The organism is Paraburkholderia sp. GAS32, from assembly GCF_050434225.1.
Lineage (GTDB): Bacteria > Pseudomonadota > Gammaproteobacteria > Burkholderiales > Burkholderiaceae > Paraburkholderia > Paraburkholderia madseniana.
Genome location: NZ_JBNPVS010000016.1, coordinates 115,344 through 168,914 on the forward strand (window position 1 = coordinate 115,344; position 53,571 = coordinate 168,914).

A 53,571-nucleotide genomic window follows, 5' to 3' on the forward strand; every position below is an offset into this window, starting at 1 on the left:
GACTTCGTGGCCGCATTCAGACCGCCCTTCGTCAGCGATGCCAGCACCGACGGCACCTTGCTGTTGGCGTGATCGATCAGGCTGGTCGTGATGCTGACCACGTGGCCGCTGTTGTTCTTCTCCATTTCAGCAATCGCCAGCTGCGTGATGTAGAAGAAACCGTTCAGGTTCACGCCGGTCACCGCAGCGTAGTCTTCGGACGTATAACCGGTGAACGGTTTGGCGACGAAGATGCCGGCGTTGTTGATCAGCGTGTCGATGCGGCCGAAGCGCGCCACACCTTCGGAAATCACCCGACGCGCCGTTGCCGGGTCAGCGATGTCACCCGCCACCGTCACGATGTTGGGATCTTCGGACGGCTTGATGCTGCGTGCCGTTGCGACGATGCGGTAGTCTAGCTTGCGGAATGCTTTAACAGTCTCTGCGCCGATGCCTTGCGATGCACCGGTAACGACTACGACCTTTTGCGACGTGCTCATGGTAAACCTCGAAATAAGTGGATTCGGCTCTATTACTATTCGGACCAGCGACGCTGATATATGGCGAATCGTAGGCTCGTCGTCATCTGGTTTGAATACCCGGCATGGACAAACACTCTTTCCTGGCGAGAACAAGTCAGGCGGGTTTGTCCGCAGCGGCCGGAAAGGCAATCCACCCTTGTGTGATCAGTGCGCACTCTGCCAGATCGCATGCACGCCGGGACCACATCGAGCGAAAACCTGCCCTCCGGCAGACGTCCTCAATCCTCTGCGTAGATATCCGAATTCTTCGTCTCTTTCAAAAACAGCATGCCGATTACGAAAGCCCCCAGCGCGATCACGACGGGGTACCACAGCCCCGAATAGATATTGCCCTTCGCTGCAACGATCGCAAACGCCGTAGCCGGCAGAAAGCCGCCGAACCACCCGTTGCCGATGTGAAACGGCAACGACATCGACGTGTACCGGATCCGCGACGGAAACATTTCCACCAGCATCGCCGCAATGGGCCCGTACACCATCGTCACGAGGATCACGAGGAGCGCCAGTACCGCCACGGTCATTGGCCAATTCAGTTGCGATCTGTCAGCCTTGGCTGGATAGCCGGCTTCTTTTAGCGCCGTACCGAGCGTCGTCTCGAACGCCTTCGCCTTGGCCTTTGCGTCGGGAGCCTTACCGTCATATGCGTCGATCACCGTGTCGCCGACCTTGATCTGCGCCAGCGCGCCTGCAGGCGTCGCCACGTTCGAATAGTTCAGGCCGGCCTTCGACAGCGCGCTTTTCGCGATATCGCAAGAACTAGTGAACTTCGCGGTGCCAACCGGGTTGAACTGGAACGAGCACTCGTTCGGGTTTGCGCTCACTACAATCGGTGAGTTCTGTGTGGCGGTTTCGAGGGCCGGGTTCGCGTAGTGCGCTAATGCTTTGTAGAGCGGGAAGTAAGTGAGCGCGGCGATCAGGAAGCCGGCCATGATGATCGGTTTGCGGCCGATCCGGTCAGACAGCGAACCGAAGATCACGAAGAACGGCGTGCCGATCACCAGCGCTATCGCAACCAGAATGTTCGCGGTCGTGCCCTCCACCTTCAGCGTCTGCGTCAGGAAGAACAGCGCGTAGAACTGCCCCGTATACCAGACCACAGCCTCGCCGGCAGACGCGGCCAACGCTAGAAGTACCAGCTTCATGTTCTTCCATTGACCGAACGCATCAGTCAATGGCGCCTTTGAGGTCTTGCCTTCAGCTTTCATACGCGTAAACACCGGCGACTCATGCAGTTGGAGCCGGATCCACACCGACACACCGAGCAGGACGATTGAACCGATGAATGGCACACGCCAGCCCCAGACGCCAAACGCATCTTCCCCCAGCACTGTGCGCACACCGACAGTCACCAGCAGCGACAGAAACAGGCCGAGCGTGGCGGTGGTCTGGATCCACGCGGTGTAGAAGCCGCGCCGGCCGGCCGGTGCATGTTCCGCGACATAGGTCGCGGCGCCGCCGTACTCGCCGCCGATCGCCAGACCCTGCAGCATCCGCATGCCGATGAAGATGACAGGTGACGCAATGCCCATCGAGGCATAGCCGGGCAGCAAGCCAACCACAAAGGTCGACAGACCCATGATCACAATCGTCGCGAGAAACGTATACTTGCGCCCGATCATATCGCCAAGCCGCCCAAACACGATCGCGCCGAACGGCCTTATCGCGAAGCCCGCAGCGAAGCCGAGCAGTGTGACAATGAAACTTGCTGTCGGGTTGACACCAGAGAAGAAACTTTTGCTGATGAAAATCGCCAGCGAACCGGCCAGATAGAAGTCGTACCACTCAAAAACCGTACCGAGCGAAGAAGCGAAAATCACCCGCTTCTCTTCCTTCGTCATCGGCGCGGGCGAAAATTTTGTGCCAGCCAGATCCATATACTGTCTCCAATTCTGATATATCCATGCGGCACGCTCCGCAGAGGCGTTCCGTGGAACGATTTACGACAAAGCCAGAAGAACTTCCATTCAGTTCAACAAGGCGTCAAACAGCGTCCTTTTCCTATAGCGACTTTGCTGTCACACCTGGTCGACTCTTTGAAACGAAACCGAATTAAATTCCCTCACGAATCCAATGTGCCGCTTTCTCAGCGATCATCATTGTCGGAGCACTGGTATTTCCGCTGGTGATCGTAGGCATCACGCTCGCGTCAACAACCCGGAGCCCGGCGATACCGCGCACGCGAAGATGACTGTCGAGCACGACCATGGGATCGGCGAGGCGTCCCATCCTGACTGTTCCAACCGGATGGAAAATTGTGGTTCCGATATCACCGGCAAGCTTGGTCAGCTCCGCATCCGATTCATATTGGCGACCAGGTTTGTATTCTTCGGGCAGATATCTGGCGAGCGCGGGCTGTTGCGCAATGCGTCTCGTCAAGCGCAACGAATCGACCGCCACTTTCTGGTCTTCAACCGTGCTGAGATAGTTTGGCGATATTGCCGGTGCATCTTCAAAGTTTCCACTTTTGATGAGAACCGTGCCTCGGCTAGTCGGATTGATATTGCAGACACTTGCGGTGAAAGCCGGGAATGGGTGGAGTGGCTGACCGAACGCTTCCAGACTGAGTGGCTGAACGTGATATTGCAAATTCGCGTACTTCCGCGAGGGATCGCTTTTGGCAAAAGCACCCAGCTGCGACGGGGCCATGCTCATTGGTCCAGAGCGGTTCAACGCATATTCCAGACCGATCCTGGCTTTACCCACCATGCTGGAAGCGAGAACATTCAGCGTTTTGGCATGCTGGATCTTCCAGACAGCACGCACCTGCAGATGATCTTGCAAATTCGCACCGACGCCAGGCGTATCCTGCACGACGTGGATACCAAACTTCTTCAGATGAGAGGCGGGGCCAATGCCCGAATGTTGCAGGATCGTCGGCGATCCGATTGAACCCGCGCTCAGAATGACCTCCCGCGCGGCGTTGACCGTAACCAGCTCGCCGTTCCGCACAATCTCCGCACCTGTACAACGCAGCGAACCATCAGGATTGCGATCGATGGCGAGCTTCCTGACCAGCGAATGCGTCCAGATCGTCAGGTTGGTACGTACGTCCTTGACGGGTCGAAGGAACGCTTTCGGCGTGTTCCAACGCCACCCGGCCTTCTGGGTTACATCGAAGTAACCAACACCGTGATTGTCGCCCGTATTGAAGTCGTCAATGGCCTGAATACCGGCCTGCTGCGCTGCCTCGGCGAATGCGTCGAGGATTTCCCACCGCAACCGCTGCTTCTCTACGCGCCACTCCCCGCCGCTTGCGTGAACCTTGGCGATCTCGCTAGCGCGTCCATTGAGAGATGCTTGAACATCGGGATCAAGTTTGTAATAGCTTTCATGAGCCATGAAATCCTTGAGCGCGTTCTCCCACCCCCACTCCGGATTGTCGACCAGGCTTGCCCAGCTATCGTAGTCACGCGCCTGACCTCGCATGTAGATCATACCGTTGATACTGGAACATCCTCCCAGTGTCTTGCCGCGCGGATAGATGAGTTGACGGCCATTAAGTCCCTTATCCGGTTCGGTACGAAACCGCCAGTCAGTGCGGGGATTGTCGATGCAGTAGAGATAGCCAACCGGTACGTGAATCCAGAGGTAGTTGTCGGGGCCGCCGGCCTCAACCAGCAGCACAGTCTTTGTCTTGTCAGCACTGAGACGATTTGCGAGCAGACTGCCGGCTGAGCCGGCGCCAATTACGATGTAGTCAAACTGCGACATATTCATATTTCCACAGCCCTAGATAAATCGGCGCCCTTTGTAGACACCAGAGGGAATCCGCGCTTCATTAATCAACTGTTTCTTCGCGCAGAAGAGCACATAGTTTTCACCGCATGCGTTCATGTGAACCAAAGCACTTCTTCCAATTTGGAAAAACCCAGGGACAAGAAAAAACGAGGTCCGACCTCGCGCAATTACGAAGCGTGGGACCGACTGGTGTGCAATGGTCTGCTGAGCGACGTTGAGCGAGAGCGTAGTCGGAAGGCTGTACGAGCATCCAATGAGAAATCATTAAACGCGAAATAAGGAATTCTTATAATTCTCCGATTGCACGTTTAATCAGGCACATTCGACTGGTTTCGGATCTTTTGTTCCTGCCTGGAAAAACTGTGTTTCCGACGACGAATTGCTTACGACGTACGCGTCGCATACGCTGATGCTTTCGCTAGCCCGCGTTGCCGAACGATTCCATGATCGCGTGCCGGACCACTGCGACAGCGGTATCGCGCATCCTGACCGTGCGCCATCCCAGCTCGATTGGATACCTCGGCAAAGCGAGCGGGCAGGTTAGAAGGCGCAATCCGGTCAGCCGGGATATCGCCTCCGCAGCGTGCCTCGGTATTGTCGCGACTGCGTCCGATTCGTGGAGCAAATACGGTAGAGCAGCGAAATGAGTCGTCGACGCACAAATCAGCCTCTTTCTTCCGATGTTCGCGAGAGCTTCGTCGACAATGCCCACCACGCCCCCAGACGACACCAGGATATGGGGTCGCACTACGTACTCATCGAGGGTCAACTGCGCGTGCCGGTCAGGAAACGATTTGGCGTCCACCAGACATGCATATTCTCCTTCGCCGAGCACCTGTCGACTCAACCCGCGCGACGACAATCCGCCTGCGGCAATAGCGAGGTCCATCTCTCGATTGAGCAGCGCATTGGCAACAATGTGGCTGTGTGTTTGCCGGAAGATCAAACGCAGGCCCGGTGTTTTTTTGCCACGATGTCCATCACCCGGTGCCCTACCGCTATTTCAAAGTCATCGGAGAGTCCGATCGACACCGAGCGGCCTCGATAGTCGTTCGTGTCGTCTGCCGTCATCGCCAAGGACTGTCGGCATCGGTCGAGCGCCTCGGTGATAACCGGTTTTAATTCGTCGGCGCGAGCGGTCGGCGCCAGCCCGCGCCCCGTCCGCGTAAACAGGGGCTCTCTATAGACCCCACGCAGCCTTCTCAGCGCGGAGCTGACTGCAGACTGAGTAAGGTCGAGCCGGACCGCGGCTCTCCCTGCGCCGCCTTCCTCGTAGAGGGCTTCGAACACCTTCAGGAGGTTGAGGTCCATCTCGACGATATCAATTTGGTTCATATCACTTATAGAGTGCACAAGGTTGCTTCATTCTATCGGTCTGCCATGATCGAAACATCCTTTGCAACATTGGAGCAAACAATGCCCAAATCGATCGTCGCCGCACTACAAATTGGTTCGTCCCCGTCTGGCAAGTCCGATACGCTTGCGCAGATCCTGCAGTATGAAAAACAGATCATTGAGTCGGGTGCGAGTCTGGTTGTCATGCCCGAAGCGCTATTGGGCGGATATCCGAAGGGCGAAATCTTCGGTACCCGACTGGGTTACCGGCTGGCCGAGGGACGAGAGGCGTTCGCGCAGTACTACGCGAATGCCGTTGACGTCCCGGGTGCGGAGACCGATGCACTGGCAGAGCTGTCCCGGCGAACCAATGCAAGTCTGGTTGTCGGCGTTATCGAACGGGCAGGTAGCACGCTTTTCTGTACGGCGCTATTTTTTGATCCGCAGAACGGTATGGTTGCGAAGCACAGGAAGTTGATGCCAACCGGCACGGAGAGACTCATTTGGGCGCAAGGGGACGGTTCGACACTGCCGATCGTCGAAACGTCGGCGGGTCGCGTGGGAGCGGCGATCTGCTGGGAAAACCACATGCCTCTTCTTCGCACGGCGATGTACGCGAAGAATGTGGAGATCTGGTGTGCGCCGACTGTCGATGAGCGCGACGTATGGCAAGCCTCGATGCGCCATATTGCGCACGAGGGCCGGTGCTTCGTAATCAGCGCGTGCCAGGTGCAACCAACGCCGCGCGCTTTGGGCGTGGACGTGCCTGGTTGGGACAGCGATCGTCCGCTCATCCGCGGGGGCAGCGTTATTGTCGGGCCGCTCGGCGAAATCTTTGCCGGACCGCTCGTCGGCGAGTCTGGACTCGTTGTCGCCAGCATCGACACTGACGAACTGGTACGCGCGCGCTTCGATTTCGACGTGGTCGGCCACTACGCACGCCCCGATGTCTTTTCGCTGCATGTCGATGAGCGTGCCAAACGGACGGTTGAATTCCAGACTTGACGCTTTGTCTTTAGCCGGAACTTCGCCAAGGCGATCGCGATTCATCGCGAGTTGCTTTGGATTTTTAGTACCTGAAACCCTTAGGAGAGCCAGTATGTCTATCGAGAAAATGCCCGCACTTGTCGAAGCCGTCAATCTGTATTTCGAGGCGTTGCACGAGTGCGATCTGGGAAAATTTGATCGGGTCTTCCACTCGAGTTGCAGCCTGTTTGACACAGACGATGGCAAACTGACTGTCGTTCCGATCGCCGATTACCGCCGCATCATCGCTGAACGCGTGTCGCCAATGAGCAAGGGCCAACCGCGTGACGACGCGTTGATCTCGGCGGATTTTCTGTCAGCTGATACTTCGGTCACCAAGGTTCGCCTGCGCATCCACGACAAGGTTTTCATCGATCACCTGAACTGGGCGTATGTCGACGGTTCCTTCATGATTGTGACCAAGGTGTGGCACGATATATCGATAGCGTAATGCGCTACGCTGTCCACGCAGATGGCCTGCATGAGGCATGACATCGAGGGGATACAGACAGCACATCGGGTGCTTGCGTTTGTTTTTTTTTGCGGCATGAAGGGTGTCTCCTCCTGACCCTGCCCTTCTCTTGTCGCGGCGCACGCCCTCGGACGTGCGCTTTTTTTTGTGTAGTGCAAGGCGTGTTCGAGCCGATTCGACCGTGCTGTTCGCCGTGACTATGCGAGCGTGGGAGAACAATCTCCTCCCGTTTAGCCGTCCGCCCTTTCGACCGGACGTACGGCGAGCCAGATGTTTTCCGCATCGTCGAAAAGGCGGGAGCGCGTCAGAAATCGCAGACCCGTTGGCTGCTCTAGCGAAAACATCCCGGCTTTTCCGGGCACCGCGTCAATAATCAACTGCGAATTCTGCCAGTATTCGAACTGCGCTTCGTCCATGTAGAACGGTGCGTTCGCAATCGTTCCCAGTTTTACGTCTGACGAACCAGGCATGAACTCGACTGCTGGAAAACACATCGGCGCGCTGCCGTCGCAGCAACCACCCGATTGATGAAAGATCACCGAACCATGTTCGGCAATGAGCCGCTCGATCAACTCGACAGCAGCCGGCGTAGCAACCACGCGTAGCACATCTTCAGGGGTCATCGTGTTACTCCGTCAATGCACGTGGCCGAGGCCGACGTGCAAATACGAATGCGGGCAGTGCCAGACAACATGCAACTGCCCGCAGGCTATGCGACCAAGGAAGGCCTTGTTCAGAAGAAGCCGAGCGGCTTCTCGCCGTAGCTGACAAGCAGATTCTTCGTCTGCTGATAGTGGTCGAGCATCATCTTGTGGGTTTCCCGTCCGATGCCCGACTGCTTGTATCCGCCGAAAGCCGCATGCGCCGGATACGCGTGGTAGCAGTTCGTCCAGACACGGCCGGCCTGGATCGCACGGCCGAAGCGGTAAGCCCGCGTGCCGTCGCGCGTCCAGACGCCGGCGCCGAGGCCATACACCGTGTCGTTGGCGATCTCAAGTGCTTCCTCTTCGCTCTTGAAAGTCGTCACGGAAACAACCGGCCCGAAGATCTCTTCCTGGAACACACGCATCTTGTTGTGGCCGTGGAACACGGTCGGCTTCACGTAATAGCCGTTGCCAAGCTCGCCGCCGAGCACGCTGCGCTCGCCGCCGATCAGACACTGCGCGCCTTCCTGCTTGCCGATATCGATATACGAAAGAATCTTCTCCATTTGTTCCTGCGACGCCTGCGCACCGACCATCGTCTGTGGATCGAGCGGATGGCCCACCTGAATCGCCGCGACACGCTTGAGCGCGCGCTCAATGAAGCGGTCGTAAATCTTCTCGTCGATCAGCACGCGTGACGGGGCGGTACACACCTCACCCTGATTCAGCGCGAACATCGTGAAGCCTTCAATCGCCTTGTCGACAAACGAGTCATCACGATCCATCACGTCGGCGAAAAAAATGTTCGGGCATTTTCCGCCGAGCTCGAGCGTGACGGGGATGATGTTCTGGCTGGCGTACTGCATGATCAGGCGGCCAGTGGAGGTCTCGCCGGTGAACGAGATCTTCGCGATGCGCTTGCTGGTAGCAAGCGGTTTGCCCGCCTCAATCCCGAAGCCGTTCACCACATTCAGGACGCCTGGGGGCAGCAGGTCCTGGATCAGTTCCACCAGCACGAGTATCGACGCCGGGGTCTGCTCCGCGGGCTTAAGGACGATGCAGTTGCCGGCGGCCAGAGCCGGAGCAATTTTCCAGGCGGCCAACAGGAGCGGAAAGTTCCACGGAATGATCTGGCCGACCACGCCGAGCGGCTCATGAAAGTGATACGCCACGGTGTCGCTGTCGATTTCGGAGACCGAGCCTTCCTGCGCGCGGATACAGCCGGCAAAATAGCGGAAGTGGTCGATTGCGAGCGGGATGTCGCCGGACAGCGACTCACGCAGCGGCTTGCCCTTATCGATCGTCTCAGCCACTGCGAGCTTGCGCAGGTTTGCTTCGATCCGGTCCGCGATGCGGTTCAGGATATTTGCGCGATCGGTCGGCGACGTCTTCGCCCACCTCGCTTTTGCGCGGTGTGCTGCGTCGAGTGCGAGTTCGATATCCGCTTCACGCGAACGCGGAACCGACGTGAATGGCTGGCCGGTGATCGGCGAAATGTTGTCGAAGTACTCGCCGCCGACCGGTTTGACCCACTCGCCACCGATGAAATTCGCGTACTGCTTTTTAAACGGAAACTCTATATCGAGAAACTGCAACTCTGCATGGTTCATATTGAACTACCTCCAGTAGCTGGTATCCGGCATGAGAAGAAACGTGCGAGAGCACTGACGCTCTCGATCCACTGGGCGCTGTGCGCTAAACACCGATCTAGCGAGAACCATGCCACTGCAGCGGCGCCCGCCTAACGGAAGCGGTGCGGCTCTTCGGACGTTGACGCTGCAATGCATTGATACGCGCAAACCGATGCGCGGCGACTGAAGGATCTGTATTGTTTGGCGACACATGAGCGTGCACGCTGTACCAGGGTGTTACAGTGTTCTCGCGTGCCTGTCTGCGCCTGGGATATCTGATCATGATGGGAGGCAATCACGGAGCATCACGGAGCGCCAGCGGCCGTCGCCCAGGTCGTCGGCCGGGGACGGAAGAAATACGATCTACCTTCCGTTAATATTCACGCACGCTGCGCAGCCGCGATCGCGTCTTCCAGCATCGGAGAAGCAATCAGTGCACCGTGGATTCCGATAACACTCGCAATCTCGATTACCTCCATGATTTCCCCGACAGTTGCCCCGTGGCGAAGTGCATTGCGCATGTGGATTTTGATGCCCGGCTCGTACAGATGTGTGGCAGCGACATCGAGCGCGCAAAGCACAAGCTCCTTGACCTTTGGCTCGAGCACACCCTTCTGCCACGGAACCGAGGAGAACTCGAGGTACGCCTCGAAGAAATCCGGATCGAGTTCCAGCGCATCGTCCCATATGGGATTCCAATACCCCTGTACTTCGGCGAAACGCTGCTTCAATGCCTGACGACGGCTATCGTCAGAACCCGCGGGCTTTCGGAGACCTTCTTCCTCAAGCACTTCGGCGAGGATCGGCATCGCCACATTCGAAGCGTGAATACCGACGGTACTGGTCAACTCGAGCACTTCCATCAGTTCTTCACGTGTGGCGCCGAAATCCACCGCCACTTTCAGATGCATCTGGATGCCGGGAGCGAAGAGATGGGTCGAGGACGCATTCACGGCAACATAGATGAACTCCTTGACCTTGCCCGCCAGATGGTTGTGCCGCAGTGGCACCGCTGAGAGGTTAAGGTAGGCATGCAGGAAATCACAGTCGTTGCGGAGAATACTTTCCCATTGCGGAGCCCAGGTATTCCGCACGCGAATGAACTCATCCTTGATCGATTTCTGTCTGGCGGTAAGCGTCATTGCTTCTCCGTTAGAGATAAACATACATAGTCTGACTAACCTTTTAAGGCGATCCGCGCTTGCCCTGTATTTCATGGAAAATCCATCACATCGTCCATGCGATCATGAGGATGATTGACCTCACACCCTCGCACCGTTTGGTGCGCTTGACAAGCGAAGGGAAAATATACGGCTATCTGTTCGACAGATAGCGCAACGCCGGCAACGAACGACACGGCACATTTGCGGGATCTCCTTTTCCGCTTCGACCAGTGTCTCGGTTTGCGACATCGTGTGTAGCAGGATCGAACACTGAGTCTCTTCTCCTTGTACTAGCTATGCAGATCCCCGGCCTCCAGAAAATCGACGGTGAAGCGTATTTCCCCTGTCGATGCCACTTTCCACTCCGCAGCGGCTTACGTGCGCTCCATGCTGACTCTGGAATCGTTTCCGGCATGAAGCTTGCACTCAGTGCCACTGCCGCATTTGTGAAGCGGCTTTTCATCTACGCTGAACTCAAGGAGACATGCATGCAGTGGACTACCCCCGTCTATACCGATCTTCGCTTTGGTTTCGAAATCACGATGTACATCGCCAACCGCTGAACCGGCGCCACTGAATGGGCGTCGCCGCGCCGCTCGCCTGCATTCGCATCGCAGCGGCGCTGCAGCGGCACCTCATCCACACATGCTCCCGATTCCGGCATCGCGCTTGCGCAAAAGGGGCACAAAGATCCAATACAGATCGGAGACACACATGATGACAACGCACGCCCGCGGCGCGAACCGGGTTCCACACGCTCGCATTTCGTGCCACTCCGTAGAGGGGCGCCACGCGCGCCAGGCCACTTGAAGATCAAGGTACTCGGCTCATCGGCAGGCGGCGGCTTTCCGCAATGGAACTGCAATTGCCACAATTGCGACGGCGTGCGGCGCGGCACGCTCAAGGCGACGCGCCGCACCGAGTCATCGATCGCAGTGAGCGCCAACGGCGAAGACTGGCTGCTGATCAACGCGTCACCTGACCTGCTCGCGCAGATTGCCGCCAACATGGAATTGCAGCCTGCGCGGCGTATCCGCGACAGCGGCATTGCCGCTGCGCTAGTGATCGACGCGCAGATCGACCATGTCACCGGCCTTCTGATGCTGCGCGAGCGCGACACCCCGTTGCCGCTCTACGCGACGGACGCGGTGTGGCAGGACCTGTGCTCCGGCTTTCCGATCGGGGTGATTCTGTCGCACTACTGTGGCGTGGAGCACCACCGCATCGCACTCGACGGCGCGCTGCTCAGCATTGCCGCACTACCGGGCGTGCAAATCGAAACACTGCCGCTATCGAGCAAAGCACCGCCCTACTCGCCGCACCGCGAGGCGCCGGAGCGCGGCGACAACATCGGGCTCGTCATCACCAATCTGCAGTCCGGCAAGCGGGTCTTTTACGCGCCTGGACTCGGCGCGATCGAGCCACACGTGCTCGCCGCGATGCGTCGCGCTGATCTGCTGCTGGTCGACGGCACGCTGTGGACCGGAGACGAAATGATCCGCCTGGGCCTGTCGAAGCAAAGCGCAGCGGATATGGGCCATCTGCCGCAATCGGGGCCGGGCGGCATGATCGAAGTGCTCGACTCACTGGGTGTCCGTGCGGTCCGCAAGGTGCTCATCCACATCAACAACACGAACCCGATCCTCATCGAGGACGGTCCGGAGCGGCGCGTGCTGACTGAACACGGCATCGAAGTCGCGAGCGACGGCATGACATTCGAATTGTGACCAGTGGCAATTGAATCACGCGGTACGAAATGTAGAACTGAAAACACAAAACAGAGAACGGAGACGGTATGACCGTAATGGACACCTTCGGCATGGCATCTGTCCGCAAGGCCGGCGAAACGCTGCCCGCCTGGACCCGTGTCGAATTCGAAACGCAGTTGCGCGCCAAGGGCGCGGCATACCACATTCATCATCCGTTCAACGTGAAGATGAATAGCGGCGGCTGCTCGCGCGAGCAGATTCGCGGCTGGGTAGCGAACCGCTTTTACTACCAGATCAACATTCCCCTGAAGGACGCGGCGATCCTTTCCAACTGTCCGGACCGTGAGACGCGCCGCCACTGGGTACTGCGAATTCTCGACCATGACGGCGACGGCGATCAGGCAGGCGGCATCGAGGCGTGGGCGCACCTCGCCGACGCCGTCGGACTCACGCGCGACGAACTGTACTCACTCAAACATGTAGCGCCCGGCGTGCGCTTTGCCGTCGACGCGTACGTGAATTTCGCCCGCCACGCGCCGTGGCAGGAAGCGGTGTGCTCGTCGCTCACCGAACTCTTCGCTCCGCAGATTCATCGCGACCGGCTGGCAACCTGGCCGGAACACTATCCATGGATTGAAGCGACCGGCTTCGCCTATTTCCGCTCCCGCATCTCGCTCGCGCAACGCGACGTCCTGCACGGTCTCGCGGTCACGCTCGATCATTTCACGCGGCGCGATCAGCAGGAACGGGCGCTCACGATCCTGCAGTTCAAGCTCGACATTCTGTGGACCATGCTGGATTCGATCGAAAGGGCTTTCCCGCAATGAACGCTACCATATACGTCGCCGACGAAGCATCGTCCGCGTATCGCCCGAAGATCAGGTCGATGCTTCGCCTGCAATGGGAACCGGCACAGAATGCCCATGTGTTGCTCTATCCCGAAGGGATGGTGAAGCTCAACCAGAGCGCGGCGGAAGTCCTCAAACGCTGCGACGGCACGCGCAATCTGGATACGCTGATCGTCGATCTGGAGCGGGAGTTCAATGCGACAGCCATCGCGGCCGAAGTGCACGCATTTGTTGCCGATGCGCGCACGCGTGGCTGGCTGGAGTAATACAGTGGCCGATCTCTCGCCCTCCGTTGCCCAGCGACACCCGGCCGACGCGACTGCCAGCATCGGGCCGCCGCTCTGGTTGCTTGCTGAACTCACCTATCGTTGTCCGCTGCATTGCGCGTTCTGCTACAACCCGACCGACTACACCAAGCACAGCCGCGAACTCGACACCGCGCAATGGATCGACGTGCTGCGCGAGGCACGCGCGTTGGGCGCCGCGCAACTCGGATTCTCCGGCGGCGAACCGCTGATGCGTGACGACCTCGAAGTGCTGGTCGGTGAAGCGCGCAAGCTGGGCTTTTACACCAACCTGATTACGTCGGGGGTCGGTCTGACCGACAAGCGGCTCGTCGCTCTGAAGGCGGCTGGCCTCGACCATATCCAGTTGTCGTTTCAGGATTCGACGCAGGAACTCAACGACTTCCTGAGCAGTACGCGCACGTTCGACCTGAAACAGCGCGTGGCGGCCGCGATCAGGCAGCACGGTTTTCCGATGGTGCTCAACTGTGTGCTGCATCGCTACAACCTGCCGCACGTCGACAAGATCATCGAAATGGCGCTGGCAATGGGCGCCGACTATCTGGAACTGGCCAATACCCAATACTACGGATGGGCGCACACGAACCGCGCCCAACTGCTGCCGACGCGCGAACAACTTGAAGCGGCCGAAGCGGTCGTGGAGCGCTATCGCCACACACATGGCGAGCGTTGCAAGATTTTCTTCGTCGTGCCTGACTACTTCGAGCGCCGGCCAAAGCGCTGCATGAATGGCTGGGGCGCCGTGTTCCTTGGCGTCGCCCCGGACGGCGCCGCGCTGCCGTGCCATGCGGCGCGTAATCTGCCGGGGCTGACGCTCCCGAACGTGACGCAGATACCGTTGCGAGAGATCTGGTACGAAAGTGCGGCATTCAACCGCTTTCGCGGTTTCGAATGGATGAAGGAGCCCTGCCGAAGTTGCGACGAAAAGACGGAGGACCTCGGTGGCTGCCGCTGCCAGGCCTATCTGCTGACCGGCGTTGCCGCCGACGCCGATCCGGTCTGCGACAAATCGCCGGCACATGAGCAGATCGTGCGGCTGGTGCGCGCCGCAGCGGCGGCCGGAGACGCGCGCGAGCAGCCCATCCTGTTTCGTAACGATGCGAACGCGTGCAAGCTGGCGGCCGGACAACATGCTGCCAATTCGGCACAGGCGCCAGGCGAACCACAAAGTCAGTGAGCTGCATCGATCACGCCGTCGGTGAAGCGTCGGGATGGAAGCGCGCAAACAACGATAGCCGTCCGGATAGCCATCCAATCGGCAGGAGTCGATACCATGAGCACACCGCGCCACCGATCGCCCTTCAAACGGCGCGCCGGCCTCACTCTATGTCTCAGCAGCGCGCTGGCGGGGCTGCCGACGATAGCCACAGCGCAAGCCGCGACTGCAGCAGACGCGGCCCCCGCAACCGCATCTGCGCCCACCGCAAGCGACGCACCTGTGCTGGCGCCAATTATCGTGATCGGTACCACCCCGCTCCTCGGAACGGGTACGCCGTTGTCGCAAGTACCGGCCAACGTTCAGACCGTGCGTGGCAGCGAACTCGAACAGCAGCACAGAAGCACGTTGACCGACTACTTCGAGAAAAACCTGCAGAGCGTCGATATCAACGAGGCGCAAGGCAACCCGTACCAGACCGACGTCAACTATCGAGGCTTCACTGCTTCGCCGTTGCTCGGCACGCCGCAAGGCCTGACGGTGTTTCTCGACGGTGTGCGTGTCAACGAACCGTTCGGCGACGTTGTGAACTGGGATCTGATTCCGCAGTCCGCCATCGATACCATCCAGTTGATCCCCGGATCAAATCCGACCTACGGGCTCAACACTCTCGGTGGAGCACTGGCAATTTCGACGAAGAACGGCAAGACGAGCGCCGGCGGCGACGCCGAAGTCACGGCTGGTTCATGGGGCCGCAAGATCGCGCAGATCGAACAGGGTGGCGTCATCGGCTCGAATCTCGACTACTACTTCAACGCCAACGTGGCGAACGACGACGGTTGGGCCGACCACAATTCGAGCAGGCTGAGGCAGGCGTTCGGCAAGCTGCGCTATGCGGATGCGAACACCACGCTGTCGCTTTCCGCCGGTGGTGTGGATAACGATCTGCTCGGCAGTCAGACCATCCCGCGCTCATTCCTTGGCAATCCCAGGCAAGCCTACACGTTTCCCGATCAGAACCAGAATAATGTTAGCTACGTCACGCTTTCGGGTGATCATTACTTCAATGACCATGTCGAACTGAGCGGGAATGTCTACTACCGGCACTACCGGAACAGCAACGTCAGCAGCAACAACAACACCGATTTCGGCTCGATCAATCCGGACGGCAGCGTCGACACGATGGAAGGAACCAACGAGCAGTCGGTGGTCTCAACCGACAGCTACGGCGCGAGCCTGCAGCTCACGCTACTCGGCAGGCTGGCCGGAATGGACAATCAGTTCATTGCAGGTATCGCGGCGGACCTCGCCAACTCTCAATACACAGCGGCGTCGCAAGACGCCTCGTTCACCGATTCACGCGCGACTATCGGCATCGGCAATTACGTGCAACAGACCGACGCCAAAACACGCAGTGCAAACTATGGGATCTATTTCAACGATGTCCTTTCGTTGACCAGACAGTGGTCGTTCACACTGGCCGGACGCTACAACTGGGCAAGCGCCCAGATAGGCGACGAAAGCAGCATGCAACCGCTGCTCGATGGACGTCATGTGTTTTCGCGCTTCAATCCATCCGTCGGCATCAACTGGAACCCCACCTCCAAGTTCACGGCCTACGCGACGTACAACGAAGGCATGCGCACGCCGACAGCCATCGAACTGGCTTGCGCGGACCCCGCCGCACCCTGCTCGCTGCCGAATGACTTTCTGGCGGACCCGGCGCTAAAACCGGTCATCTCGAAGACGTTCGAAGTGGGTGCACGCGAGCGGCTGGGCGAAGCGACGAGCTGGAGCGCCGCCCTCTACAGCACAACGCTAACGGACGACATCCAGTTCATCAGCAGCGCGGCCAGCACACAAGGTTACTTTCAGAACGTCGGTAAGACCCGCAGGCAAGGTTTCGAACTGGCTGGGCGAACCAGGTTCGGGCCGCTCGCCGTGAGCGCAAACTACAGCTACGTCGACGCTACCTACCGATCGGCGTGGACAGAACAAAGCGCAAGCAATTCCAGCGCAGACGCCAACGGCAACATTACGGTGAAACCCGGCAACCGCATTCCCGGCATTCCGGCAAACACATTCAAGCTGCGGCTCGATTACCACGCGACGTCGAAATGGAACATCGGTACGAATCTGACCTACCGCAGCAGGATTTTCGCGCGCGGTGACGAGGATAACCAGGATGCAAGCGGGAAGATCGCCGGCTATTTCCTGATCGATCTGGACTCCACGTACCAGGTGACGAAAGAGCTGCAGGTCTTCGCAACCGTGTCCAACCTGCTCGACAAACGGTATGCTAGCTTCAGTGTACTCGGCCAGAACTTCTTCAATGGGCCGAACCATACATTCGACGGCGCCAATCCGTTCAATGAACAATTCGTCGGACCCGGTGCGCCACGCGGCGTGTGGCTTGGACTGCACTACGCATGGAAATAGCGCGAACGCACTGCCCTTGCTTCAACTCGAAGACGGACTGGCATTCAATAACCACTACAGAGAGCGGGAATCCAACGTCCGTGAAAGACTATGCAGCGTCAATTTGATGATCTCCTCGTAGGCAGTATCGAACTGTTCTGTCTAGCGGCTGAATTGGGTAGTTTTACTGTAGCTGCGAACGCAGCAAGCGTCACGCCTGCCGCCGTCAGCCGTTCAGTGGCGCGTCTCGAGAAACGACTCGGTGCGCGATTGTTTGTCCGGACAACGCGGCAGATCCGGCTTACAGACGTGGGGAGCCGGTACTTCGAGCAGTGTCGGCAGGCGCTGAGTCATCTCGTGGATGCAGAGCGGGAAGCTACCGGGCAACAGACAACACCAGCGGGCGTGCTGCGAATCAGCATGCCAACGCCCTACGGTCACTACCGCGTCCTTCCCCTCCTGGCAGACTTCCATGAGCGCTACCCGGAGGTCTCCGTCGAAACGCACCTCAGCAACCGCAACATTGACTTTGCGGACGAGCCCTTCGACCTGGCGATCCGGGGTCGTACTCCACGGGATTCCGGCCTGATTGCGAGAAAGCTCGAGGACGCGGAACTGGTAGTCGTGGCATCGCCGGCTTATCTGCGGAGAGCGGCCAAGCTGGAAACGCCAGACGATTTGATTCATCACAATTGCATCCAGTTTGAGTTGCCGAGCACTGGCCGCAACCTGCCCTGGGTATTCAATCGAGATGGCGGCCTCGACGAGATCACGACGCGCGGCAGTCATGGATCATCGGGCGATGCGCTTGCTGGTGTCACACTGGCGCGCCATGGGGCAGGCGTGTTCCAGACCTATCGGTTCATTGTTGAGAAAGACATAGCGGATGGAACGCTCAAGGAAATGCTCACGCCGTATGGCGGATGTTCGCGACCGTTCATCCTGCTATATCCGTACGGTCGGCATCTATCGTCGCGTGTGCGCTGTTTCGTGGACTTCCTGATGGAGAAACTAGGCGCATAGCGGCATTTGCGATAAACCCTATTTGAAAAGGAAACGACATGATCAACCAGTCAGATAATCGCGCATTGTTGTGTCTGCTGGGCATTGAAAAGCCGATTATCCAGGCGCCCATGGCCGGTGTCAGCACGCCAGTGCTGGCCGCAACTGTGTCCAATGCAGGAGGCCTCGGCTCTTTGGGTGTCGGGGCGATGAACGCTGAAGGAGCCCGCAAAGTCATCAAGGAGACGCGCGCGCTGACGGGGAAACCCTTCAACATCAACGTTTTTTGCCATAGCCCTGCAGCAGCAGACGAAACGGTCGAGCGCCAATGGTTGAACTGGCTCGCGCCGCAGTTCGAAAAATTCGGGGCAACGCCACCGGCATCACTGTCGGAGATCTACCGGAGCTTCCTTGCAGACCCGGCCATGCTGGAGGTTTTTCTCGAAGAGAAGCCAGCCGTTGTCAGCTTCCACTTCGGTTTGCCGCCCTCCGAGGTCATCGCCGATCTGAAAAAGGCCGGAATCAAGCTGCTGGCCTCCGCGACAAATCTGAACGAGGCTACGCTAGTTGCGGCCGCAAATGTCGACGCGATTGTTGCGCAAGGTATCGAGGCGGGCGGACATCGCGGTGTCTTCGACACGGATGCGCTCGACGACCAGTTGGGCACGTTTGCATTGACGCGTTTGTTGGTCAAGGAATTCCAGCTACCGGTCATCGCGGCTGGCGGCATCATGGACGGCGCCGGGATTGCGGCTGCACTCGCGCTCGGTGCACAGGCTGCTCAACTTGGAACCGCCTTTGTTGCCTGTCCGGAAACGTCGATTGATGAAGGTTACCGTCGCGCAATCCTTGGGGAGTCGGCTCGCCACACCACTTTTACGGCGGCGATCTCGGGGCGAGTTGCGAGAAGCATGGTGAACAGATTCACGGAACTCGGTAGCGACGTGCACTCACCCAGGCCGCCCGACTATCCGGTCGCATACGACGCCGGAAAAGCGCTTCACGCCGCCGCCAAAGCCAAGGGGGAGTTTGGCTACGGTGCGCAATGGGCGGGTCAGGCTGCGGCTCTGACAAGATCGTTGCCTGCTGCTCAATTGTTTGCCCAGTTGGAGAGCGAGCTGAAAGAGAGTGTCAGACATCTGCAGCAGTTCGGGAGCTAACGGATTTTACGTGGCGGCGGCTAGCAATCTGCCTGAACGATCTCACTCCCTTAAGCGTCTTTTCGCGCTCATTTACTCAAAGTTTATTATTTTTGCACTCGACTCACCGCCGCCACACTGAACTTGTTACGTACGCTTCTAGCTCGCGATAACCCAACCAGCCGCGCGATTCCGTTCACAAAACTATAGGATTACAAAATGTCAAAAATCTTGGTGAAATTTTTCGGCCGAGCAAAGAACTGAAAGCCGCAACATGTAACGTGACAGTGCCAGCAACGCCCGCCCGAAAACGCCCAAGGTGGGCGATTCGTTCCTGCCACGCATTACTGTTCGTACATGGTGGGTATTCGAACTTGACGTCAATGCACCTAGATTCAGCACTTATTCGCGCTACCAGCGCGATTTTCCACAAGGACGAGCAATCTTGCGTCGAGTTCAATAAAATTCTGGAGAAACGCCGTGTCGGCACTTTCAAGCCCCAGCTCGCAGTCTGTCCGAAAGCGGGCTTCAATCAAGAATTTGCCAGTGAATCTATTCGGTTCTGTCATGGGTATCGCTGGCTTGTCCATTGCCTGGAGGATTGCCGGCCATGAATTTGGCGCGAGCCCGCTCATTTCTGACATAGTCGGCGTCTTTGCCGTGATCGTCTTCCTTGTGCTGAGCGCAGGATATCTGGTTAAGGGAGCCAGATACCCTGCTGCAGTCGCCGGTGAATTTCAACATCCGATCGCCGGCAACTTCTTTGGCGCCATCGCCATCGGCATCCTGTTACTATCGACAGTCGTCGCCCCACTGAGCCAGACACTCTCCGAGGTCGTGTGGACGATCGGCACCATCGCTACGATAACGCTTTCGTTCATATTCACCAGCAGATTGCTTCAGGGAAAGATTGATGCTGCGCATGCGGTGCCTGCGTGGCTAATTCCAGGAGTCGCAACGCTGGATATCGCAGTTGCCGGCGGCACCATGCCCATGCCGTGGGCTCACGAAGTCAACCTGTTTGGCATCGCCGTCGGCGCGATGGTTGCCTTATTGTTCTTCACAATGATCATGTCCCGGTTGATCCATCAAGAGCCTCTGCCGGCCGGAATGGTTCCATCGATGATTATTTTGATCGCGCCGTTCGAGGTGGGATTTCTTGCATACACAAACTTCACGCAGCACATCGACACGTTTGCCGGTCTGCTGTTCTACTTCGGTCTGTTCGTGTTCGCGATTCTCTCCTTCAGAGTCTTCCGTGCAGGTATTCCCTTCGCTTCGGGCTGGTGGGCGGTCAGCTTCCCGATGGCTGCACTGACGATCGCATCCTTGAAGTATTCCATGTTCGTGCAGTCCTGGCCTTTGACGGTCATTGCGATCCTACTACTCACCATTCTCAGTATCGCGATCGTCGTCCTTTTTGTGAGGACGCTGCACATCCTCTTCAACGGCAAACTTCTCGCTGGCTGAAGTTTTACCCTGCACCCGTTGAGTACTTTCCCGTGGGTAAGCGCTACGACGTCAAGTACCGCGAGTCGATGAACTGTCCACAAACCGGAGACGATTTTCGAACGATGGATTCGTCGGGCGAGAGCGTATTACCCTAAGCAAGACATTGGCGTCGCGCTCTGCCCAATACTGACGATACGCAATGGCTTATCGATGGCGGAAGACGGGAGCGCGCTTGGCCAGGAATGCGTACATGCCTTCCTTTTGACCTTCGGTCGCGAACGCGGCCTGGAAAAGCCGACGCTCGTGCAACACACCCTCGCTCAACGGCGTCTCGAATGCCCGATTGACCGCCTCCTTTGCAAGCCGTACGGCAGGCAGGTTGTAACCGGCGATGGTGTGGGCTGTCTCGAGCGCAGTTTGCAGCAAGTCGGTCGATGGAACAACGCGCGCAACGAGGCCGGCTGCGAGTGCTTCATCAGCGCGCAAATTCCGGCCAGTGAGAATCAGGTCCATCGCAAGCGATTTTCCGACAGCACGCGTCAAGCGCTGCGAACCGCCAATACCAGGCGGAATGCCGAGCTTGATCTCTGGTTGACCGAATTGCGCATCATGGGCCGCAATGATGAAATCGCACGCCATCGCCAGTTCGCATCCGCCGCCGAGCGCATAGCCGCCAACAGCCGCGATGATAGGTTTTGAAATCGTCGCAATGCGATCCCACTCGGCGAAAAGGTCTTTCGCGTGCCAGTCGGCGAACGACTTGTCGACCATTTCCTCGATGTCCGCCCCTGCTGCAAATGCACGCCCATTGCCGGTGATCACGATCGCGCCAATTCCGTCGTCCTGGTCAAAAGTCGTAAGCGCTGCGAGCACCTCGCGCGACATCTGAACGTTGAGCGCGTTCAGGTTCTTCGGGCGATAGAGCGTGATCAGACCGACGCGCTCCCTTCGATCAATCTTGATGGTTTCGTACACGCCGTTTTCCGTCACGGCTCCGGCGGCATCTGTATTCGCGCCGACGGCAGCCGGTGCGGCATTCGCTTCGATCACTTGCATGCTGGATGGCTTGGTGGAAGCGCCACGCACGGCTGAAACGTCGTTCGACATATATTCACCTGTCAGTTCAAATGTGAGGCGTTATGCGGGAAGGCTTATCAAGCGCTTCAAAGGATCTTTGTCTGACTCAGCATCGGCCTGCGACGCATAGGCACCCGATGAAGCCATCAACTCGGCCAGAATTGCTTCGCGATGCTCGTCCACCGCGGGCGCTTTTCTGACTGCCGTGACATCCTCATCGGGTGAGGTGCTCATCTTGACCGGATTGCCGGCTGTTTTCACTTTCCGTTCGGACTTGCCCTGGACATGAATGAACATGTTGCGCGCGTGCAGTTGCGGGTGATTAATGACCTTGTCGATCGTGTTAATCGGCGCGCAGGGCACGCCAGCCTCGTTCAGCTTCTCGAGCCAAACGCTGACCGGTGCGGCGCGGGTGATCCGCTCAACGGTCTCGATCATCACGGGCCGGTTTTGCACGCGCAGATCATTGGTCAGGAACAGCGGGTCAAGTGCCACTTCCGGCACGCCCAACGCGTCTGCCATCAACAGAAAAAGCTGATCGTTGCCCGCGGCAATAATGAATCGGCCATCCTGGGCAGCAAAACTTTCGAACGGTGCGAGCGAGGGATGCGCGTCGCCAGTTCTCGTGGGCACCTTTGCTTCGACGTCAAATCTGGCAAACGCGGTTTCCATCAGCGCGGCCTGGCAATCGAGCATCGCGATGTCCACGTGCGTGCCTTGTGCGTCCCTGGAGCGCTTGTATAGCCCCGCCAGGATGCCTATCACAGCAAATAGCGCGGCACCGAGATCGCCGATGGCCGTACCCACTCGTGCCGGCTGACTGTCGGGCCACCCCGTCAGACTCATGACGCCGCCCATTGCCTGCACGACGGTGTCGTAGCCCGGCAGGTCCTTGAACGGGCCAGTGTGGCCAAAGCCCGAAATCGAAGCATAGACAATGTGCGGATGCGTTCTTGCCAATTGCTCGGGGCCGTAGCCGAGCCGTTCCATCACGCCGGGCCGGAAGTTCTCGACCACCACGTCCGCCTTATCCAGCAGGCGCTCGAGAAGTTCGCGATCACGCGGAGACTTGAAGTCGAGCGCAATGCTTTCCTTTCCGCGGTTGAAGCACATGAAGTACGCCGACTCGTTGTCGACGAACGGACCGAACGCGCGCGTATCGTCTCCCGTGCCCACACGCTCGATCTTGATGACGCGCGCCCCGAGGTCAGCCAGCGTCATCGCGCAATACGGTCCGGACAGCACACGCGAAAAATCGACAACCGTTATTCCTTCGAGGGGCAAGCGCTTCTTCACCCCGGGTTTGTTCTCAGCCATAGCCAGTTCCTGGTTGAATAAGGTCAAACGCCTTCCTGAATCCAGTGCGAAGCTTTCTCGGCGATCATCATCGTCGGGCAGCTCGTATTGCCGCTGGTGATCGTGGGCATCACGCTCGCGTCCACCACACGAAGTCCCGCAACGCCGCGCACGCGCAGATGGCTGTCGACAACAACATTCGGATCCGCGAGCGTGCCCATCCGAATCGTACCGACGGGATGGAAGATCGTGGTGGCGATGTCCCCGGCCAGCTTCATGAGTTCGGCGTCGGACTCGTATTGCGCGCCCGGCTTATACTCCTGCGGCCGGTATTTCGCGAGCGCCGCCTGGCTCGCGATGCGTCGCGTCAGGCGAAGGCCATCTACTGCGACTTTCCGATCGTCTTCCGTACTGAGGTAGTTCGGAGCAATGGCCGGTGCATCCTCAAAGTTGCCGCTCTTGATGTGCACCGTGCCCCGGCTCGTGGGGTTCACATTGGCGACACTTGCAGTGAACGCCGGAAACGTGTGCAGCGGCTGCCCGAAAGCGTCGAGACTCAACGGCTGCACGTGATACTCGATGTTGGCGTGCTTCCTTGACGGATCGCTTCTGGCAAAGGCCCCGAGCTGGGAGGGCGCCATGCTCATCGGGCCGGATCGGTGCAGCGCATATTCAAGGCCGATCTTCGCCTTGCCGAGCATATTCGAGGCAAGAACGTTCAACGTGTCGCAGTTTTCAACCTTGTAGACCGCGCGAATCTGCAGGTGATCCTGCAAGTTTTCGCCGACACCAGGCGTGTGTTGAACAATATTGATGCCGTGCTTTTTCAATAGGGATGCCGAACCAATCCCCGAGTGCTGCAGAATGTGCGGCGATCCGATCGCGCCGGCGCTAAGCACGACTTCGCGGGTGACATTCACCGACACAAGCTCGCCATTGCGAACGATTTCCGCACCGGTGCAACGCAGCGCACCGTTGGTGTCGCGTTCGATGTTGAGCTTCTTCACGTGGGCGTTAGTCCACGTCGTGAGATTCGAGCGGTGTTTGATCGGACGCAGGAAAGCCTTTGACGTATTCCAGCGCCAGCCGTTTTTCTGCGTGACATTGAAGTAGCTCACGCCGAAATTGTCACCCTTGTTGAAATCGTCGATGATCGGAATGCCGGCCTGCTCTGCCGCTTCGGCAAACGCATCAAGAATCTCCCACCGGAGGCGCTGCTTTTCGACACGCCACTCGCCGCCGCTTCCGTGAATCTTTGCAATCGCTTCGGCATTGGCGTTCAGCAGTTCGTGCTGGCTCGGATCGAGCTTGTAGAAGTCTTCGTGAGCCTTGAAGTCCTTCAATGAGTTATTCCACGTCCATTCCGGGTTGTCAGTCAGGTCGGCCCAATGGTCGTAGTCGCGAGCCTGGCCGCGCATGTAGATCATCCCGTTGATACTGGAGCACCCGCCCAACGTTTTGCCACGCGGATAAAGAATCTGCCGGCCATTGAGTCCTTTGTCCGGCTCGGTGCGGAATTGCCAGTCCGTGCGCGGATTGTCGATGCAATACAAATAGCCGACGGGGATATGAATCCACATGTAGTCGTCGCTACCGCCCGCTTCGACCAGAAGAACATTCCGGGTCTTGTCGGCACTCATACGATTCGCGAGCAGGCTGCCGGCGGAACCGGCGCCAATAACAATAAAGTCAAATGTCGTACTTTCCATTTGCATCCCATTTATCCTCGCGAGCGTTTTCCAACGCTGCCGGCATAAATTAGACCGATCGCCTATAAAAATAGAAAAAAAATGGTGCTAACCCAGCCCAGCGAAAAAACCGTCCGCGAAAATGTGCAATGCCTCCGGGCCGCCTTCGAGCTTTGCCCTCAACACTGCGCCTTCCCAGCCGATCCAGAAGAACGCGGCAAGTTTCGAACAATCGGCCCCTTCCGCAACCTCGCCGGCCGCCTGCGCTTCCATCAGGCACCTTGCCGTTCGACCTTCCCAATCGGCGAAAACCTCGCGCAACCGTATGCAATGACTCTCCGGAAGTACGGCCATTTCCTGCCCGAGATTGCCGACCAGACAGCCACGTCGAAAGCTGTAGCGTTTCATCCCTGCTTCCGCATCCGCGACAAAATCGTGGAAGCGCTGCAGGGGTGATTTCGATTTGTCCGTGAAAAACCAGTTGAGCTTTCTGACGAAATACGCAGCGTAGCGATCGATCAATTCGAGGCCAAACTCTTCCTTGCTTCCGAAGTAGTGATAGAACGAGCCTTTTGGCACGTTCACGCTACGCAAGATCTCGTCGATTCCCGTTGCAGAGAAACCTTTTTCCGTGAGCGCAGCAACGCCGGCGCGCACGAGAATCTCCCGGGTTTCGCTATGGCCCGCGAGTTCTTTCGGTGGGCGCCCTCGACGGCGCGGAACTGTATGAATGTCCATACAGCGGATATTAGACCACTCGTCTATAAAATTCAATGCGATACGCCGTGTCGTTACAGCTTGCGTATCGTTAGCACGCTCACGTCGTACGAAACGGAGCGACGAGATATTCGCGTGCAGGTCACCAATCACATGGCGACCTGCACCCCTTCGAACCGGATTGCGGCTTAGACGAGCGTCAGCGTTACGTCGATGTTGTTCCGCGTTGCGTTCGAATAAGGGCACACAATATGAGCCCTGTTGATGAAGTCCTGAGCCGCTTCGCGTGCCATGCCCGGCAACGAAATCTTCAACTCGACTTCAATGCCGAAGCCATTGGGAATGGGACCGATGCCCACGATTCCGTTGATCGATACATCAGCAGGAATAGCGATTTTGTCGCGCGCAGCAACGAATTGCATCGCACCGATAAAACACGCACTGTAACCTGCAGCAAAAAGCTCTTCGGGGTTGGTGCCTTTTTCGCCCTTCCCGCCCAATCCCTTCGGCCTTGTCAGCTTCAGATCAAGTCCGCCTTCCGGCGCCACGGCGCGGCCTTCACGGCCTCCGGTCACCTCGGCGTGTGCACGGTACAGAACGTTTTCGATCGACATAGTCAGCTCCTTATTGATGAATCGGATAACGGGCGCAACCAGCAGCGCCCCCGTGTTGCTTTAGTGCCCAGCGCTCTGGCCGCCGTCGACGTGCAGAATTTCGCCCGTCACGAACGGCGCAGCATCCAGATACAGGATCGCGTTGACGATGTCGCTCATCTCGCCCATATGGCCCATCGGGTGGAGTGCGCCGAGTGCCCCGTGCGTTTCGGGGGCGTGCATCGGCGACTTGATGATGCCGGGAGCAACCGCGTTCGCGCGGATGCCGCGCTTCGCATATTCGATTGCCAGTGACTTTGTGGCTGCGTTCAGACCGCCCTTCGTCAGCGATGCCAGCACCGACGGCACACCGTCGATGGCGTGGTCGATCAGGCTGGTCGTGATGCTGACCACATGGCCGCTGTTGTTCTTCTCCATCTCGGCGATCGCCAACTGCGTGATGAAGAAGAAACCGTTCAGATTTACGCCCGTCACCGCGGCGTAGTCTTCAGACGTATAACCGGTAAACGGCTTGGCGATGAAGACACCGGCGTTGTTGATCAACGTGTCGATGCGGCCGAAGCGCGCCACGCCCTCGGAAATCACGCGACGCGCCGTTGCTGGATCAGCGATGTCACCCGCCACCGTCACAATGTTGGGATCTTCGGACGGCTTGATGCTGCGTGCCGTTGCGACGATACGGTAGTCCAGCTTGCGGAATGCTTTGACGGTCTCTGCGCCAATGCCTTGCGATGCGCCAGTAACGACTACGACCTTTTGCGACGTGCTCATTGAAAACCTCGAATATTGAACTGGGCTCTCTTGCCCACCGGGCCGGCGGCTCCGATAGGTGCCTAATCTAGGTGCATTCACGCGCCGAGCAAACACCCGCTACGGACAAACTATTTTGCGCGAGCGGAACAAATCGGATCGAGGCCCAATGATTACGGGCTTGCGCGGGTCGAGCGAGGTCTTGATTCACCGGCCTTGTCAGCCCTCCTTGCGCTCGCCCGGTGTCATCCACGGTTCGCGAATGCCAGCACGATCGCGTTAGCCAGTTCGTCGGCAATGTGCGCGGGTGCACCCGCCGCGGTGAAAATCGTGAACTCGACATCGGGTAGTGAAGGCAAGCCGGCATCCGGCGGGACCGCGCGCAAGCCGTGCACCAGTTGTGTCTGCACGATCGGCGTCACTGCAAAGCCTGCCTGTGCTGCGGCGCACAGACCGGCGCCGCTCGAGCACACCAGCGCGATCCGGTAGTCGAGGCCTGCCCGGGCGAGTGCGGCCAGCGCCGCCTCACGATACGGGCACGGTTCGGGCAATAACGCGAGCGGCACCGGAGCGCCAGGTGTAAGCGACGCCCACTCCGCGCCGGCCCACACGAGCGGCTCGCGCCAGAGAACCTGTCCAGTGCGCGCACCTTCGCAGTGACCGCCGATCACCATGTCGAGTTCACCCTGATCCATCGCCTGCAGCAGTTCGGTAGGAATGCCAACCCTGACACTGAACGCGACGCGCGGGTAGCGGACCGCGAACGCGTGCATGACATTCATGAGCCTGACGTTGGCCAGGTCGTCGGAGAGGCCGACACGGATCGCGCCCTCGCTGGGTCCGCGAAGCATCTGTGCCCGTGCGTCACGGTTGAGGGCGAGGATCGCACGCGCGTAACCCAGCAGCAGCTCGCCGTCCGCCGTGAGCGTGATCGAGCGCGTGGTGCGCGAGAGCAGTTCGCGGCCGGTCTGTTTCTCCAGACGCCGCAGATGCGCGCTGACGGCAGACTGCGTCAGATTGAGACGGGCTGCAGCGGCCGTGAAGCCGCCTTCCTGGACCACGGCCACGAAAGATCGCAGCAGGACGGTATCGAACATGGACTAGCCCCTTCTCATACAGTGCGAATGCAACTGAATGCGGCGATGATACTTCGTTTATATTTTGAATCGAAATATGTTGTGATGGCGGCTCTCAACACACCCGGAGTATTGCCATGTCTACCCTGCTGCATATTGAATCGTCGCCGCGTAAGAAGCGGTCTGCTTCGCTCGACGTCGCACGCGCGTACGTGGACGCTTACCGCGACACGCATCCGGATCATCGGATCGACGTGCTCGATCTGTGGTCCGTCGCAATGCCGGAGTTCGACGGCGACGCGCTCGATGCCAAGTATGCGGACCTGAGCGGCGCACCGCTCAGCGAAGACCAGCAGCAGGCGTGGACCAGCATACGGCAACTCGCGCAGCGACTGCACGACGCCGATACGTTGCTGTTCTCCGTGCCGCTGTGGAATTTTTCCATTCCGTACAAGCTCAAGCATTTTATTGACGTCGTGTCACAGCGCGGCATCCTATTCTCATTCGATGAGCGTGGACTGCAGGGCCTGCTGAAGGAGAAGAAAGCGGTGGTCATTTATGCACGTGGCCTCGACTATTCAGTGGGCTCGAGCACACCCGCCCATTCGTTCGATTTTCAGCGGCCGTTCATGGAAGCGTGGCTGCGATCCGTCGGCGTGACCGACGTCAAATCGATTGTCGTCGAGAAAACACTCCTTGGCCCCGAACTCGATCACGCGGCAAGGCAGGCGGCACGCGAGCAGGCAGTGACGCTCGCGCAGGCAATTTGATTCGGCAAACGAAATATTGCGCGGCGCATGTGGTGCATCACTTTTCATGAATCAATGTGATACCCGACTACGTGACGCCGCCTTCATTCCTGTTTTTTTAACGAGGCACTACTTTGAACACGCTGCTCAAGAAAGGGTTGTTGTCACTCGCCATCGCCGGTGGTCTGCTATCCGCCGCCACTGCACAGGCCGCGTCCGATCCTGATCTCGCCGGCAAGAACGTTGTGCTGGTACATGGCGCCTTCGCGGACGGATCGAGCTGGAACAAGGTCATTCCTCTCCTCGAAGCAAAAGGCCTGCACGTGACGTCCGTGCAAAACCCGCTGACGTCACTGGGCGACGACGTTTCGGCCGCGACCCGCGCGATCGACCGTCAAAACGGTCCGGTGGTGCTGGTTGGCCATTCGTGGGCCGGGTCCGTGATCACGGCGGCGGGTAACAACGATAAGGTCAAAGCGCTCGTCTACGTCGCAGCGTTTGCGCCCGACAATGGACAATCGGCCAACGACATTCAGAAAGGGCTGCCGGCGCCTGCGTGGCTGCCCGAACTGCACAAGGACGCTGCGGGTTTCCTGACGCTGTCCGATAAGGCGATGGCCGAAAATTTCGCCCCCGATGTTTCCCACGCGCAGGCGCGTGTGCTCGCTGCGACGCAAGGGCCGTGGTATTCGGGCTGTCTCGACGAAAAGATCGGTCACGCCGCGTGGCATGACAAGCCGTCCTGGTATGTTGTCTCGACGAAGGACCAGATCGTCCCGACAAGCTTCCAGATGAAATTGGCGAAACAGATCGGTGCTACGACCGTGGATGTCGATGCAAGTCACGTTCCGATGCTATCGAAACCTCAAGAGGTCGCTGCCGCAATCATCTCGGCAGCACGTCAGGCGAAGTAGCAGCGAATCGGGCCACGGCGGCTCAGGACCCGCGCAACTCACGTACGCCCTTACCTATCCGCCGCCGCAGCAACGTTCGCAACGTGACGCCGTCCGCATAGCCGACCTGCTCGGCAATGCGGTCAACAGTGAGGCTGCTCGTCTTGAGCAACTGGACGGCGCGCTCGATCCGCAGGTCCTGAATGTACTCGACCGGCGTTTTACCGAGCACGGCGTTCAAACGCCGCGTCAAGGTCCGCGTACTGGTCGCCAATGCATCGGCGGCGACGTCCAGCGCGATTGCCGTGTCGAGGTGTTCACGCACCCAGCGATCGAATCGCTCGACGAGCGGGTCGGAATGAGAGAGGTGATCGGAGATCGCATAGGCGGACTGCGACAGCCGCGCATCGAATACGAGGTACCGGGCCACGAGCGCCGCAAGCTCAGGGCTATTGTTGCGGATCAACCAGAGCGCAAGGTCGAGGTGGCTCAGGGCAGCCCCTGCCGTTACCGCGTTGCCGCTGGGAACGACAATGCGATGCGCGTCCAGGTGCACCTTCGGGTAGCGCTGCCGGAACAGCGGCGAGAGCCACCAGGTGGTCGTGGCTTCGCCACCGTCGAGCAAGCCGCTTTCAGCCAGCACGAAGGTACCCGTACAGGCGGCTGCAATGCGGGCGCCGCCACTGCGCCACGAGCGCAAGGTATCTAGCGCATCGATCACGTCGTTCCGGCCGAGCGCAGGCACGAGATCCTCAGCCGTCGTGCGGTTGAGCGCCGGAACGACGACCCAATCCGGGGCAGGCAGGTCGGTCACATCGTGAACAGGCACTTGCATCCCAAGCGAGGTACGCACCTCGGGACGCACTCCCATCACGGTGATGTCGAAGCCCGCGGTGGCCATTCCCGTGGACCGCGCAAGGCTGTTGGCCATGGTCAAGCCATCGAGCACGGTGGTGAGGCCGGTGTCGAACACCCCTTCGAGTGCGAGGACAAAAATTCGCATGGCGGAATTGATACCAATATTGTCGATTCAGACAGTATTCCCCGTCGCACTCTGTTTGTACAGTGTCGTTCACCGCAGAGCCCCTCATGCGAATACTGGAGAACGAAGATGATCAGGAATGCCTTGTTTGTCCGACTTGAAGCCAAACCGGGGAAGGAGCAGACGGTAGCAGACTTCCTCGCCGCTGGTCTTGAAATGGCGGGCCAGGAAGCGACTACGCCGATCTGGTTCGCTCTCAAGCTATCGCCAACAACGTTTGGCATCTTCGACGCTTTTGCGAGTGAAGAGGATCGCCAGGCGCACCTGCATGGAAGTATTGCCGCTGCCCTGATGGCACACGCCGACGAGATGCTGGCAAGCCCCCCGTCGATCGAATCGATCGACGTCCTGGGCATGAAGAATCAACTGGCGTGAGTCGTTTGCGCCTTGGCAGCGCACAGATTTGCCGCCGGAAGATTGTTTCCGGCAAGCGTGGCGTCTGCCAGCGTCTGGCGCTCCGATTCAATCGCATTCACATAGATGGAGTAACTCGTGTCGATTCATTACAAACTAGCTGCATTATTCGCCACCCTTGCGCTTTCGAGCGCGTCTTTTGCGCAAGCGCCTGACGTCAAACCGGAACGGATTCGTGGCGATATCGTGTCGTTCAAAGGCGAGATTCTGACCGTGCACCGGAACAGCGGCGACACCGTGTCGATCGATGTCAAGCCGGACGTCGGGGTATCGGCTTTCAAGGCCGCCAAGCTTTCCGACGCCAAAGTCGGTTCGTACGTGGGGACGCCGGCGATCACGGGCAGCGATGGAAAACTGACGGCCACTTCGATGATCGTTTTTCCTGAAGCGGCACGCGGTACGGCCGAAGGGCATTTCGCGTATGACTTCGGTCCCAATAGCACGATGACGAATGCAAACGTGGTGTCGGTTGTCACCGGCACCAGCGGCCGTGAACTGAATCTGTCATACAAGGGCGGCAGCAGCACGGTAACCGTACCGGAAAACGTGCCGGTCGTGACGCCGGTTCCGGTGAGCAAGACAGATCTGACGGCGGGGAAGAAAGTTTTCGCCGTGGTGACACCGGGTGCGAGCGGCGTTTATGACGCGCACGTGCTGTTCGTCGAAAAAGACGGCGTGGTGCCAGCGTTCTAAGGCCTGATGCCGGCCCATAGCGGCCGGTCATGGCGGTGAGCGGCGCCATTTTCTGCAAGTGCATTGCGGTCTTCTTTTCCATTCACTCAACAATCCTAACCGATTGTTGAGTTCCTACTACTCAAGGACTCACATGCGTTTTCCGACGTTACGATCCGCTGCCGCGCAAGCGGCGGCTGCACTCTGCCTGCTTACCACTGCCGCTGCGCCCGCTTTTGCCGCACCGGTCAGGAACATCGTCGTGGTCCATGGCGCATTCGCCGATGCTGCGGGCTGGCGTCCCGTCTATAACATTCTGACGAAGGACGGCTACCACGTGACACTGGTGCAACAACCGCTGACGTCGTTTAACGACGACGTGACCGCCACGAAGCGCGTGCTCGATAGCCTTGACGGTCCGTGCGTACTTGTCGGCCACAGCTATGCCGGCGCGATCATTAGTGAAGCCGGAAACGACGAGCACGTTAAGTCGCTGGTCTACATCGCCGCGCATGCGCTCGACGCCGGTGAAACCATCGGTGAGAACGGCAAGAAGTACCCGGGTGGTCCGCTGTCCATCGTCGGCACGTCGGATCATTTTGTTTATCTGAAACCGGCCGACTATCCGTTGCAGTTCGCGCCCGACCTGCCCCGTGCGCAAGCCGAGTTCGAAGCGAATGCGCAGATACCGCTTGCGGCATCCGAGTTCTCAGCGCAGGTTTCCGATCCGGCGTGGAAGACAAAGCCGAGCTGGTACATGGTCGCGAAAGCCGACAAGATCATCAATCCGGAACTCGAACGCATGTATGCATCGCGTGCTCACGCGACCACGGTCGAAATCAACGGCGCGAGCCATGCGGTGTTTGAATCCCATCCGCGGGAAGTCGCCGCAATGATCGAACAGGCTGCACAGAAATCTGGCGAGTAAGCCGTTGCTCTTCCCCCAGGCGGTACGTATGCCCGTAACTGGAAAGGCAGCGCGTTGGCGCTCTTCCTGTCACGGGCATGCTGCCGATCCGAACGCAAGCCGCCTCACGTAGTCAACAACAAATCTCAAGGTGCCGGATTGGCGTTTCCAACGACGGGCAACCTCATCAATCACGAGATCGCTTTGAGCCACGCAACGATTCAACCCGCCTGGGTCCGCATCACGCACTGGATTAACGCGCTCGCCGTCGTACTGATGGTAATGAGCGGCTGGCAAGTCTATGACGCCTCGCCGATCTTTCCAGCCTTGCGCTTTCCTGCCGCCATCACCTTGGGTAGCTGGCTTGGCGGCGCACTACTGTGGCACTTTGCGGTCATGTGGCTGCTGGTGACGAATTTCCTCGTCTACGTCGGGCTGAATCTAGCGTCCGGACGTCTGCGCCGCAAACTGCTGCCGCTCAGCTTCAAGTCACTTACAACCGATCTCGTCGCCGCGCTGCGTGGCAAGCTCGGCCATGAGGACCTCAGCCACTACAACGCCATCCAGAAGCTCGCCTATCTGGTGGTAATCGTCGATATCGCGCTACTGGTGCTCTCAGGGCTGGCCGTATGGAAGTCGGTGCAGTTTCCGCTCCTGCGCACGCTGATGGGCGGGTACGACAATGCGCGCGTCGTGCATTTCATTGCAATGAGCGTGCTGGTTGCGTTCTTCTTCGTGCACGTCGCCATGGTCGCACTGGTGCCGCGCTCGCTGCTTCTGATGATTCGTGGACGGTAGTCATGACTTTTCGAAAACGGCCTGTGAAGCTCGACACGTTTCTTTCGTCTCACGCCGAATCCATCATCAAGGATGCACGCAAAGAACTGAAAGATCCGGCACGCCGCCTGCTCGGAAAACGAATTCTCACGCTCGGCGGCATTGCGCTGCTGTCAGGTTGCGATTTGTCCAATGACAAGTCGGTGAACACCATGCTGCGCAAAATGTCGTTCTTCAACGATGACGTGCAAGCCCTGCTGTTCAATCCGAAAGAGATGGCCCCGACCTACCCGGAGTCGATGATCACACGGCCGTTTCCGTTCAACGCGTTCTACGGCATCGACGACGTGCCCGAAGTCGACGCGGCGACCTACCAGCTCCAGGTAAGTGGCCTCGCGAATGGCAAACGCGTCTGGACGCTCGACGAACTGCGCGCCTTGCCGCAGAAAAGTCAGATTACTCGGCATATCTGCATCGAAGGATGGAGTGCGATTGGCCGCTGGGGTGGCGTGCGCTTCTCCGAGTTCATGAAGCGTGCGGGCATGGACATGACGGCGAAGTATGTGTCGCTGCATTGTGCGGACAACTACTGGACCAGCATCGACATGCCGACGGCGTTGCATGCGCAGACCCTGCTCACGCTGACCTATGACGGTGCGGTGCTGCCGCCGAAATACGGCTTCCCGATGAAGCTGCGTATGCCGACCAAGCTCGGCTACAAGAATCCGAAGCATATCGTCGCGATCAGTGTGACGAACGATTATCCCGGTGGTTACTGGGAGAACCAGGGCTACAACTGGTTCGGCGGTTCCTGAAGGGCTCCTGAATCACGCCGGTTCGCCGTTTGCATCGCCGTGCCCGCCCCTATCAACCCTCGCCGCCAGGCAGCGCGGCATTGAACGCCAATGAGAGCGTGCCCACCAGAATGAGGCTCGATGCCCAGACTGCGTCCAGGTTGAACCAGCTCCGTGACACGAACTTCAGCCCCAGGTAGCGGTAGACCAACCAGGCCAGCAGTCCGCCAACCGCGATCATGGCGATCGCATGGACGCCGGAGACAAGCAGCGCCATGCCCAGATTGGCGTCGATCAGAGTCCGCGCGGCCTGATGCCCTCGATCCATGTCGTAGGACCGGCAAAGGCCGAGGTAGATCGGTACCAGCATCAGTCCGGCGCCGTGCGCGATGGCAACGGCGAAGGACCAGAGCGCAAGCCGCGACGGCGGGATACGCGCGAGTACACGCGGATGGCGCCGCCAGATCAGAAGGAAGACACCAAAGCCGATGACCAGCACGCTCGCGCCGATCTGGATCTCGCGCTGCCAGGCGAGCAGGACCGCAAGCATGGCGAAGGGCACGATCACCACGAACATGGCCAACACGTGCCCCGCCGCGAGATACAGGAGTGCGGAGAACAGCGCCCGTGCACGTTTGTCCATCAGCCCGCTCGAAACGGCGAGCGGCCATCCCATCGCCGGGTTGAGCCCGTGATAGAGGCCACTCGCCGCGACGGCTAACCAAAGGGCGATCTGCGGCCAGCCACTACCAATCAAGTTCCCACCGACGGGTAGCAAAACGAATCGGTCGAGCAGTCACCGCCTTCGAGCCGGATCTGGTGAGCCCGGTATCCGTCGGGAAAGGCGACCCAGTAGTCGTCGGCCAGCGCAAGGCCGCCACCAGGTTCCGCCCGGGCCATGACCTGTGCCGCCGGCACACCGTCCGGATAGAACTGGTTGTCCCACGTCGAGTAGAGCGAGTTGGTCCAGTAGACACGCTTCCCGTCGCGACTGATCTCGACCATCTGCGGACCACCCGCGAAGGTTTGACCGTTCGGGTGAGGCGTGCGCCGTACGATCCCGCCGATGTGGACCGATCCCGTGAGCTTCGGCTTACGGGGTTCCGTCACGTCGTACTGGCGCATTTCGCCGGTTCCCCAACAGGCGACGTACAGGAATTTGTCGTCGATGGAGAGATCGATATCGGTGACGAGCGGCGGCACCGCGCCGAATCCCTGCAGCAAGGGCGGAAGCAGTTCCGTGGCAGCGGGCTCGGGCGGAATCGTCGCGGTCTTCTCGATGTGAAACTTTCCGCCCTCCCGCCACCAGGTCCAGATCGATCCTTCAAGGTTCGTCGTATCCACCACCACGCCAATGAAGCCGTATTCGCGGCTGGGATCGTGCGCAGGCCGCACTTCGAGCGCCATCTGATGGTTGGCGCCGAGGTCGATCGTCTGCACGTTGCGCCTCGCCCGCAAATCCCAGAAGTGGATGTGGTGCCCGTACTTGTTCGAGAGAAGATCTTCGGGGACGATCCCATTCTCGAATTGCGGCGGCAACGCCCACTCGCTCGACACCATGTAGTCGCGCGGCAGGTTCCACCAGAAATCGTAGTGTTTTTCCTGGGGCCCACGGTCGATTTCCCAGCGGCCGAGAACCTCGAAAGTCTCGCAGTCCATGATGAAGATCCCCGGGGGGCCATCTGTGCCATCCTTCCCAGCGCCGCCGAGCGTGCTGATGTAGATTCCTTCCGGTCCGCAATGAACGGTGTGGGGACGCGAGTAGCCCGTCTTGCGGAAGATTTCCTCGGGTTCAATGATCTTGTGGATTTTCGCCTGGGTCGGATGGGGCTTGGTGTCCACGATGTAGATGCGCGAGGAGCGCATCCCCGGAATGATCAGATAACGCCGTTCGAGGAAGGCGTGGCCGGTCAGCGGCGACAGTGACGATGAGCAGGCATTCCATCCAAAGTGATGAAATTCGTCCCCCTTGTTCGGCACCGGCACCGTGTGAACCACCTGGCTGTAGGTCGGCGATCCGGGCTTCACATCGACGACGGCGAGTGCATCAGGCTGCGAGAAATCGGGGCTGAGCAGCAGCGTGTAAGCGAAGTCTTCCGCTGGCGCATCCATGGCAAGTTTCGGCGATGCGTGGAACGTAGGATCTGGGCGCATTCCCATGACGGGGTCTCCTGTCGATCTGGTTCGGGGCCGGTCGCGGCTGGAGCGACCGGTTGTTTCGCCAACTTCAGCGCGCTTCGCATTTCGTCATACTTAAGCGCGTTGCTGCACTCTCATTGTCGCGCCATCGGATCGTTAGTGCTGCACGCCCCAGCGCCGAACGGTCACACGCTCGAGCGTATCGAACACCAGATGCTCGATCAGCAGGCCAATCACGATGACCGCACCCAGCCCGGCGAAAACGCGATCCGTATACAACTCGTTGCGATTCTGAAAGATATACCACCCAAGCCCACCGCTGCCGGAACTCGCACCGAATACGAGTTCGGCGGCGATCAGCGTGCGCCACGCAAAGGCCCAGCCCACGCGCAAGCCTGCAAGAATCGACGGCAATGCGGCCGGTACCAGGATCAGCAGCACATGGCGCATACCGGTGAGGCCGTAGTTACGCCCCGTCATACGCAGCGTCGCCGGCACCGATTGAAATCCGGAGTACGTGTTGAGCGCAAGCGGCCACAGCACCGCGTGCACCAGCACGAACAGCAGGCTGCCGGTGCCGAGTCCGAACCAGAGCAAAGCGAGCGGCAACAGCGCGATGGAAGGTAACGGGTTGAACATCGCGGTCAGCATCGACAGAAAATCTCGGCCTATACGCGTCGATACGGCCAGCGACGTCAGAACAAAGGCGAGTGCGGCGCCAAGCAGATAGCCGCGCAGCAGCACGGACATCGACACTGCCGTTTTCTGCAGCAGTTCGCCCGACCAGACACCTTGTACGAAGGCGCTGAACGTCGCGCCGAAAGTCGGCAGCAGCAGATCGTTGTCGACCGCGCGCGCTGCGATTTCCCATATCGCGATCAACACCAGCGCAATCAGCGTCTTGCGCAACCAGCCTTGCGCAAAGAGGCGCTTGCCGAGAGGCAGCGGCGCTTCGAGAACAAGTTCACCGAGCGGTTCGAGCGGGCGCTCATACTCCTCACGAACCGGCGGCAGCAGGACGGTGGGCGTGCTCATTGAACGGCCTCCGTTTGTTCGAACAACAGGTGATGGATACGCGCAACGCTGTGCTGAAAGTCGCTGCGCCCGAAACTATCCTGCGAATACTGGTGGCTGTTAAGCTCGGCGCGCACGCGGCCTGGATGCGGCGACAGCAACAGAATCCGGTTGCCGACCACGAGCGCCTCTTCGATTGAATGCGTGACGAACAGTAGCGTGAAGTTCACCTCTTCCCACAGGCGCAGCAGTTCCTCCTGCATCTTGCGGCGGGTCAGCGCGTCGAGCGCGGCAAACGGTTCGTCCATCAGCAGCACGCGCGGTTGCATCGCCAGCGCGCGGGCAATCGCGACGCGCTGCTTCATCCCGCCCGACAACGTATGCGGATAGGCATTGGCAAACGAAACAAGCCCCACCTTGTCGAGATAATGCAGCGCGCGTTCTTTGGCTTCTGTGCGTGAAAGCTTCTTCGCCACCCGCAGCGGGAAAGCCACGTTCTGCAGAACCGTCTTCCACGGCGGCAACTGGTCGAACTCCTGAAACACCACAATACGATCAGCGCCGGGACCGCGCACGGCAACGCCTTCGAGCGAGATGCTGCCCGACGTCGGCTGGATGAAGCCGGCCACGGCTTTGAGCAGCGTCGACTTGCCGCAACCCGAGGGGCCAAGCAGGACGAAGCGGTCGCCCCCGTACACGTCGAAACTCACGTCGTGGGTCGCGCGAACGATCCGTTCACGCGTGCGGTATTCGAGGTTGACGTGTTCGACCGCGAGCAGTCTTTCGCTGGTCACCGGAGCGGCCTGCTCAGCATCGTTCGGAAACAGCGAGGTAGGATTGGCCACCATCAGATCGCTCCCTGTAAGCCGACCGCACGCGCCGAGGAATAGCCGGCGAAGCTCGAGAAGAAAATCACGCTCAACTTCCCGACGCGGTTGCCGGATCGTCGAAGAAATAATCCTTCCATGACTTGGGCTCGTTTTTGATGACGCCGACGCGATACATGAACTGCGCGAGTCCGAACGTGTTCTGCGGTGCGACCTTGAACTGCACCTGCGGATCCTTGATGACCTTCAGCAGCAGATTGCGGTCGATTTTCGACTGGTTCGTACGGATGTAGATATCGGCTGCGGCGTCGGGATTCGCCGAGATAAAGCGTGCGGCATCCGCCAGCGCATCGACGAAGGCGCGATAGGTCTTCGGATTGTTGTCGCGGAATTTTTCTGTTGCGTACAGCACGGTTGCCGAGCTCGGGCCGCCCAGCACGTCGTACGAATTCAGCACGATGTGCGCCTTCGGATTGCCGGCGAGTTCCTGCTCCTGAAACGGCGGATTGCCGAAGTGTCCGGTGATTTCCGTGCCGCCCGCAATGATCGCCGCTGCCGCGTCCGGATGCGGCAGCGCCTGCGTGAACTTGTCGAGGCGGTTGTAATCCTTGTCGCCCCAGCGCTTCGCCGCCGCGTATTGCAGCACGCGCGATTGCACCGACACATTCACCGCCGGCAACGCGATACGGTCCTTCTCGGTGAAGTCGGCGATCGTCTTGACATTGGGATTGTTGCTGACAAGGTAGTACGGCAGATTGCCGAGCGACGCCACGCCCTTCACATTCTGCTTGCCGTGCGTGCGGTCCCAGATAGTCAGCAAGGGGCCGACGCCCGCACCGGCGATATCCACCGCGCCGGAGAGCAGCGCGTCGTTGACGGCGGCGCCGCCCGAGAGTTTCACCCAGTCGACCTTGATATCGAGGCCCTGCTTGCGCCCTTCTTTCTCGACGAATTGCTGGTCGCGCGCCACGTTCAGCTGCAGATAGACGATGCCGAACTGTTCGGCGATGCGGATCTGCCCTTCGGCGTGCGCGGGTACGGCTGCGCCGAAACCGGCGACACCCATCGACAAAGTAAGCAGCGTTGCGGTCAAACGACGGGAAAAAGACGACCGAAGAGCGGTCGGGCGAAACCTGGCAAGCATCGGAACTCCGGTCAGCATGTGATAGTGGTTATGGCGGGCGGCGTTGCCGTCAGAACGGCACGTCGCCTTCAATCGTCGTGCGATACAGTTTGCGGCGCAGATGATCTGGCGTGCCGGCCGCAAGATGCATCAACGAGCGGTTGTCCCAGAACACCATGTCGTGTTCGGCCCATTGATGCCGGTACAGATGCTCGGGGCGCACGCTATGCGCGAAAATTTCTTCGAGTAATGAATTGCTCTCGTCTTCCGGCAAGCCGATCACGCGAGTCGTGAAATGCTCGCTGACGAAGAGCGCGCGGCGGCCGGTCTCAGGATGCGTGCGCACAATCGGCTGCACGACTGGTTTCACTTGTGCGATCTGCTCTGCCGACAGATTCGGCCGCCATGGGCTGCGTTTCTGCAATTCCGCGTATTTCGCGAGATATGTGTGCTCGGCCGAACGCCCTTCCACCGCGTTGCGCAGGTTCGCCGGCAACGTGTCCCACGCGAGGTGCATGTTGGCGAACAGCGTGTCGCCGCCTTCCGAAGGCAGTTCCTGCGCATGGAGCAGCGACCCGAGGCTCGGCTTCTCCTTGTACGACAGATCGGAGTGCCAGTAATGACCGGCGTCGCCGAGACCGATCGGTTGACCGTTCTCGACGATGTTCGAGACGACCAGCACCTCCGGATAACCCGGCAACTGGAATTGATGCAGCACGTGAATCTGCAACGGGCCGAAGCGTCGGCTGAAGGCAATCTGCTGATCCGGCGTGATGCGTTGATCGCGAAACACGAGCACGTGATGGTCCAGATGCGCACGGTGAATGCGTGCGAAATCCTCCTGGCCCAGCGGCTCGCTGAGATCGAGACCCAGAACTTCAGCGCCGACGGGACCGTCGAAAGCGCGAATTTCGATGTGCCGGGCTTGATTGATATGGCCAGTGGCGCTGGCGGCGGTGGGTGTTAAGGCAGTCGTCACAGGAAACTCTTCGTCGAATCTGTTCGAAGGACGCCGGCTAAGGCGAAGTCAGACGAATTTACCGGTGCATGCGCGCGGCGACAACGAAGCAAATCCGATACGGTTATCTGCTGGAGTGATAAACCCGATGCTTTAACGCGCTGCGGGCCGCGTCCAAGCCCCAGATCGGCGCGAGCAGCTTCGCCGCATCGTCGGGATGGCTGCGAACCCACACCCCCGCCGACGTCAACTGCGCGACCAGGATGCTGATCACATCGGGGTGAGCCGTGGCGAAGAATTGGCAGCGGTCTGCGCGTGAGCGGCACTCACGACGAGCAGCGAAGACAGCGCCGCGCGAGCGAGCAAACGAAAGATAGAAAAGGTCAAGGCTCGAAATTCCGGTCTGGTCAATACGATCAAACCGCGATCGTAACAACGCCGAATCGCATGGATAAGCGAGCGTTTTAACTATGCTTAGCAGGCTAAAGCATAACGACGAAAAACTGCGTTGAGAGTCAGTGCGCGTTCCATGCTCTGTCCGGCGTTAGCCGTCCACAGGCGGCTCAAGCCTTCTCCTGATCACGTCGATCAACGCGCGTACCTTTGCCGTCGGATAACGGGTAGGCGGAAACACCGCGTAGATGCCCTTGGGCTTGCCGGCCCAATCCGGCAACAGGCGGACCAGCCGACCCGCCGCCACGTCTTCCGCGATCGAAAAATCCGTCAGCAATCCGAAGCCACCGCCCGCTAGCGTCGCCGCACGGGCGGCATCGGCTGTATTCACCAGCAGAACATTCTCGCAGCGCACGCTTTGTCTTGTGCCTTTCGCCCGCTGCAACTCAAGCGTCAGCGGATGCGGCAAGACAGATAGCGCGACATGAGGCATGGCAGCGAGCGCAGCCGGCGTCTTCGGCTTACCCCACGTATCGATGAATTCCGGACTCGCGACGATCCATTTGACGTAACCACCGAGCTTCACGGCACGGTAGCCCGAGTCGGCAAGTTGCCCCAGACGGATGGCCACGTCGATGCCTTCCGCGATCAGATCCACATAGTGGTCGTTGCAGACCAGTTCGATGTCGAGTTCCGGATACTCACGGCGCATCTCCACTAGCGCGGGCGTCACCACCAACGCCCCGTAGTCGATCGGCGCATTCACGCGCAACGTGCCGCGTAACGGCGCAGATTCCCCCGATACGGCCGATAGCGCTTCCTCCGCCGCCTGCAAGATCTTGCAACTTGCCTCGTAGAAAGCACGCCCGCTTTCGGTCACGCTGAGCCGCCGCGTCGTTCGGACCAGCAGACCCGCGCCGATTTCGCGCTCGAGCCGCTGCAGATGCGTACTGACCATCGTTTTCGTGAGGCCGAGACGCGCGGCCGCCGCGGTAAACGAGCCCGCTTCCACCACTGCAACAAAAATCGCAAGGCGGTTCAGATTGACATCTTTTAGATCTGCCATTCGCCCATTGTCCATCTTTGATTGATTATGTTTTCTAGCTTAGCAGTCTTCTGCGCGGTGCCGCGAGCCGGTACGCTTACCCCATTCCAGTCGACGGTTGTCGGCTTTCCCCGCCCCAGGAGCTTTCAATGTCAGCCGCCAAACCCGCCCAGCCGATCCGCCTTCACACCACGCTCCTCTCCGGGCACGGGCACCGCGTGAAGTTGTTCCTGACATTACTCGATCTGCCTTTTGAAGTGATCGAACTGAACATGGCTGCCGGCGACAATCGTCGCCCGGAATACCTGAAGCTCAACCCGTTCGGCCAGGTGCCGACAATCGAAGATGGCGAGACGGTGCTGTTCGATTCGAACGCAATCCTCGTCTATCTGGCGAAACGCTATGGCGACCCGTCATGGCTGCCGGAAGACGCGCTTGGCGCCGCCGCCGTGCAACGATGGCTCTCGCTCGCCGCCGGACAGATCGCTTACGGACCGTGCGCAGCGCGGCTGGTGACGGTATTCGGTGCGCCGCTCAATCTCGACACCGCGCAGAAGATCGCCCACAAGCTATTCGACGTGCTCGACGCCGAGCTTGCCGGCAAGAATTTCGCCGCGGGGGACCATGTGAGCATCGCCGACATCGCCGCGCATACGTACATCGCCCATGCGCCGGAAGGCGGCGTCTCGCTCGAGCCGTACCCGAACATCCGGGCGTGGCTCCGCCGTGTCGAAGCGCTGCCACGCTTCATCGCGATGCCTGCAACGAAGGCCGGACTGCTCGCCGCTTAACCAGAGAAATGCGTACGCCCTGACGGGCAGAGGCCGATATGTCCCAGCATTCTTCCGGCGCGCCGCGCGGCTGGGACGCCGCCGAGTCGCCGTTTCACGCCGCCGAACTCCTGGTACAGCAACATGTGGGAGTAAACGAAGAGGCGGAGTCGATTGGCCGTCGAGGCATCCGTCGGTATATGCCGGACCAGCATCGGCAGTTTTACGCCGAACAGCCATTCATGGTGTTCGGCGGGCTCGACGCAAACGGCCAGCCGTGGGCAACGTTGCGCGCGGCCGAACCGGGCTTTGTATCGTCCCCGGATCCGCGCACGTTGCGGATCGAGGGCGGCGTTTTACCGGGCGATCCACTGGCTGGGTACTGGCAGCCCGGCATGATGATCGGTGGCCTGGGGCTGCAAGCGCAGACCCGGCGGCGCAATCGCGTCAACGGCGTCGTGTCGTCGGTAGATGGCGATACGGTCACGCTCGAGGTCATGCAAAGCTTTGGCAACTGCGCAAAATATATTCAAAGCCGTACGCCGACCTTCGTTGCGCGCGGCGCAACCGGCACGCGGACACCCGTTGAAACGTCGACCCAACTCAGCGCAGCGGACCGCGCATTGCTGGCCAACACGGATACTTTTTTTATCGCCAGCGCGAACGTCAGCGAGGATGCGGGCCCGGCTCGCGGCGCCGATGTTTCGCATCGCGGCGGCATGCCGGGCTTCGTGCGCATTGACGACGCGACCACCCTGACAACGCCCGATTTCAGCGGCAACCGCTTGTTCAACACGCTGGGCAATCTGCTCCACGATCCGCGCGCCGGCTTGTTGTTCGTAGACTTCGCGAGCGGCGACCTGCTATACGTCGCGGCGCTCGCCGAAATCGTCTGGGACGGTCCGGAACTGGCTGAGTTTCCATTGGCCGAGCGGCTGGTGCGCTTTCGTATTACCGAAGTGCGGCGCAGCCGCCAGGCGTTACCGTTTCATTGGTCGGAAGTCGGCTATGCGCCACAGTTCGTGGCGCCGGCTTCACTGGCCGCTTCGGTGCCCGCTGCACCGCCTGCTTCGTTGCCTGATTCCCTGTCGGCCTCACCGCTCGATTCCCTGCCTGCTTCAACGCTCGAATCGCCGTGGAAGAAGCTCAGGATCTCCGCCGTGCACGAAGAAACGCCCATGATCCGCTCGTTCTATTTTGAATCGACGGACGGCTCACCGTTGCCGGCGTACGAGCCCGGGCAATACTTGCCGATCCGCGTGCCGATCGACGGCTTGGACAAACCGCTGACGCGCACCTATACGCTGTCCGACGGGAGCAACCGGCGGCAGTACCGGATCACCGTGAAACGCGACGGGGTCGGCTCAGCCTGGCTGCATGACCGCTTCGCCGCCGGTATGCAGATCGAAGCGATGGCACCGCGTGGCGCATTCACCTACGATTCAGCCAGCCTGCGCCCCGCCGTGTTCATTTCGGCGGGTATCGGCATCACGCCGATGATCACGATGCTGCATCACGCCATTGCCGCGCGCGAGCCGCTTAGTCCGCCCAGGCCGCTGCATTTCTTCCATGGCGCGCGACGCGACGTCGATCGGCCGTTCAGTGCGCACCTGCAGGACCTCGCGTCGCGCCATCAGGCGGTCTCGATGCACCTGTTCGACAGCGCCACCGATCCAGCCACCCACGCGCCTTCCGGCACCTTGCCCGGTCGCGTGAGCGTAGCGGAAATCAAGCGCGCACTGCCCTTCGACGACTACGACTTCTATCTGTGTGGCCCCGAGTCGTTCATGCGTGAACTGTATGAAGGATTGCGCGCGCTCAACGTCGGCGATAACAGAATCCGCTTTGAGGCGTTTGGACCGGCAACCGTCAAACGCACGCCTGCAATCCCAGCGGCGGTGGCGGAAAACGCCCAAAGCTCGCGCCCCGCAAACGTGCCGGCAAACGATGGAGCAGGCATACCCGTAACGTTCGCGCGATCGCAGCGCACGGTTCAATGGCTGCCGAAGAACGGCACGCTTCTCGACCTCGCCGAGGCATGCGGGATCGCCGCGCCGTCGAGCTGCCGGTCCGGGATGTGCGGGACATGCTCCACGCGCGTGTTAAACGGGCGAGTCGCCTACGAAGAACCCACGGACGCCCCCATCGACGCAGGCCATGCCCTCATCTGCATGGGGCGGCCGGTCGCCGACGACGTCGCCGCGACGGACGGACTGTCGCTGGAACTCTGAATGACGGGCCCGCCGTCCTGAGGCAAAATCGGACTACGCATGCGGCCACGCAGGTGCCTACTGTTTCCGATCGGTAAGATCAAGCGGGTGCCCGGCATTTTTACAGCAAATGCCGGTTTTCCCACATACCGAAAGCTTACGGCCAGTCATCCTGATGACTCGGGCGTGCGGCGGGAGGTTGTCATGTCGGTATATGTCGATGAAGGATTCAGGCCCTGTGTCACGGAATGCGCAACCGTCGCCTTCCGCGTCTGTTATGACGATCGGGTGCAGGTCTTCGAGGTCAGCGCCGAGGCGTTGATGACCTATTGTGGGGCCGCGAGCAAGCGGCGCACGGATTTGCTCGTCGCGTTCGAAGACGCACAACTGGAAATATTGAAGGTGGTGGAGTGCAAATGGCCGTTCAAACAGACCGAGCCCGTGCGCCTCGGGCTCGACGAATTTCGAATGGTCAGACAGTAGGTATGCCAGAATCGCGTCCATGACCTGGATCGCCGCCCTGCCGATGTACAACGTGACGCCCGCGCTTGCCACTGTGTGGCGCGAGTGGTTAGACGACGTCTTGCGCATGGTGAGCCCGGACTGCCGCATCGTCGAGCCCGACGAAGAACTGCATGGTTTCTGGCGGCGCCCCAACGTACTGCTCTCGCAAACCTGCGGCTATCCATTGGTGCATGGCTTGAACGAGCAGGTTCAGGTGATCGCTACGCCGCAATTCGATGCGCCGGGCTGCGCAGGGGCGGATTATTCGAGCGTCCTGGTGACGCGGGCGGATGCGCAGTTCGATTCAATTGCGGCTTGCCGTGGCGCGCGTGCCGCCTACAATCAGGACGATTCGAATAGCGGCATGAATGTGTTTCGCCACGCGGTGGCGCCGCTTGCGCGCGACGGTGCGTTTTTCAGCGCGGTCCTGCGCACCGGCTCGCATCTCGGATCGTTGCGGGCGGTGGTCGACAATCGGGCGGACGTCGCCGCAATCGACTGCGTGACGTTCGCCTTTGTCTGCGATGAATTGCCAGAATTGGCGCAAAAGGTTCGGCAAATCGGCTTGACCGCTGCATCGCCGGGTTTGCCTTTGATTGCCTCCAACAATGTGCCGTCCGCGACGATCGAGACGCTGCGCGAGGCACTCAACGAAGCGCACCGTGCCCAGCCAGAACGTGCCAAACGCCTGCGTTTGAAGGGTTTTTCCGCGTTGCCGCTCACCGACTACGCACGGATCGAGCAACTCGAAAACGAAGCGCGCGCCGCCGGCTACGCGCGCCTCGCTTAAGCACGGCCGTTAGCCCACATCCAGCACCAGAAGCTGCGCCCCGTCGGCAACCTGATCGCCAACCGCATACAGGAATTCCTTTACCGTGCCTGCCGCCGGTGCGCCGATGGTGTGCTCCATCTTCATCGCCTCCATCACGATCAGCGGCGTGCCCTTCTCCACCACCGTGCCCGGTTCGACCAGCAGCGCGATCACCTTGCCCGGCATCGGTGCGGTCAAGCGGCCTTCGCCACCTTCAGCATCCGCGGCATGGGCGAGCAGGTTCTGCCACTCGAACGCCAGCGCCTCGCCGAGGCAGAACACGTGGAACGTGTCGCCGTCGACGAAAACACGCCCCGTGACCCGCGCGTCGCCGATCGTCGCGCGGTATTCGTGCTGACCGGTGCCTTCCGACCAGGTGAAGCCTTCGCGCACGCCGTCGTGTTCGAGCGTTTGCGTGGCGCCGTCGCGAGCAAACGTGGCCGTGAAAACGCTTTCGTTTTCGACGTCACGCCAGCCGAGCGTCTGCGTATAGCCACTGTTCAGACGCCAGTGCGATAGTGCATCCCACGGCGACGCGCCGTGCGCCGTGCCGCCTTCACGCGTCAACAATGCGGCGCAAGCGAGCGCCAGGGCTTCCTTGAAGGGCTTTTTCACGGGCGCGAACAAGGCATCGTGATGACGCTCGATCAAACCCGTATCGAGATCGCCAGTCGCAAACGGTTCGCTCGTGACAATGCGTTGCAGGAACTCGACGTTGGTATGCGGGCCGACCACTTCGCAGGCACGCAGCGCACGATTCATCCGCGCGAGCGCCTCTTCACGCGTCGCGCCGTGGACGATCAGCTTGGCAATCATTGGATCGTAGAACGGCGTGATGGCGTCGCCTTCGCGCACGCCACTGTCGATGCGCACGGGCGCTTTGCGGTCCGGCTCGCCTAGGCCGGCCGCGCCGATGGTGAATTCGACGCCTTCGGGCATGCGCAAATGCTTGAGCGTACCCGTCGACGGCAGGAAGCCACGGGCCGGATGCTCGGCGTAAATACGCGCTTCGATCGCGTGGCCGTCGATTTTCAGTTGCTCTTGCGAAAGCGGCAGCGGTTCGTCGGCGGCGACGCGCAGTTGCCATTCCACCAGATCCTGGCCCGTCACCATTTCCGTGACCGGATGCTCGACCTGCAGGCGCGTGTTCATCTCCATGAAGTAGAAGTCGCCCGTGCTGGTCATGATGAACTCGACCGTGCCCGCGCCCACGTAATTCACCGCACGCGCGGCGGCCACGGCCGCTTCGCCCATCTCGCGTTTGACTTCCGCGGACAAGCCCGGCGCCGGCGCTTCTTCCAGCACCTTCTGGTGACGGCGTTGCACCGAGCAATCGCGGTCGAACAGATACACCGCGCCGCCGTGACGGTCCGCGAATACCTGTACTTCCACGTGACGCGGCCGCGTCAGATACTTTTCGATCAGCACGCGGTCGTTGCCGAAACTGCTGGCCGCTTCGCGTTTGCACGACGCCAGTGCCGCCGCGAAATCTTCAGTGCGCTCGACCACGCGCATGCCTTTGCCGCCGCCACCCGCGCTCGCCTTCAGCAAGACCGGATAACCGATCGCATCGGCTTCGCGATGCAGCAACTCAGGATCCTGATCGTCGCCGTGATAACCCGGCACGAGCGGCACGGCCGCCGCATGCATCAGCGCCTTCGCGGCCGCCTTCGAGCCCATGGCGGCGATCGCTTCGACCGGCGGTCCGATGAATACGATGCCGGCCGCTTCGCAGGCGTGCGCGAAGTCTTCGTTTTCAGAGAGAAAACCGTAACCCGGATGCACCGCCTGTGCGCCGGTCGCACGCGCGGCTTCGATGATGCGCTCGACCCGCAGATAGCTTTCCGCCGCGGTCGATCCGCCGATATGCACCGCTTCGTCACAGGCGGCCACGTGTTTCGCGTTGGCGTCCGCATCGGAATACACGGCCACGCTCGCGATACCGAGCCGCTTGCAGGTCGCGGCGACCCGGCAGGCAATCTCGCCGCGGTTGGCAATCAGGATCTTGTTGAACATGAGGTGTCTCGGTGAAGTGTCCCGTTCGGGGCTGTGTTGTTCTGGCGAAGGCCGGACAGCGCCCTGGAGTGGAGGCTTGCCCGCGCTTCAGGTGCGCTTCAGTTACGTTTCAACGGCATGTCAATCGCGCCAGGACGGCGTGCGCTTTTCGAGGAACGACGCGACGCCTTCACGGCCTTCCGCACCGGCTCGCGTGCGGGCGATGCGCGCCGCCGTGTCTTCGATCATGGCCTCGTTCAACTCATGGCCAGCGATGTCCTGCACGAGCTGCTTGCAGGCACGCACCGCTTGCGGACCGTTTGCGCAAAGCGTCTCGGCGATCTGCTGCACGGTAGCGTCGAGTTGTTCCGCACTGACTGCTTCGCTAACCAGGCCGAGGCGGAATGCCGTCGCGCAATCGAACTGCTCAGCGGTCGTGAAGTAGCGGCGCGACGCCTGCTCCCCCAACGCACGGATCACGTACGGCGCGATGGTCGCCGGGATCAGGCCGAGACGCGCTTCCGACAGGCAAAAACGCGCGCTCTCTACCGCAACGACGATATCGCACGCCGAGATCAGACCCATGCCGCCCGCGTATGCGTCGCCGTTCACCCGTGCAACCACCGGTTTGCTGCAGCGATAGATCGACGACAGCATGTTCGCCAGCAGCATTGCGTCGGCACGGTTCTCGTCGTCCGAGTAGCCGGCCATCTTCTTCATCCAGTTCAGGTCGGCGCCTGCGCAGAATGCCTTGCCGTTCGCGGCGAGCACTACTGCGCGCACGTCGTCGCGCACGTTCAAGGCCGTGAAAACCGAGGTGATTTCGGCGATCATCGTTTCGTTGAACGCATTGCGCACGTCCGGCCGATTCAGCGTGACCGTGGCGATCTGCCCGGCGAAAGCGACATTCAGCGTTTCGTATTGCATCGTTGCAGCTCCTGCGCTTTGCGCTCTGTCACATTCTGAACACGCCGAAACGCGTGTCTTCGATCGGTGCGTTCATCGTCGCCGAGAGGCCGAGGCCAAGCACATCGCGCGTTTGCGCCGGATCGATCACGCCGTCGTCCCACAGACGAGCGCTTGCGTAGTACGGGTGACCCTGATGCTCGTATTGGTCTCGGATAGGTTGCTTGAACGCCTCTTCTTCTTCGGCGCTCCACGAACCGCCCTTGCCTTCGATGCCATCGCGCTTGACCGTGGCCAGCACCGACGCCGCCTGCTCGCCGCCCATCACCGAAATGCGCGCGTTCGGCCACATCCACAGGAAGCGCGGCGAATACGCGCGGCCGCACATGCCATAGTTGCCTGCCCCGAACGAACCGCCGATGATCACCGTGAACTTCGGCACCTTCGCCGTGGCCACGGCCGTCACCATCTTCGCGCCGTTACGCGCGATGCCTTCGTTTTCGTACTTGCGGCCCACCATGAAGCCCGTGATGTTCTGCAGGAACACGAGCGGGATCTTGCGCTGGCAGCACAGTTCGATGAAGTGCGCGCCCTTGAGCGCCGACTCCGAAAACAGAATGCCGTTGTTCGCGATGATGCCGACCGGGTGCCCCCAGATATGCGCGAAGCCACACACGAGCGTGGTGCCGTAGCGGGCCTTGAATTCGTCGAAAGCGGAATCGTCGACAATACGCGCGATTACCTCGCGGATATCGAACGGCTTGCGCGTATCGACGGGAATCACGCCGTACATGCTCTTCACGTCGTAGCGCGGCGGCTTCGGCTCCTGCAATGCCACCGGCACCCGCTTCGTGCGATTCAGATTACCGACGATGCTGCGCGCAATACCCAGTGCATGTGCGTCGTTCTGCGCGAGATGATCGACCACGCCCGACAGACGCGTATGCACATCGCCGCCACCGAGGTCTTCCGCGCTCACCACTTCACCGGTTGCGGCTTTGACGAGCGGCGGGCCGCCGAGAAAAATCGTCCCCTGATTCTTGACGATGATCGATTCATCGCTCATGGCCGGCACGTAGGCGCCGCCTGCCGTGCACGAACCCATCACGACGGCGATTTGCGGAATGCCCGCCGCGGAGAGATTCGCCTGATTGAAGAAGATGCGGCCGAAGTGATCGCGATCGGGGAACACGTCGTCCTGATTCGGCAGATTCGCCCCGCCCGAGTCGACCAGGTAGACACACGGCAAATGATTTTCAGCGGCGATTTCCTGCGCCCGCACGTGCTTTTTCACGGTGACGGGATAGTAGGTGCCGCCTTTGACGGTCGCGTCATTGCAGACGATCACGCACTCCTGCCCCGCGATGCGGCCAATGCCCGTGATGACGCCAGCGCCCGGCGCATCGTTGTGATACATGCCGTAGGCCGCGAGTTGCGAGAACTCGAGAAACGGCGTGCCCGGATCGAGCAGTTTCTCGATGCGCTCACGTGGCAGCAGTTTGCCGCGGCCCGTGTGTTTGTCGCGCGCCGCTTGCCCGCCGCCCAGCGCGAGTTTCTCGACCTTCGCGCGAAGATCGGCGACCAGCGCTTCGAGCGCCGCCGCATTGGTGCGGAAGTCGTCCGAGCGCGGATTCAGCTTTGATTCGATGATCGGCATTGCGTGGCTTCTCCTCTTGGCTCAAGCCGTTTCGGCGAACAGTTCGCGGCCGATCAGCATGCGGCGGATTTCGCTCGTGCCCGCGCCGATTTCATAGAGCTTCGCATCGCGCCACAGACGGCCGACCGGATACTCGTTGATATAGCCATTGCCGCCGAGAATCTGGATCGCCTCGCCGGCCATCCACGTCGCTTTTTCAGCGGTGTAGAGAATCACGCCCGCACAGTCCTTACGCACCTGGCGCACGTGTTCCTTGCCGAGCGTATCGAGTTGACGGCCCACAGCGTAGAGATACGCGCGGCACGCTTGCAGCGTGGTGTACAGATCGGCGACCTTGCCTTGAATCAACTGGAATTCGCCGATCGGCTGACCGAACTGCTTGCGGTCGTGGATATACGGCACGACCGCGTCCATGACTGCGACCATGATGCCGGTCGGGCCACCGGCGAGCACGGCGCGTTCGTAATCGAGGCCGCTCATCAGCACCTTCACGCCGCCGTTCAACTGGCCGAGGATATTTTCTTCCGGCACTTCGACGTCCTGGAACACCAGTTCGCCGGTATGCGAACCGCGCATGCCGAGCTTGTCGAGTTTTTGCGCGACCGAGAAACCCTTCATGCCCTTCTCGACGATAAACGCGGTAATGCCCCGCGAATTCGCTTCGGGATCGGTTTTGGCATAGACGACCAGCGTGTCGCAATCCGGGCCATTGGTGATCCACATTTTCGTGCCGTTCAGCACGTAGTGGTCGCCCTTCTTGTCCGCGCGCAGCTTCATGCTGACGACGTCCGAACCCGCGTTCGGTTCGCTCATGGCGAGCGCGCCGATGTGTTCGCCGGAGACCAGCTTGGGCAGATATTTTTCCTTCTGCGCTGCCGTGCCGTTGCGATGAATCTGGTTGACGCACAGATTCGAGTGCGCCCCGTATGAGAGACCGACCGATGCCGACGCGCGCGAGATTTCTTCCATCGCGACCATGTGCGCCGTGTAGCCCATATTCGCGCCGCCGTACTCCTCCGAGACCGTCATGCCGAGCACGCCCAGGTCGCCGAATTTGCGCCACAGGTCCATGGGGAACTGATCCGTGCGATCAATTTCCGCGGCACGCGGGGCGATTTCTTTGGCGGCGAATCCGGCGATGCTGTCGCGCAGCATTTCGATTTCTTCGCCGAGCGGGAATTGCAAACCGGGCAGGTTGCTCATTGCAGTGTCTCCAGAGTTCGTTGGCGGACCGGCTTAGCCTGGGTGGGTGCCGGCCCGTCTGAGTGCGGCTCAGCGGACGGCGGCGGCCTTATGGGCCGCCTTTACCACCCCGCACGAGGCGCGAAACGTTCAAGGCGCATTTCACGCCAGATTTACGTAAGCGTCAAGTGGTATTTTTGAGTATCACTCAGAAACCGGTTGGCATGTGTCTGGAGCCGCTATACAGTGATGGAATGGGTGTGACCGAGGCGATTGGCCTCACAAATCTGAACTGGACTCATATGACGGTTGCCATGAAGGCTGAGTTACCTGCCTCGCGCCGCCAGCCGGCGGGGCGCAAGTCACAGCAGCGCGTGAGGGAGATCTTGCAGGCGGGGCGCGACGTGTTCTCCGAGAAGGGCTACGAGCGCGCGACGACGGCGGAGATTGCGCAGCGCCTGGGGATTTCCGAGGCGACGGTGTTCAGTTATTTTCGCGGCAAGCGCGAGTTATGCGCGCGGGTGATTGGCGACTGGTACGACGAGATCATTGAAGCGATCGAGTCGGGGCTGCCGCGGGATGGCAGCGTGCGGCAGCAGTTTGCTTTTATTGTGCGGACGCATTTGCGGTTGATGCTGGTCAATGGCACGGACCTGTGTGCTTTGGTGTTGTCCGAGGGCCGGGCCCGGCATCATGAGTTGAGTGAGGCGCTGACGGAATTGCAGCGGCGGTATACGGCGCCGTTGATGCGGGTGTTGGCGCAGGGCCAGGAGACTGGGCAGATTCGGGCTGACATGCCGTTGAGGTTGTTGCGGTCGATGGTGTTTGGGCCGATGGAACATGTGCTGTGGGACGCTACGCTGGCTAATCGGCATATCGATATTGACGCTACCGCGGGTCAGTTAATCGATGTTTTATGGGCGGCTTTGATGCCGCCGGATTTGGAGGTCAGTGCTTTGCAGCAGTTCAGGGCGGAGGTTGTTGAGGCTAATCGGCGGTTTGATGAGGCGGCTCGGGCGCCTCGTGGTGGATAGTGGTTTTGGTTTTTTGCGTTTTTTGTCCGCGCGGCGCTTTTTGTCAGTGTTCTTAGGGCTTTGGCCTTTCCTTGTTCTGGCTTTCGTGCCTTTCCTTGTTCTGGCTTTCGTGCCTTTCCTTGCATTGTTAGTGGTCTATTAGCGTTGCCCCTGTGCGGGGCGGCACCTACTTCTCTTTGCCGGCTGCAAAGAGAAGTAGGCAAGAGAAAGCAGCTCAAACCGCTACTGCTAAGCGGGGCCTGTGGTCTGCAACGGGTAGTGGTGCATCTGGAATCTGTGTTCTCGCACATTCGGCGCCAGTGACAAGGGCGTCATACTTCCGGCGACGCTGCGCGCGCCGAAGAGTACTTCTTAAAACCACTCGCTACGTTTTGACGCTCGCGTCTCGTCACCGACCGTGGCTGGTCATTGCACCGCTGTAACCGTCGCCACCGCCACCGGGATTGTGATTGTGATTGGAACGGCAACTGCAACCGGGACCGGGACTGTGATTGCAGCGCACCGACACATCATTTGAAGAGGGGATTCCGGAGTGAATGCAGAGGCGCGTCGCCGAGGCGAAGCCGATGGCCCCACGGACCTCAAACGAAGCCCGTGGTTTCCCATGCAGACCCGTCCGCGACGCACGCAGTGCGGAGTGGGAGTTGATGAGTCCTTTGTCACTAACGCGGAATGTGCGAGAACACGGATTCCAGATGCACCACTACCCGTTGCAAACTACGGGACCCGCTTAGCAGGAGCGGTTTGAGCTGCTTTCTCTTGCCTACTTCTCTTTGCAGCCGGTGTATAGACCGGGGACATGGTTGACAGACGTGCGGGGACATCATTGACACTTTATGGTCAGTGATTTTCGCTTCTCAGGTCAAGGGTGAGGATGCGATGGTGGGCAAACCAGAATTCAAATACGCCGTCTTCGCCCGGCTTTGCGCGTGCCGCAACCGGCATCCCATAAAGTGCTTTCGAGACCCTAAGGTGCTG

Annotated in this window: 48 protein-coding genes and 2 pseudogenes (1 of these 50 cut by a window edge); 23 read left to right on the forward strand and 27 right to left on the reverse strand. The window is 59.8% G+C overall.

Features of this window, described 5'->3' with window-relative positions:
• The 4 genes and pseudogenes from P3T25_RS20575 to P3T25_RS20590 all read right to left on the reverse strand — a co-directional run.
• On the reverse strand, positions 1 to 479 hold the 5' portion of the coding sequence (locus tag P3T25_RS20575) for an SDR family NAD(P)-dependent oxidoreductase (protein ID WP_429358837.1). The gene continues 232 nt to the left of window position 1, outside the view; the window shows 479 of its 711 coding nt (coding positions 1-479); the start codon lies at positions 477 to 479; its stop codon lies off the left edge, out of view.
• 260 nt (positions 480 to 739) lie between these two features.
• Positions 740 to 2,395, reverse strand: a complete 1,656-nt coding sequence (locus P3T25_RS20580) for an MFS transporter (protein ID WP_429358838.1) — start codon at positions 2,393 to 2,395, stop codon at positions 740 to 742.
• Positions 2,396 to 2,570: 175 nt separating this feature from the next.
• A complete protein-coding gene (locus tag P3T25_RS20585) occupies positions 2,571 to 4,238 on the reverse strand; it encodes a GMC family oxidoreductase (protein ID WP_429358839.1) in 1,668 nt (555 codons plus the stop codon).
• A gap of 439 nt (positions 4,239 to 4,677) precedes the next feature.
• Positions 4,678 to 5,594, reverse strand: a pseudogene (locus P3T25_RS20590) (LysR family transcriptional regulator).
• Between the two features lie 81 nt (positions 5,595 to 5,675).
• Between P3T25_RS20590 and P3T25_RS20595 the strand changes: the two are divergent.
• Positions 5,676 to 6,599, forward strand: coding sequence for a carbon-nitrogen hydrolase family protein (locus tag P3T25_RS20595; RefSeq protein ID WP_429358840.1), 924 nt, complete (start codon positions 5,676 to 5,678; stop codon positions 6,597 to 6,599).
• 94 nt (positions 6,600 to 6,693) lie between these two features.
• Entirely contained in the window at positions 6,694 to 7,071 is a 378-nt protein-coding gene (locus P3T25_RS20600; protein ID WP_429358841.1) for a nuclear transport factor 2 family protein, read from the forward strand.
• A 251-nt stretch (positions 7,072 to 7,322) separates the two neighbouring features.
• On the opposite strand, the gene P3T25_RS20605 is transcribed toward P3T25_RS20600, so the two are convergent.
• From P3T25_RS20605 to P3T25_RS20615, 3 genes are all read right to left on the reverse strand, one after another.
• Positions 7,323 to 7,715 carry a DUF779 domain-containing protein gene (locus P3T25_RS20605; RefSeq protein WP_429358842.1) on the reverse strand — a complete coding sequence of 131 codons (393 nt, stop codon included), beginning with the start codon at positions 7,713 to 7,715 and terminating at the stop codon, positions 7,323 to 7,325.
• Between the two features lie 110 nt (positions 7,716 to 7,825).
• Positions 7,826 to 9,346 carry an acetaldehyde dehydrogenase ExaC gene (gene exaC, locus P3T25_RS20610; RefSeq protein ID WP_429358843.1) on the reverse strand — a complete coding sequence of 507 codons (1,521 nt, stop codon included), beginning with the start codon at positions 9,344 to 9,346 and terminating at the stop codon, positions 7,826 to 7,828.
• Positions 9,347 to 9,747: 401 nt separating this feature from the next.
• Positions 9,748 to 10,584, reverse strand: a complete 837-nt coding sequence (locus P3T25_RS20615; protein WP_429358844.1) for a carboxymuconolactone decarboxylase family protein — start codon at positions 10,582 to 10,584, stop codon at positions 9,748 to 9,750.
• A 434-nt stretch (positions 10,585 to 11,018) separates the two neighbouring features.
• Here P3T25_RS20615 and pqqA point away from each other — a divergent pair, with 434 nt between their 5' ends.
• The 9 genes from pqqA (at position 11,019) to P3T25_RS20660 (ending at position 20,577) form a co-directional block, all read left to right on the forward strand.
• Positions 11,019 to 11,093 carry a pyrroloquinoline quinone precursor peptide PqqA gene (gene pqqA, locus P3T25_RS20620; RefSeq protein WP_429358879.1) on the forward strand — a complete coding sequence of 25 codons (75 nt, stop codon included), beginning with the start codon at positions 11,019 to 11,021 and terminating at the stop codon, positions 11,091 to 11,093.
• 243 nt (positions 11,094 to 11,336) lie between these two features.
• Positions 11,337 to 12,257, forward strand: coding sequence for a pyrroloquinoline quinone biosynthesis protein PqqB (pqqB, locus tag P3T25_RS20625; protein ID WP_429358845.1), 921 nt, complete (start codon positions 11,337 to 11,339; stop codon positions 12,255 to 12,257).
• Positions 12,258 to 12,325: 68 nt separating this feature from the next.
• The gene (gene pqqC, locus P3T25_RS20630) at positions 12,326 to 13,066 is read left to right on the forward strand and encodes a pyrroloquinoline-quinone synthase PqqC (RefSeq protein WP_429358846.1); all 741 of its coding nucleotides are present in this window, start codon (positions 12,326 to 12,328) and stop codon (positions 13,064 to 13,066) included.
• Complete coding sequence (pqqD, locus tag P3T25_RS20635; protein WP_429358847.1) at positions 13,063 to 13,353, forward strand: pyrroloquinoline quinone biosynthesis peptide chaperone PqqD; 291 nt, start codon at positions 13,063 to 13,065, stop codon at positions 13,351 to 13,353. Before pqqC ends, pqqD begins: the two co-directional genes overlap by 4 nt.
• A 4-nt stretch (positions 13,354 to 13,357) precedes the next feature.
• A complete protein-coding gene (gene pqqE / locus P3T25_RS20640; protein WP_429358848.1) occupies positions 13,358 to 14,569 on the forward strand; it encodes a pyrroloquinoline quinone biosynthesis protein PqqE in 1,212 nt (403 codons plus the stop codon).
• Positions 14,570 to 14,665: 96 nt separating this feature from the next.
• Positions 14,666 to 16,987: a TonB-dependent receptor gene (locus P3T25_RS20645; protein ID WP_429358849.1), complete on the forward strand. Its 2,322-nt coding sequence runs from the start codon at positions 14,666 to 14,668 to the stop codon at positions 16,985 to 16,987.
• Between the two features lie 90 nt (positions 16,988 to 17,077).
• Positions 17,078 to 17,989: a LysR family transcriptional regulator gene (locus P3T25_RS20650; RefSeq protein ID WP_429358850.1), complete on the forward strand. Its 912-nt coding sequence runs from the start codon at positions 17,078 to 17,080 to the stop codon at positions 17,987 to 17,989.
• Between the two features lie 38 nt (positions 17,990 to 18,027).
• On the forward strand, positions 18,028 to 19,128 hold the full coding sequence (locus P3T25_RS20655) for an NAD(P)H-dependent flavin oxidoreductase (protein WP_429358851.1): 1,101 nt from the start codon (positions 18,028 to 18,030) through the stop codon (positions 19,126 to 19,128).
• Positions 19,129 to 19,587: 459 nt separating this feature from the next.
• Complete coding sequence (locus tag P3T25_RS20660) at positions 19,588 to 20,577, forward strand: SLAC1 anion channel family protein (RefSeq protein ID WP_429358852.1); 990 nt, start codon at positions 19,588 to 19,590, stop codon at positions 20,575 to 20,577.
• Positions 20,578 to 20,763: 186 nt separating this feature from the next.
• Here P3T25_RS20660 and P3T25_RS20665 read toward each other — a convergent pair whose 3' ends face one another.
• From P3T25_RS20665 to P3T25_RS20695, 7 genes are all read right to left on the reverse strand, one after another.
• Positions 20,764 to 21,666, reverse strand: a complete 903-nt coding sequence (locus P3T25_RS20665) for an enoyl-CoA hydratase-related protein (protein ID WP_429358853.1) — start codon at positions 21,664 to 21,666, stop codon at positions 20,764 to 20,766.
• 30 nt (positions 21,667 to 21,696) lie between these two features.
• The gene (locus P3T25_RS20670; protein WP_429358854.1) at positions 21,697 to 22,953 is read right to left on the reverse strand and encodes a CaiB/BaiF CoA transferase family protein; all 1,257 of its coding nucleotides are present in this window, start codon (positions 22,951 to 22,953) and stop codon (positions 21,697 to 21,699) included.
• 23 nt (positions 22,954 to 22,976) lie between these two features.
• Positions 22,977 to 24,641 (reverse strand): GMC family oxidoreductase, encoded by a 1,665-nt coding sequence (locus P3T25_RS20675; RefSeq protein ID WP_429358880.1) that lies wholly within the window; start codon positions 24,639 to 24,641, stop codon positions 22,977 to 22,979.
• 87 nt (positions 24,642 to 24,728) lie between these two features.
• Complete coding sequence (locus tag P3T25_RS20680; RefSeq protein ID WP_429358855.1) at positions 24,729 to 25,358, reverse strand: TetR/AcrR family transcriptional regulator; 630 nt, start codon at positions 25,356 to 25,358, stop codon at positions 24,729 to 24,731.
• A 167-nt stretch (positions 25,359 to 25,525) separates the two neighbouring features.
• Positions 25,526 to 25,951, reverse strand: coding sequence for an organic hydroperoxide resistance protein (locus tag P3T25_RS20685; RefSeq protein WP_093645792.1), 426 nt, complete (start codon positions 25,949 to 25,951; stop codon positions 25,526 to 25,528).
• A 60-nt stretch (positions 25,952 to 26,011) separates the two neighbouring features.
• A complete protein-coding gene (locus tag P3T25_RS20690; RefSeq protein ID WP_429358856.1) occupies positions 26,012 to 26,722 on the reverse strand; it encodes an SDR family NAD(P)-dependent oxidoreductase in 711 nt (236 codons plus the stop codon).
• Positions 26,723 to 26,946: 224 nt separating this feature from the next.
• Positions 26,947 to 27,798 carry a LysR substrate-binding domain-containing protein gene (locus P3T25_RS20695; protein ID WP_429358857.1) on the reverse strand — a complete coding sequence of 284 codons (852 nt, stop codon included), beginning with the start codon at positions 27,796 to 27,798 and terminating at the stop codon, positions 26,947 to 26,949.
• 116 nt (positions 27,799 to 27,914) lie between these two features.
• On the opposite strand from P3T25_RS20695, the gene P3T25_RS20700 reads away from it, so the two are divergent.
• Positions 27,915 to 28,547, forward strand: coding sequence for an FMN-dependent NADH-azoreductase (locus P3T25_RS20700; RefSeq protein ID WP_429358858.1), 633 nt, complete (start codon positions 27,915 to 27,917; stop codon positions 28,545 to 28,547).
• A 113-nt stretch (positions 28,548 to 28,660) separates the two neighbouring features.
• Positions 28,661 to 29,440 carry an alpha/beta fold hydrolase gene (locus tag P3T25_RS20705; RefSeq protein WP_429358859.1) on the forward strand — a complete coding sequence of 260 codons (780 nt, stop codon included), beginning with the start codon at positions 28,661 to 28,663 and terminating at the stop codon, positions 29,438 to 29,440.
• A 22-nt stretch (positions 29,441 to 29,462) separates the two neighbouring features.
• Here the strand turns inward: P3T25_RS20705 and P3T25_RS20710 are convergent, their stop codons facing one another.
• On the reverse strand, positions 29,463 to 30,422 hold the full coding sequence (locus P3T25_RS20710) for a GlxA family transcriptional regulator (protein WP_429358860.1): 960 nt from the start codon (positions 30,420 to 30,422) through the stop codon (positions 29,463 to 29,465).
• A gap of 108 nt (positions 30,423 to 30,530) precedes the next feature.
• Here P3T25_RS20710 and P3T25_RS20715 point away from each other — a divergent pair, with 108 nt between their 5' ends.
• The 5 genes from P3T25_RS20715 (at position 30,531) to P3T25_RS20735 (ending at position 34,046) form a co-directional block, all read left to right on the forward strand.
• The gene (locus P3T25_RS20715) at positions 30,531 to 30,836 is read left to right on the forward strand and encodes a putative quinol monooxygenase (RefSeq protein ID WP_429358861.1); all 306 of its coding nucleotides are present in this window, start codon (positions 30,531 to 30,533) and stop codon (positions 30,834 to 30,836) included.
• Positions 30,837 to 30,953: 117 nt separating this feature from the next.
• Complete coding sequence (locus P3T25_RS20720; RefSeq protein ID WP_266260071.1) at positions 30,954 to 31,568, forward strand: hypothetical protein; 615 nt, start codon at positions 30,954 to 30,956, stop codon at positions 31,566 to 31,568.
• Between the two features lie 133 nt (positions 31,569 to 31,701).
• On the forward strand, positions 31,702 to 32,475 hold the full coding sequence (locus tag P3T25_RS20725; RefSeq protein WP_408517482.1) for an alpha/beta fold hydrolase: 774 nt from the start codon (positions 31,702 to 31,704) through the stop codon (positions 32,473 to 32,475).
• 183 nt (positions 32,476 to 32,658) lie between these two features.
• The gene (locus P3T25_RS20730) at positions 32,659 to 33,252 is read left to right on the forward strand and encodes a cytochrome b/b6 domain-containing protein (protein ID WP_429358862.1); all 594 of its coding nucleotides are present in this window, start codon (positions 32,659 to 32,661) and stop codon (positions 33,250 to 33,252) included.
• A 2-nt stretch (positions 33,253 to 33,254) separates the two neighbouring features.
• A complete protein-coding gene (locus tag P3T25_RS20735) occupies positions 33,255 to 34,046 on the forward strand; it encodes a molybdopterin-dependent oxidoreductase (RefSeq protein WP_266260066.1) in 792 nt (263 codons plus the stop codon).
• A gap of 52 nt (positions 34,047 to 34,098) precedes the next feature.
• Here the strand turns inward: P3T25_RS20735 and P3T25_RS20740 are convergent, their stop codons facing one another.
• The 8 genes and pseudogenes from P3T25_RS20740 to P3T25_RS20775 all read right to left on the reverse strand — a co-directional run bounded on the left by P3T25_RS20740 (position 34,099) and on the right by P3T25_RS20775 (position 41,545).
• Complete coding sequence (locus P3T25_RS20740; protein ID WP_429358863.1) at positions 34,099 to 34,782, reverse strand: hypothetical protein; 684 nt, start codon at positions 34,780 to 34,782, stop codon at positions 34,099 to 34,101.
• Complete coding sequence (locus P3T25_RS20745) at positions 34,779 to 36,185, reverse strand: selenium-binding protein SBP56-related protein (RefSeq protein WP_429358864.1); 1,407 nt, start codon at positions 36,183 to 36,185, stop codon at positions 34,779 to 34,781. The genes P3T25_RS20740 and P3T25_RS20745 overlap by 4 nt, the downstream gene beginning before the upstream one ends.
• Positions 36,186 to 36,320: 135 nt before the next feature.
• On the reverse strand, positions 36,321 to 37,199 hold the full coding sequence (locus P3T25_RS20750) for an ABC transporter permease (protein WP_429358865.1): 879 nt from the start codon (positions 37,197 to 37,199) through the stop codon (positions 36,321 to 36,323).
• The gene (locus tag P3T25_RS20755; RefSeq protein WP_429358866.1) at positions 37,196 to 38,026 is read right to left on the reverse strand and encodes an ABC transporter ATP-binding protein; all 831 of its coding nucleotides are present in this window, start codon (positions 38,024 to 38,026) and stop codon (positions 37,196 to 37,198) included. Before P3T25_RS20755 ends, P3T25_RS20750 begins: the two co-directional genes overlap by 4 nt.
• Positions 38,027 to 38,096: 70 nt before the next feature.
• A complete protein-coding gene (locus P3T25_RS20760) occupies positions 38,097 to 39,149 on the reverse strand; it encodes an ABC transporter substrate-binding protein (RefSeq protein WP_429358867.1) in 1,053 nt (350 codons plus the stop codon).
• 49 nt (positions 39,150 to 39,198) lie between these two features.
• Positions 39,199 to 40,107, reverse strand: coding sequence for a TauD/TfdA dioxygenase family protein (locus P3T25_RS20765; protein ID WP_429358868.1), 909 nt, complete (start codon positions 40,105 to 40,107; stop codon positions 39,199 to 39,201).
• Between the two features lie 145 nt (positions 40,108 to 40,252).
• Positions 40,253 to 40,381, reverse strand: a pseudogene (locus tag P3T25_RS20770) (aliphatic sulfonate ABC transporter substrate-binding protein); the annotation flags it as partial.
• A gap of 249 nt (positions 40,382 to 40,630) precedes the next feature.
• Positions 40,631 to 41,545: a LysR family transcriptional regulator gene (locus tag P3T25_RS20775; protein ID WP_429358869.1), complete on the reverse strand. Its 915-nt coding sequence runs from the start codon at positions 41,543 to 41,545 to the stop codon at positions 40,631 to 40,633.
• Between the two features lie 128 nt (positions 41,546 to 41,673).
• Between P3T25_RS20775 and P3T25_RS20780 the strand changes: the two genes are divergently transcribed.
• The 4 genes from P3T25_RS20780 to P3T25_RS20795 all read left to right on the forward strand — a co-directional run bounded on the left by P3T25_RS20780 (position 41,674) and on the right by P3T25_RS20795 (position 45,798).
• Positions 41,674 to 42,315 (forward strand): glutathione S-transferase family protein, encoded by a 642-nt coding sequence (locus P3T25_RS20780; protein ID WP_154558318.1) that lies wholly within the window; start codon positions 41,674 to 41,676, stop codon positions 42,313 to 42,315.
• Between the two features lie 38 nt (positions 42,316 to 42,353).
• A complete protein-coding gene (locus tag P3T25_RS20785; RefSeq protein WP_429358870.1) occupies positions 42,354 to 44,525 on the forward strand; it encodes a pyridoxamine 5'-phosphate oxidase family protein in 2,172 nt (723 codons plus the stop codon).
• Between the two features lie 183 nt (positions 44,526 to 44,708).
• Complete coding sequence (locus P3T25_RS20790; protein WP_171926179.1) at positions 44,709 to 44,987, forward strand: DUF1488 family protein; 279 nt, start codon at positions 44,709 to 44,711, stop codon at positions 44,985 to 44,987.
• 19 nt (positions 44,988 to 45,006) lie between these two features.
• Entirely contained in the window at positions 45,007 to 45,798 is a 792-nt protein-coding gene (locus P3T25_RS20795) for a phosphate/phosphite/phosphonate ABC transporter substrate-binding protein (protein WP_429358871.1), read from the forward strand.
• A gap of 9 nt (positions 45,799 to 45,807) precedes the next feature.
• Here the strand turns inward: P3T25_RS20795 and P3T25_RS20800 are convergent, their stop codons facing one another.
• From P3T25_RS20800 to P3T25_RS20815, 4 genes are all read right to left on the reverse strand, one after another.
• Positions 45,808 to 47,835 carry an acetyl/propionyl/methylcrotonyl-CoA carboxylase subunit alpha gene (locus P3T25_RS20800; protein WP_429358872.1) on the reverse strand — a complete coding sequence of 676 codons (2,028 nt, stop codon included), beginning with the start codon at positions 47,833 to 47,835 and terminating at the stop codon, positions 45,808 to 45,810.
• 120 nt (positions 47,836 to 47,955) lie between these two features.
• A complete protein-coding gene (locus P3T25_RS20805) occupies positions 47,956 to 48,741 on the reverse strand; it encodes an enoyl-CoA hydratase/isomerase family protein (protein WP_171926176.1) in 786 nt (261 codons plus the stop codon).
• Between the two features lie 28 nt (positions 48,742 to 48,769).
• Positions 48,770 to 50,377, reverse strand: a complete 1,608-nt coding sequence (locus P3T25_RS20810; protein ID WP_266240606.1) for a carboxyl transferase domain-containing protein — start codon at positions 50,375 to 50,377, stop codon at positions 48,770 to 48,772.
• A 21-nt stretch (positions 50,378 to 50,398) separates the two neighbouring features.
• Positions 50,399 to 51,580, reverse strand: a complete 1,182-nt coding sequence (locus tag P3T25_RS20815; RefSeq protein WP_154558311.1) for an isovaleryl-CoA dehydrogenase — start codon at positions 51,578 to 51,580, stop codon at positions 50,399 to 50,401.
• Positions 51,581 to 51,861: 281 nt separating this feature from the next.
• On the opposite strand from P3T25_RS20815, the gene P3T25_RS20820 reads away from it, so the two are divergent.
• A complete protein-coding gene (locus P3T25_RS20820; RefSeq protein WP_154558448.1) occupies positions 51,862 to 52,593 on the forward strand; it encodes a TetR/AcrR family transcriptional regulator in 732 nt (243 codons plus the stop codon).
• Positions 52,594 to 53,571: the final 978 nt, after the last annotated feature.

Bases quoted from the DNA above. Each gene is read 5' to 3' on its own strand.
- P3T25_RS20580 (WP_429358838.1), bottom strand. From the start codon at position 2,395: ATGGATCTGGCTGGCACAAAATTTTCGCCCGCGCCGATGACGAAGGAA.
- P3T25_RS20585 (WP_429358839.1), bottom strand. From the start codon at position 4,238: ATGAATATGTCGCAGTTTGACTACATCGTAATTGGCGCCGGCTCAGCC.
- P3T25_RS20595 (WP_429358840.1), top strand. From the start codon at position 5,676: ATGCCCAAATCGATCGTCGCCGCACTACAAATTGGTTCGTCCCCGTCT.
- P3T25_RS20600 (WP_429358841.1), top strand. From the start codon at position 6,694: ATGTCTATCGAGAAAATGCCCGCACTTGTCGAAGCCGTCAATCTGTAT.
- P3T25_RS20605 (WP_429358842.1), bottom strand. From the start codon at position 7,715: ATGACCCCTGAAGATGTGCTACGCGTGGTTGCTACGCCGGCTGCTGTC.
- exaC (WP_429358843.1), bottom strand. From the start codon at position 9,346: ATGAACCATGCAGAGTTGCAGTTTCTCGATATAGAGTTTCCGTTTAAA.
- P3T25_RS20615 (WP_429358844.1), bottom strand. From the start codon at position 10,584: ATGAAATACAGGGCAAGCGCGGATCGCCTTAAAAGGTTAGTCAGACTA.
- pqqC (WP_429358846.1), top strand. From the start codon at position 12,326: ATGACCGTAATGGACACCTTCGGCATGGCATCTGTCCGCAAGGCCGGC.
- pqqD (WP_429358847.1), top strand. From the start codon at position 13,063: ATGAACGCTACCATATACGTCGCCGACGAAGCATCGTCCGCGTATCGC.
- P3T25_RS20645 (WP_429358849.1), top strand. From the start codon at position 14,666: ATGAGCACACCGCGCCACCGATCGCCCTTCAAACGGCGCGCCGGCCTC.
- P3T25_RS20650 (WP_429358850.1), top strand. From the start codon at position 17,078: ATGCAGCGTCAATTTGATGATCTCCTCGTAGGCAGTATCGAACTGTTC.
- P3T25_RS20655 (WP_429358851.1), top strand. From the start codon at position 18,028: ATGATCAACCAGTCAGATAATCGCGCATTGTTGTGTCTGCTGGGCATT.
- P3T25_RS20665 (WP_429358853.1), bottom strand. From the start codon at position 21,666: ATGTCGAACGACGTTTCAGCCGTGCGTGGCGCTTCCACCAAGCCATCC.
- P3T25_RS20670 (WP_429358854.1), bottom strand. From the start codon at position 22,953: ATGGCTGAGAACAAACCCGGGGTGAAGAAGCGCTTGCCCCTCGAAGGA.
- P3T25_RS20675 (WP_429358880.1), bottom strand. From the start codon at position 24,641: ATGGAAAGTACGACATTTGACTTTATTGTTATTGGCGCCGGTTCCGCC.
- P3T25_RS20680 (WP_429358855.1), bottom strand. From the start codon at position 25,358: ATGGACATTCATACAGTTCCGCGCCGTCGAGGGCGCCCACCGAAAGAA.
- P3T25_RS20685 (WP_093645792.1), bottom strand. From the start codon at position 25,951: ATGTCGATCGAAAACGTTCTGTACCGTGCACACGCCGAGGTGACCGGA.
- P3T25_RS20690 (WP_429358856.1), bottom strand. From the start codon at position 26,722: ATGAGCACGTCGCAAAAGGTCGTAGTCGTTACTGGCGCATCGCAAGGC.
- P3T25_RS20695 (WP_429358857.1), bottom strand. From the start codon at position 27,798: ATGTTCGATACCGTCCTGCTGCGATCTTTCGTGGCCGTGGTCCAGGAA.
- P3T25_RS20700 (WP_429358858.1), top strand. From the start codon at position 27,915: ATGTCTACCCTGCTGCATATTGAATCGTCGCCGCGTAAGAAGCGGTCT.
- P3T25_RS20710 (WP_429358860.1), bottom strand. From the start codon at position 30,422: ATGCGAATTTTTGTCCTCGCACTCGAAGGGGTGTTCGACACCGGCCTC.
- P3T25_RS20715 (WP_429358861.1), top strand. From the start codon at position 30,531: ATGATCAGGAATGCCTTGTTTGTCCGACTTGAAGCCAAACCGGGGAAG.
- P3T25_RS20725 (WP_408517482.1), top strand. From the start codon at position 31,702: ATGCGTTTTCCGACGTTACGATCCGCTGCCGCGCAAGCGGCGGCTGCA.
- P3T25_RS20735 (WP_266260066.1), top strand. From the start codon at position 33,255: ATGACTTTTCGAAAACGGCCTGTGAAGCTCGACACGTTTCTTTCGTCT.
- P3T25_RS20745 (WP_429358864.1), bottom strand. From the start codon at position 36,185: ATGGGAATGCGCCCAGATCCTACGTTCCACGCATCGCCGAAACTTGCC.
- P3T25_RS20750 (WP_429358865.1), bottom strand. From the start codon at position 37,199: ATGAGCACGCCCACCGTCCTGCTGCCGCCGGTTCGTGAGGAGTATGAG.
- P3T25_RS20755 (WP_429358866.1), bottom strand. From the start codon at position 38,026: ATGGTGGCCAATCCTACCTCGCTGTTTCCGAACGATGCTGAGCAGGCC.
- P3T25_RS20760 (WP_429358867.1), bottom strand. From the start codon at position 39,149: ATGCTTGCCAGGTTTCGCCCGACCGCTCTTCGGTCGTCTTTTTCCCGT.
- P3T25_RS20775 (WP_429358869.1), bottom strand. From the start codon at position 41,545: ATGGCAGATCTAAAAGATGTCAATCTGAACCGCCTTGCGATTTTTGTT.
- P3T25_RS20780 (WP_154558318.1), top strand. From the start codon at position 41,674: ATGTCAGCCGCCAAACCCGCCCAGCCGATCCGCCTTCACACCACGCTC.
- P3T25_RS20785 (WP_429358870.1), top strand. From the start codon at position 42,354: ATGTCCCAGCATTCTTCCGGCGCGCCGCGCGGCTGGGACGCCGCCGAG.
- P3T25_RS20790 (WP_171926179.1), top strand. From the start codon at position 44,709: ATGTCGGTATATGTCGATGAAGGATTCAGGCCCTGTGTCACGGAATGC.
- P3T25_RS20795 (WP_429358871.1), top strand. From the start codon at position 45,007: ATGACCTGGATCGCCGCCCTGCCGATGTACAACGTGACGCCCGCGCTT.
- P3T25_RS20800 (WP_429358872.1), bottom strand. From the start codon at position 47,835: ATGTTCAACAAGATCCTGATTGCCAACCGCGGCGAGATTGCCTGCCGG.
- P3T25_RS20805 (WP_171926176.1), bottom strand. From the start codon at position 48,741: ATGCAATACGAAACGCTGAATGTCGCTTTCGCCGGGCAGATCGCCACG.
- P3T25_RS20810 (WP_266240606.1), bottom strand. From the start codon at position 50,377: ATGCCGATCATCGAATCAAAGCTGAATCCGCGCTCGGACGACTTCCGC.
- P3T25_RS20815 (WP_154558311.1), bottom strand. From the start codon at position 51,580: ATGAGCAACCTGCCCGGTTTGCAATTCCCGCTCGGCGAAGAAATCGAA.
- P3T25_RS20820 (WP_154558448.1), top strand. From the start codon at position 51,862: ATGACGGTTGCCATGAAGGCTGAGTTACCTGCCTCGCGCCGCCAGCCG.